Consider the following 55539-nt stretch of genomic DNA (forward strand, 5'->3'; position numbering starts at 1 on the left):
GCTGCCGGCATTGGGGTCGTAACCACCTTGCGGGGCACCGCCGTAGGGGCTCTGGCCGGTGTTGGGGTCGTAACCGCCCTGGGCCGGTGCGCCGTAGGAGGGGGTCTGGCCAAAGGACTGGTCCGGCGTGCTGGGCGCCTGGCCGTAGCCCGACTGGGCCGGGTCGGCACCGCTGGGAGCGGAGTAGCCCTGCTGGCCGTAGCCGGGTGCGTTGTAGCCGCCCTGGGCCTCGGACCCGCTGGGTGCCGAGTAGCCCTGGCCGTAGCCGGGGGCTGCGTAGCCGCCCTGGGGGGCGTCCGAACCGCTGGTGCCGCTCGGAGCGGGCTGACCGGCGTCCCAGCTCGGAGGCTGGTAGCCGCCCTGGGCGGGGGCGTCGGTGCCGCTGCTGCCGCTCGGGGCGGGAGGAGTCGGGGCGCCCCAACCGGGCGGAGTGTACCCGGGAGCGGTGCTGCCTTGCTCGGGGGTGCCTTGATCAGGGGCGCTGTAGTCGGGAGGGGAGTAGCTGCCAGGCTCCTGGCCCTCGCCGGAGCCCTCGGGCTTATCGGGGTCGTTGTTCCACGTCTGGTTGCTCACGTGTTTCTCCTGGGTTGAGGTCAGGTGCACCGAATCCTACGGTGACCGAGGCGCAACGCTGCGGCGGCTGTCCACACCGACGGGGATAATGGCGGCGTGTCGCCGCAAATGCTCCCCGTCCGCGCCTTCGACGCGCGGCGTGGGTTGCGTGCGCTGGGTGTTTTCGGCGCGGTCGGGCTGGGCCTGAGCGGCGTCGCCGTGGTCACCGGGTTCGGCATCCCTTGCCCGTGGCGTCAGTTGACCGGGACGCTGTGTCCGCTGTGCGGCGGCACCCATGTCGGGATGGCGCTGTGGCACGGCGATCTGGCCGCGGCCTGGGCGGCGAATCAGTTCGTCGTCGGCGGCTTGGTGGTGCTGGTGCTGCTCGGTCTGCTGTGGACGATCGAAGCGCTGGGCGGGCCGGCGGTTCGTCCGCCTCGGTCGTTGCGGGGGCGTCCGGGGCTGTGGTGGGTCGTGATCGGCGCGGTCGCGGTGGTCTTCGCCGTGGTGCGCAACCTCGTGCCGCTCGGGTAGCGGCCGGACGGCTCAGGGTTCGCGTCCGCGGAACACCAGGACGAGGGCGCGGCAGCCGAGCACGAAGGCGAACAGCAGCAGGGTGAGTCCGCCGAAGGTGGAGAGCCGGAGCACCGGGGTCAGCTGCGGACCAAGTTCGCTCAGGGTGAGTGCCACCCCGCAGGCGGCTGCCGTGGCGGCGAGCACCACCAGGACGACCTGATGCAGCAGCCCGGTCAGGAAACGCCGCTCGCCGGCCTCGCCGAAGCTGTTGACCCGGACGGCCAGCGTGCCGGCCTCCAGTCGTTCGGCGATGCCGACCAGCCGGCGGGGGAGTCGTTGCAGGGCGGGCAGGTTGGCGGCGATCAGGTCCTTCACCCCGTCGCTGCCGGGCAGCGCCAGGCCGTCCGAGGTGAGCTGCGGGGTGAGGGTGCGGGCCAGCACGACCAGGTCGAGATGCGGGTCGAGCAGCCGCAGCGTGCCCTCCACCGCACCGAGCGCGCGGAAAGCGGCCGCGATCTGCCCGGGCACCCGCAGTCCGTGCCGGATCACCGCGTCGAACAGGTCGACGATCATGTCGTTGAGCGGCAGTCCGCCGGCGAATCGCATGATCAGCTCGGCCACCTCGCGTTCCAGGGCGCGTTCGTCCAGGCCGGACGGCGGAATCAGCAGGTCGCACAACGCGGACGTGGCCGCCGCGCCGTCCTGTCGGTCGAGGGCGAGCAGCAGCAACGCCAGTGAGGTGCGGGCGGTGGCGTCGATCCGGCCGACCGAGCCGAAGTCGAGCAGCGCCAGCCGTTCGTCGCGCAGCAGCATCACGTTGCCGCCGTGCAGGTCGGCGTGGAAGATGCCGGTCACCAGCAGTTGTTGCAGGACGGCGAGCAGCAGTTCTTCGGCGAGGCGCCGGCGGGTTTCGGTGTCGAGCGCGTCCAGTTCGGCAGCCGCCCGCGACAGCGGGACGCCGTCCAGGGCGTCCATGGTGAGCACCCGGGCAGAGGAGAAGGCCGGATGCGGACGCGGCACCACGATCGAACCCGCGCCGCAGGCGACGAGATTGCGCAACTCCACCCGGTAGTCGAGCTCCTCGTCGAGCGAGCGGGCGAATCCGGCGGCCAGGTCGACGGTGCCCAGCGACCGGCCCCAGGCCGTCCGGCGTTCGGCCAGGTGGGCCAGCCGGTTGACGATGTCGAGGTCGGCGGTGACGGTGGCCCGAGCCGCGGGACGTTGCACCTTGACCACGACCGCCTCGCCGCCGGGCAGCGTGGCGCGGTGCACCTGGCCGACGGACGCCGCGGCCAGCGGCTCGTCGTCGAAATCGGCGAACAACTCGTCCGGTGAGGCTCCGAGTTCCTGCTCGATCATCGTCCGGACGCGCTCCGCAGGTTCGGGCGGGACGTCGCTGTGCAGCGTGGACAGTTCCCTGATGTAGACCGCGGGCAGCAGGTCGGGCCGGGTGGCCAGCATCTGCCCGAGCTTGACGAAGGTCACCCCGCCGTCGGCCAGGGCGTCGCGCAGCGCGCGGGCCGTTCGGGCGTCCGCTTCGCCGGCACGGACGCCGGGCCGCAGATAGCGTCCCAGCCCGCGCCGGGCGAGGATGCGCAGGATCGTGAGGTAGCGGCGGCTGCGCCGCCAGCGCTGCGGTGTGGAGCGGACCAGTTCGACCGGGCCGGGCAGGGTGCCGGTCGGCACGATCGCCTCGCCGATCGCCAGCAGGCCCACCTCGATGGCGATCATCCAGGCGCCGAACAGGGTGATCACCAGGAGGGCGGCTCCGGCCGCAGGACTCCATTCGACGACCTGGCCGACGCCGAGTTCGGGCAGCGCCCAGGTCAGCAGCGGCGCGGTCGCCGCGTTGACGATCAACGACAGCACCAGGGTGCGCGGCCAGCCGACCGGGGTACCGAGCAGTCGCCGGGCCAGCCAGCCGATGATCAGTGCGTTGATCGCGGCCGAGATCAGCACGCCCAGGGTCGCCATGGCTTCACTGTATAGACGGTCCTCGGCCGCCCCCGGGTGCACGTGGTGACCCTCACGTCATCCCGGGCTCCGACCCGGGATCTCAGGCGGGAGAGAGATCCCGGATCAAGTCCGGGATGACGGTGAAGGGCTTCGATCAGCGCGTCCTCAGGGCTCGCTGAGTTCGGTGACGGAACACCCGTGCCGCGATGGGGCCCTGCGCCGGGTCGTCCTGCAGCAGCGCGCGGAGCAGGACGTTGGTGTCGATTCCGATGCGTCGCGACCGCGACTCGGTCACGGCCGTCCCTCCGGCAGGCCACGCAGGCCGCTGGCCGCACCGCCCTCGGCGATCGCCTCGTGGATCTGGGCGAGGGTCAGCGGCGGGGAATCTGGGTCATGGAGCATGCCGATCAGATCATCGACCCGGCCGGTGCGTGGCACGATCCGGTACTGGCCGTCCGACATTTTGACGAACATCACCTTGGACCCGGTGACGAGGCCGAGATCATCGCGCACGTCCTTGGGGATGGTGAGTTGTCCCTTGCTGCTCAGCGTTGCGTCGACATGATCGCCCCTTCAATCAGGGTCTGACTTTACGCGGCAGAAGTAGGTAAGAACAGAAGGACTATTCCTTACCCGAGTGGCTGACCCATCGCTGGTCGAGCTTGTCGAGACCCGAGACTCCGCGTTCACAGAGGGGTTTCGACAAGCTCAACCAGCGGGTGAGGGTCAGCTGTCGGCCATGTCTCCGGCGAGGAACTCCGAGTAGGCGGGCAGGTCGAGCTGGCCCGAGCCGGAGACGCCGATCACGATCACCGGGGAGGTGCCGTCCTCGGCCGCCTGACGTGCCTCGCGCAGAGCGCCGGCGATGGCGTGGTTCGACTCGGACGCCGGGACGATCCCTTCGGTCCGGGCGAACAGGACGCCGGCGGCGAACGCCTCGCGCTGCTTGATGCTGATCGCGTCCATCAGGCCCAGGTGCTTGACGAAGCTGAGCAGCGGCGCCATGCCGTGGTAGCGCAGGCCGCCGGCGTGCACCGGGTCGGGCACGAAGTCGGGGCCGAGGGTGTACATCTTCAGCAGCGGCGTCATGCCCGCGGTGTCGCCGAAGTCGTAGCGGTACTCGCCCTCGGTCAGCGACGGCGCCGCCTTCGGCTCGCAGGCCACCAGCCGGGTCTTCGTCCGGCCGTCCAGGTTCTCGCGCAGGAACGGCAGCGCCAGGCCACCCAGGTTCGAGCCGCCGCCGGCGCAGCCGTAGACGACGTCCGCCTGCTGCTCGCCGAACTCAGCCAGCTGCAGCAGCGCCTCCTGGCCGATCACGGTCTGGTGCAGCAGCACGTGGTTGAGCACCGAGCCCAGCGAATAGGACGCGTTCGGGTCGCCGGCAGCCACCTCGATCGCCTCCGAGATCGCCATGCCGAGCGAGCCGGTGGTGTCCGGGAAACGCTCGCGCAGCGCGCGTCCGGTCTGAGTCAGCTCGGACGGCGACGAATGCACGGTGGCGCCGAAGGTCTCCATCAGCACATGCCGGTACGGCTTGCCCTCATACGACGAGCGGACCTGCCAGATCTCGCACTCCAGGTCGAAGACGTCGCAGGCGAAAGCCAGCGCCGAACCCCACTGCCCGGCACCGGTCTCGGTGGTCAGCTTGGTCCGTCCGGCCTGCTTGTTGAAGTAGGCCTGGGCGACCGCCGAGTTGGTCTTGTGCGAACCGACCGGCGAAGCGCCTTCGTACTTGTAGTAGATCCGGGCGCTGGTGCCGAGTTCCTGCTCCAGCCGCCAGGCCCGGATCATCGGCGACGGACGCCACAACCGGTAGATGTCGCGGATCTCCTGCGGGATCTCGATCCAGCGCTCGGTGCTGGCCTCCTGAGCGATCAGGCCCATCGGGAACAGCGGGGCGAGGTCGTCTGGGGTGAGCGGCTCGCGGGTGCCGGGGTGCAGCGCAGGCGGCGGTGCCTCCGGCAGGTCGGCGACGATGTTGTACCAGTGGGTGGGAATGCTCGACTCGTCGAGGACCACCTTCGTCTTCGTAGGTGCGTTCACCCGTGCGACATTAGTGGATACCTACAGCCACTTGAACTTGCGGAACAGGAAGTACAGCACGGTCATGCCGATCACATTCATCGCCATCACCACGTAGTAACCCTGGCCCCAGTGCAGCTCGGGGATGTTGTCGAAGTTCATCCCGTAGATGGCGCCCAGAGTGGTGGGTACCGCCACGATCGCCACCGCCGAGGAGATCTTCCGCATGTCCCGGTTGTCGTCGAAACTGGCCCGGGCCAGTGCCGTCTGCAGGATGTTGCTGAGCTGGTCCTCCAGTGCGACCACGGTCTCCCGGACGGCCTGGACGCGCTCGGCGAGTTCGCGGAAGTACGGTTTCGCGTTGGCGTGGATCCGCCCGAAGTCCCGGGTGTAGAGCGCGGTCAGCGGGGCACAGAGCGGGACGACCCGGCGGCGGAACTCGATCAGCTCACGTTTGATCTGGTAGGTCCGCTCCAGGTCGGGTTCGCGGCGATCGCCGAAGACGAGCTGCTCACAGTCCTCGACATCGTCCTCCATCTGCTCGGCGACCCGCTCGAAGTCGTCGATCGCCACCGACAGGCAGGCGTACAGCACCCGGGACGGCCCGCGCGGCATATCGTCGGATTCCTGCTCGACCAGGGCACGGACCTCCGGCATCCGGGAGGGTCCGCTGTGCCGTGAGGTCATCACGTACCAGTCGCCGAGGAAGACCATCAACTCGCCGGTGGTGACGATCTCGGGCGGTGCGTCGGCGTCCCGCTCCTGGTAGGCGACGGTCGACACCACGAAGAACAGGTGCTCGTCGAAGCGTTCGAGCTTCGACCGCCGATGGCCGTGGACGGCGTCCTCGATGGCCAGCTCGTGCAGGCCCAGGTGCTCGCCGAAGGTCGACATGGTCTGCTGTGACGGATTGTGCAGCCCGAGCCACAGGTAGCCGTCGCCGGCGCGGGCCGAGGTCACCGCGGATTCCAGGTCGGGGGAGGGTAATCGGTGGCCGGCGTGGTAGCGGGCCCACGTCCATTCCGGCGGAACGTAGCCCGGTTCCGAGAGGGCGCTATCGGTGTCGGCGACCGGGGCGTCCCAGTTGCTCTGAGCTGTCGTCATGGCGGTCTCCCTTGCCCGAGCCGCCGCAATGCTACGTCGCCGGTCAGTCCGACGGAAGCAACTGCGCCATCCAGCTTTCGACGGCGTCCGGTTCGCGGGGCAGCCGCGACGACAGAATTTCGCAACCGTCGGCGGTGATCAGCACGTCGTCCTCGATCCGGACGCCGATGCCGCGCAACTCCTCGGGCACCAGCAGGTCCGTCGACTTGAAGTACAGCCCAGGTTCGACGGTGATCACCATGCCCGGTCGCAGGGTGCCCTCGCGGTAGTTCTCCTGCCGGGCCTGAGCGCAGTCATGGACGTCGATGCCGAGATGGTGGGACGTGCCGTGCACCATCCAGCGCCGGTGATGGCCACCGGCGGTCGGATCGAGCGACTCCTCGACCGATACCGGCAGCAGGCCCCAGTCGTGCAGGTGCTCGGAGATCACCCGGATCGCCGCCGCATGGACGTCGCCGAACTTCGCGCCCGGACGAGCCGCCTCGATCCCGGCCCGCTGCGCCGCCAGGACGGCGTCGTACACCTTCCGCTGGGCCGGCGAGAACCGTCCGGAGACCGGCAGGGTACGGGTGATGTCGGCGGTGTACAGGCTGTCCCGCTCCACCCCGGCGTCCAGCAGCAGCAGGTCGCCGGGCCGCAGCTCACCGTCGTTGTTGATCCAGTGCAGCGTGTTCGCGTGATCGCCGGACGCCGCGATGGTGTCGTAGCCGACCGCGTTCCCAGCGTGCCGGGCGTACAGCCCGAACACCCCTTCCACCCAGCGCTCGCCGCGACCGCGGCGCACCGCCTCGGGCAGCGAGGCGACCACGGCTTCGAAGCCGTCCGCGGTGGCGTCGCAGGCGGCCCGCAACTCGTCGGCCTCGTAGTCGTCCTTGATCAGCCGGAGCTCGCTCAGCGCGGTGGCCAGCCGGCTGTCGGCCAGCGCGTCCGCCTCGGTGCCGAGTTCGGCGCGCTGCGCCCCGATGGACGCGGTGACCTCGGCGTCGGCGTCCGCCACGACCAGCACCCGGGTGGCGCCGGCGTTCTTGGCCAGCGCGTCGCCGAGCTGGCTGATCGGCGCGCAGGACAGGCCGCTGATCGCCTCCATCTCGGCCAGCGACTCGCGCTGGCCGACCCACATCTCGCCGTAGCGGGAGTCGGCGTAGAACTCCGGATCGGTGCGCGGCGCGCGCGGCTTGAAGTAGAGCGTGGCGTCGTGGCCGTCGTCGGTCGGCTCGAGCACCAGCACCGCGCCCGGCTCGCGGTCGGTGCCCAGCCCGGTCAGGTGCGCGAACGCCGAATGCGGCCGGAACCGGTAGTCGGTGTCGTTGGACCGCGCCTTCAGCTCGCCGGCCGGGATGACCAGCCGGTCACCCGGGAACAGCGCGCTGATCGCCGCCCGGCGAGCCGCGGTGAACGCGGTCGCCGGGAGGGCGTCCGGAAGCTCGTCGGAGTACGGCGCCCAGCCCTGCGGGATGAACGCCTTGAACGGCTCCGAGAACGGGGTTTGCCGGTTCGGCAGCGGCTTGTCGGCGGCCTCGCCGGCCGGGGTGGCGGCGTCGGTCACGATCAGCTGTTCCAGCGCAGGACCGCCCAGGACTCCTTCTCGCGGCCCAGGATGGACAGGCTGGCCACCTCGACCGGGAAGGCCTGGCCGAAGATCAGCGGGAAGTCGAGCCAGCACAGTGCCAGCACTCGGGAGGCGTGCCCGTGGCCGAAGCAGATCGCCTTGTCAACGCCCGATTCGCGGACCCGGCGGACGACCCGGCTGAGCCGCTCGCGGACCTGGTCGGCGGTCTCGCCGTTGGGGACGCCGTTGAACCACAGCCGCCAGCCCGGGTGGTACTTCTCGCGGATCTCGAGCGAGGTCTTGCCCTCGTAATCGCCGTAGTTCCACTCCTGCAGGTCGTCGGTCACCTCGTAGTCGGTGAAGCCGGCCAGCTCGGCGGTGCGCTGGGCCCGCTTCCGGGGGCTGGTCAGGACCAGGCCGAACTCGCTGGGGTCGATCTTCGAGCGCAGCGCCTTGGCCTGCTCCTCACCCTGCGGGGTCAGGTCGAGGTCGGTGTAGGACGTGTGCTGGCCGGACACGGTCCACGGGGTCTGGCCGTGACGGACGAGGTAAAGGAGTGTCATGCGGCCATCTAACCGTGTCCGTGGCGAGTTGGGGAGACCGGGTGTCCACGGCTGGCCCGCTCAAGCCCGGTGGAGCCACTAGAGTCGAGCCCACAACTCCAGGAGGTATTCCATGCAGGCTGCTGCCACCGCTCAATCGAGGCTGCTGGCGTTGCAGTCCATCGATACCGCCATCGCCCAGCTGGAGCATCGCCGGCGCTCACTGCCCGAACTCGCCCAGATCGCCGAGAAGCAGCAGGCCCGGCGCCGTCAGGGCGAACAGCTGATCGCGGCGAACACCGCGGTCAGCGATCTCGAGTTGGACGTCGCCAAGGCCGAGGCCGATCTGGTGCCGGTGCGGGAGCGTCTCGAACGCGACCAGCAGCGGGTCAACTCAGGCGCGGTCACCGACCCCAAGCAGCTGAACGCACTGCTGGACGAGATCGCCCACCTCAAGCGGCGGATCAGCGATCTCGAGGACGTCGAACTGGAGCTGATGGAGAGCCTCGACCAGGCCACCGCCACCCGCGACGAGGTGGTCGCCGCCCGCGCGGAGGGAGAGACGGAACTGCGGGCACTGCTGGCGTCCCGGGACGAGCAGCTCGGCGTGATCGACGGCGAACTGGCCGACCGGAACACCGAGCGGGCCGCGCTCGCCGCGGAGCTTCCCGCCGACCTGGTCGAGCTGTACGACCGGATCCGGGTCAAGAGCGGCTCCGGGGCCGCCGCACTGATCCGTCGCCGCTGCTCCGGCTGCCAGCTGGAAGCGACCGCCGCCGACCTGAACCGGTACCGGGCCGCCGCGCCCGATGAGGTGCTGCGCTGCGAGGAGTGCAACCGGATCCTGGTCCGCACCGCCGAATCCGGGCTGTGATGGCGCGGGCACCCCGGCTGCCGCAGAAGCCGCCCGAGGGCGGTGAGCCGGAGGATCAGCCTCGTCCGAGCACCGAGGACGCCGACCGCGTCCGTCAGATTACGTCCGATCCGGACGAGTCTGAGGCCGCTGAGGCGGAATCCCCTTCAGATCGGACGTAATCTGACGAACTAGCTGGCCGGACACCCCCACCGCCGGACGAGCGTCATCCCGGCTGTCCGTCATCCAGCCGGACCACCGTCATCCCGTCGGACCACCGTCATCCCGTCGGACCCACGTCATCCCGGCGGACGCCGGGATCTCCGGCTGATCAACCGCCGGCCGCGCGGAGATCCCGGGTCGAGCCCGGAATGACGGTTGTTGGCCAGGTATCACCGGGGTCGCGCGGGACTACTTTGAGATATGCGATACCGGTCCCGTTCGGTCCGGGGTATCCGGGCCTATGCCGTGTGTGGCGTGAACAGCATCTCGTTCGCGCTCACGGCCACCGAGTTCGCCCGCAAGGGGCTGCTCGGGTTCTGTGTCGAGCGGGCCGCCGAGGGTGGGCCGTTCCTGTGGCTGCGTGGCTTCAAGGTGTTCCGGTCGCTGGTGCCCGATCCGCAGCCGGACGACGAGGTGTCCACCTACACCCACCCGATCCAGGCGCTGGTCTGGGACGACTTCACGCTGCGTCCGGACACCAGTTACACCTACCGGTTCCACCCGATGCGCGGGACGCCGGCCAAGCCACGCCGTAACCAGCCGATCACCCTCACCATTCGCACCGAGCCGCTGCACGGGGCGATCCACGACGTCGTGTTCAACCGCGGGGTGGCGTCCAGCCAGGCCTATCAGCGCCAGTTCGGTGGCAAGTCGCCCGACCGGCAGCCCACGCCCGAACGACGGCAGGCCGCGCTGGACTGGCTCAGCCGTGACCTGGACGACGTGCTGCTCGGCTTCATCCGTTCCGCCGGGCCGGGCGATTCGCTGCACGGCGCCTTCTACGAGTTCAGCTACCGCCCAGTGCTGGACGAGTTGGCGGCCGCTGCCGGCCGAGGCGTCGACCTCCGGCTGGTCGTCGATTTCAAGGAGGTCGACGGTGGCCCACGGACGTCCAATATCGCCGCGATCGCCGCCGCCGGCTTCCCGGACGGGACGATCGTGCCGCGTGAGGCCCGGGTCTCCGCGATCGCGCACAACAAATTCCTGGTGCTGGCCCGGGCCGGTGCACCACAGCAGGTCTGGACCGGTTCCACCAATCTGACCATGGGCGGTGTGCACGGCCAGTCGAACGTCGGCCAGCTGATCACCGATGCGGCCACGGCAAGGGCTTACACCGCCTATTGGGAGCTGCTGGCCGGCGATCCGGGCGGACGTCGCGACGACTCGGCGTCCGAGAAGCGCAGCCGCAACGCGGCCTTCAAAGCCGAGGTGGCGACGCTCAGCCCCGCACCCATCGACCGGGCCGGGGTGCCGTCCGGGATCACGCCGGTGTTCAGCCCGCGGCCCGATCTCGGCGCGCTGCAGCTGTACGCCCGGCTGATCGGCGGCGACGCCACCTCACTGGTCTGCGCCACCTTCGCCTTCGGCATCGCCCAGGAGATCGCGGACGCGGCCGGCGCCGGCACCCCGGACGGTCCGCTGCGGTTCTTCCTGCTGGAGACCCGCGGCAAGGCCACCGTCCAACTGGACGCCAGCCGCAACGTCTATCAGGCCTGGGGCGCCGAGTTGGACCATCCGCTGGGCCGCTGGGTGGCCGAAACCACCACCCGCGAACTCGGACTCAACGTGCACGTGGCGTTCATCCACGACAAATTCGCCCTCTGTGACCCGCTCGGCGCCGATCCGATCGTGGTCACCGGCTCGGCCAACTTCTCCCGCGCGTCCACCCTGGAGAACGACGAGAACATGGTGATCATCCGCGGCGACCGCCGGGTCGCCGACATCTACTTCACCGAGTTCAACCGGCTGTTCTTCCACTACTACTTCCGCTCGGTGGTGCAGCGCATCTCCAGCCGTCCGGACGCCCCGGCCGCCGACCCGCAGGCCGTCGACCTGGTCGAGAACGACACCTGGACGCTCAAGTACGCGCCCGGCACGCTCCGCGCCAAACGAGTGGCGAAGCTGGCCGAGATGGCGGGCGCTCAGCCCGGCTGAGCCGGTTTGCCTGTGGCCGGGGGAGGAGATCCCGGGGCAAGCCCGGGATGACACCTCAGCGGGACCCACCGGGATGACGAGACCCAACCGTCATCCCGGCGGACGCCGGGATCTCCGCGGCGGGGCTACTCCTTGTCGGCGTCCGAGACCAGGTACGCGGTGCCGGAGGCGACAGCGGTGACGGCGAGAACCGAGGGCCAAGCGCCGATCCGCTTCGCCAGCGGGTGCGACAGCCCGAACGCGCCCACGTACAGCGCCGACAGTCCGGCTGCGGCGGCCCAGCCGTGCCGGGCGTACCAGGTGCGGGCCGCCCAGGCGCCGGCGACGCCCAGCAGCACGCCGCCCAACGGGCGAATTCCGGACTCGCGGGCCGTCAGCCAGCCGCCGATCAGTCCGACTGCGGTGACGGCGGCGGTGTTCACATCTTTGGCGGGCTTCATGGAGGTCAGCCTAGGTCGGAGTCTCGACAAGCTCGACCAACGGTGGGCGGGGGTCGGGTCAGGCCCGTAGCAGCGCGGCGATCTCGGAGTGGCCGAGGCGCTCGGCGTGCTGCAGTGCGGTCACCCCGGAGGCGTCCGGGATGGTGCGGTCCACACCGGCGGCGAGCAGGATTCGCACCACCTCCTGGTGGCGGGGTCCGCCGTCGCCGAGGATCACCGCCTCGAGCAGCGCCGTCCAGCCCAGATCGTTGACGTGGTCGAGGTCGACGTCGGTCCGCACCACCCGGCGCAGGTATTCGACGTGGCCGCGTTCGCTGGCCGGGATCGGCGAGAGCCCGCCGAACCGGTTGCGGATGGTCAGGTCCGGTTTCGCCGGCAGCAGCACCTCGAGCATCGCCACGCTGCCGGTCACCCCGGTGACCAGCCAGGGCGTGTCGTGCCGGTCGTCGAGGGCGTCCGGGTCGGCGCCGTGTGCGACCAGAACCCGCGCCGCCTCGACGGCGTCGTTGGCGCTGGCCAGCAGCAGTGCGGTGCGGCGGTGCGAGTCCCGGGTCTCGATGTCGGCACCGGCCCGCAGCGCCACCGCGACCGCCTCGGCGTCACCGTCCGCGGCTGCCTTCAGCAGCGCGGCGTCCGGATCGGCGGGTGATCGGGTGCCACCGCTCGGACCCGGCGTCGCCACCGCACCGGGTTCCGGCGGCACCGAGCCCGGCGCCGTCCCGCCCGCGCAGGCTCCGAGGAAGAGCGCGAGCGGAAGCACCGCCAGGCCGGGGCGGAACCTCATCGGGTCGGGTCCGTGATGACCTGGTACGGGCCGGACGCCACCGGCTCGTCGAATTTGCTGTCCACGTAGAGGATTCTGCCGTCCAGCACCTTGGCCGTGGTCAGCACCCGGTCGGGCGAGCTGTCCCGCTGGCCGAGCAGCACCGCCGTGCGGCCGTCCCGGGTCAGCCGCAGGGTGGCGATCATCCGGGAGAAGTTGCGCACCACGGTCAGCCGGCTGCCCTGCCGGACCAGACCGTCGGCGTCGACCAGGTCGGCGCCATCGGTGCGCACCTCGCGCGCGGCGCCGCTGCGGGTCGCGAACCGCCACAGCTTGCCAGTGTTGCCCTGGGCGACCACGAAGGCGCTGCGATCGGCGCTCAGCACGATGCCGCCGAGGTTGAAGCCGGGCAGCCGCTCGATCCGGTCCGAGGCGTCCGCCCACAGGGTGGCCCGCCAGCCGCCGCGGCCCGGTGCCACCCGGAAGATCTGCGGATCGTTGGAGTTGGTGAAGTAGGCGGCGCCGTCCGGGCCGATCGCGACGTCGTTGAGGAAGACGTCCTCGCCAGGTGCCCGGAGCGCGGCCAGCAACTTGCCGTGTGCGTCGTAGACCCACAGGTCCGGACGGCCGGTGCCGATCCCGTTCGGTCCGCCGGCGATGTAGACCCGGCCCTGGGCGTCGACGGTGATGCCGCGGGCGGTGAAGCGTCCGTCGGTGCCGTCGCCGGCCAGCCACTGCTCGGTCTGCGCCCGTCCGGCCCAGCCGCGATGGATCTCGCCGCCGGTGACCTCGCTGACATAGAACCGGCCACGCCGCTGATCGGCGCCGATGCCCTCGAATTTGGAGCCGGCCGGGTTGTCGGCGCTGACCGGGTCGCCCTGCAGCAAGTAGGTCGCGGGCCGGCCGTGGCCATGCTGGTGGCCGTGGTCGTGGCCGGAATGCGCGGACGCCGGCGCGGCTCCGACGGCGAGCGTCGCGCCGAGCGCGACGGCGGTCAGGGACGCGACGATCGTGGTGCGGTTCATGGGGCTCTCCTGAGTCCGGGGATCTGACGCTTCCACTGTGCGGCGCGGACGGCGACGAGACGTCGGGCAATCGGGTGCCGCCGGATAGCCGATCGGCTGATGCCCGACGTCGCCTACTCGCCTAGGCTGAACGGTCATGTCCGACCGCAGCTCCCTCGCGCCCAGACCGGGCGAGCACGGCATCCTCGCGCCGGCCGGACGGCTCGATCGGTGGCTGTTGGTCGTCCTGGTGGTGCTGTTGGTCACCTGCGCGGTGCGCTACCTCGATCGGCACGGTTTCGGCGCGCCCAGCGGGGGCGTGCTCACCGCCGCGCTGGCGCTCGGCGTCGCCTACGCGACCCGGGGGTTGCTGCGGGGCAGCAACTGGTGGCCGACGGCCTGGGCGGTGGCGATGGTGGCGTTGTGGGCGGGGCTGACGGTGGCGGCGCCGTCCTTCGCCTGGTGTGCGGTGCCGGTGGCGTTCGCCGTGCTGCAGGTGTTGCCGTTCGGTTGGGCGGTCACGGTCGTGATGGCGATGACCGTGGTGCTGACCGTGTCGTGGGCGCGGATCACCGACGGAGTCGACCCGGTGCAGATCGTCGGCCCGATCGGGGTGGCGCTACTCACGGTGCTCGCCTACCGCGCGCTTGACCGCGAGTCGCGGGCCCGTCAGCAGGTGCTGGAGCAGCTCGTCGAAGCGCAGGACGATCTGGCTCAGGAGCAGCACCGCAGCGGTGCGCTCGCCGAGCGGACCCGGTTGTCGCGCGAGATCCACGACTCGGTGGGGCAGGGCCTGTCCAGCATCAATTTGCTGCTCCAAGCCGCTGAGCAGGCCTGGGAGGTCCAGCCGGCCGCCGTCCGCGACCACGTCCGGACGGCGGCGGCGACCGCCCGTGACGGCCTGGACGAGGTGCGTCGCGTCGTCCGGGATCTGGCGCCGGCCGAGCTCTCCGACGACCCCAGCGGCGCGGCGCTGCCGACCGCATTGCGCCGGTTGGCCGAGACCAGGGCCGGTCTGGACGTCGCCGTGCGGGTGCACGGCGAACCGGTGCCGGTGCCGTCCGACATCGCTGCCGCGCTGGTCCGGACGGCTCGTGGTGCGCTGGCCAATGTGGTCGAGCACGCCGCAGCGAGCCGGGCCGTGGTCACCCTCACCTATCAGCCGGACGCCGTGCTGCTCGACGTCCGCGATGACGGACGGGGCTTCGTCCCCGACACCGTCCGAGCCTCGGGGACTCGGGGACGCGGCCTGGCCGGCATCCGGACCCGCGCCGAGGATCTGGGCGGCTGGGCCGCCGTGGAGAGCGCGCCCGGCGAAGGCACCACGGTGTCGGTCTGCTTCCCCGGCCCGGTGCCCCGAAGGAGTACCCGATGATCCGGATCGTGCTGGTTGACGACCATCCGGTGGTGCGCGCCGGGCTGCGTGCCCTGCTCGCCGGCCAGCCGGACCTGAGCGTGGTTGGCGAGGCCGACGGGCTGAGTCGCGCGTTGAGCGTGGTGACCGAGGCACGTCCCGAGGTGGTGCTGATGGACCTGAGTCTCGGCACGTCCGGACCCGGGGGTGCCGAGGCGACCGCGGCGCTACGAGCCCTGCCGGAACCACCCGAGGTGCTGGTGCTGACCACCTACGACACCGAGTCGGACATTCTGCGCGCCCTGGAGGCAGGTGCCCGCGGCTACCTGCTCAAGGACGCGCCGCCCGAGGAGCTGTTCGCCGGCATCCGCGCCACGGCGCGCGGCGAGACGGTGCTGGCGCCGTCGGTGGCGGCCACCCTGGTGCGCCGGGCCACGCCCGGAGCGATCACCATCACCGAACGCGAGGTCGAGGTGCTCGAACTGCTGGCCTACGGGCTGGGGAATAAGGAGCTTGCCCGGGAGTTGTTCGTGTCAGAGGCCACGGTGAAGTCCCACCTGTCGCACATCTACGCCAAGCTCGGCGTGGACACCCGGGCGGGCGCGGTGGCCGCCGCGATCGAGCGGCGGATCATCCGGCACTGACCCCGCCGTCCGCCGTCCGGATCGCCATCGGAGGCCCACCGGACCGAGGCGTTAGGGTGATCCGGAATCGGCGAGAGGAGTCCCGATGGGCGCCTGGTCAGGGGTTGGGCTCGTTTTGGGCCTGGCCATGTTCCTGGTCAGCTTCGCACCCTCGCTGTTGCCGCGGCGTTGGCTGTGGCAGGGCCTGGTCGGCGGCGTCAGCGCCGCCATCGGCTACCTGGTCGGCTTCCTGCTCGAGATGACCGCGGACGCCGTGATGCGGCTGCTCGACCTCGAGGTGCAGGTCAGCTGGCATCTCGCCGGCGGGTTCTGGATCCTGCTTGCGCTCGGCATCGTGGCGGTGATCACCGGCTGGTGGTGGTCGGTTCGTGAACACCGCGAGACCGCCCGGCTGGTCGGCATGTCCGAGCAGGCCGCCTGGACCGACATCGCCGCCACGCTGGTGGCTCTCGCGACGATGCTGTTGCTGGCCTCACTGATTCGGCTGATCGTGCTGTTCACGACGTGGGTCACCCGCGGTCTCGACCTGTTCCTGCCCTCGGTGCTGTCCATCGCCGGTGCCGTGCTGATCGCCGTCGTGGTGCTGCGAATGGTCAACCGGATGGTCTTCCACCAGGCCCTGGAGCGGATATCCCGGCAGGCCGACAAGCTGGATCGGCGGCGTCCGCGCAACCTGCACGCACCGCAGCTGCCGACCCGCAGCGGCTCCGAGGGCTCCGCGCAGTCCTGGGACGAGCTGGGCCGGCGCGGCCAGATCTTCACCTCGTGCGGGCCGAGCGCGCAGGGCATCGCGGCCGTGGTGGGGGAGCCGGCCATGGAGCCGATCCGGGTCTACGCGTCGCTGGGCGACGGCGGTGTCGAGGCGGCGGTCGAGGTGGCGATGGCCGAAGTGCGGCGCACCGGTGCCCTGACCCGGGGGACGCTGGTGATCGACACCCCGGCCGGACGGGGTTGGGTCGACGAGTTCTCCGTCCAAGCCGTCGAATACCTGACCGGCGGCGACTGCGCGACCGTGTCGGTGCAGTACTCGAAGCTGGCCAGCGCCTTCGTCTACCTGGCCGACGCGGAAACCCCGCAGGCCTGCGCACGGGCGCTGTTCGCTGCACTCGAAGAGGCGATCCACGACCTGCCCGCCGACCAGCGTCCGAAGGTGTACGCCAGCGGCGAGTCACTGGGCTCCTTCGGCGGCCATGGGGCGTTCGTGTCGGCCGACGACATGCTGCGCAAGGTGGACGGCGCGGTCTGGATCGGCACCCCGGGATTCACCGAGATCGCCCGCGAACTCACCCAGTCGCGGATGCGCGGATCACCCGAGATCACGCCGGTGATCGAAAACGGCCGCAACATCCGGTTCGTCACCCAACCCACCGAACTGGTCGCGGACGCCTACGGCCGGGTGTTGGGGAAGTGGGAGACGCCGCGAGTGGTGTACCTGCAGCACGCGTCCGATCCGATGTGCCGGTTCACCGGCGGACTGGCCTGGCGGGAGCCGGACTGGATGCGCGAGCGGGCCGGCAGCGACGTCAACCCGGCACTGCGCTGGTGGCCGCTGGTGACCTGGTTCCAGATCTCCACCGACATGCTGACCAGCCTCGACACCCCGGCCGGTCACGGGCACATCTACGAGGACGAACTGGTGCCGGTCTGGGCGGCTGTGCTGGACCGCCCCGGTGCCCCGATCACCGCGATCACGGACGCGATCCGGAACTCGGTCAGTGTGCTGAAGGCCCCCGGAACACTTGCCGGCTCAGGCAACTCGGCCTCCTGAGTTTCCGTCTTCTGCGGCCCGGGTCATCCGGTGGTCTCCGTCGTCCCGGTGGTCCCCGTCGTCTGGGTGACCTCTGTCGTCCCGGTGGCCTCCGTCATCCTGGTGCCCTTCGTCATCCCGGGCTTGCCCCGGGATCTCCTACTTCAGCGTGCGGAGAGAGATCCCGGCGTTCGCCGGGATGACGAGGGCGGAGGTGGCCCGCCCGGATGTCCCCCGAGTTTTCGTCGCGCGGTTAGGGTGACCACGACGAACGGAGGTCACTGATGCCCGGCCGCGAGATTGCTTTCCTCGACCAGGTGCCCGCCCCCTTGCGGGAGGGGCTGGCCCAGCTGCGGGAGTTGCTCGGCGTCCCCGACGAGTTCGACGAGCAGGTGCTGGCCGAGGCCGAGCGGGCCGCCGCCGACGTCCGGCTGCCCGAGCGTGACCTGACCGAGGTGCCGTTCGTCACCATCGATCCGGAGGGGTCGATGGACCTCGACCAGGCGCTGCACCTCGGCCGGGACGGCGACGGCTACCTGGTTCGCTACGCGATCGCCGACGTCGCTGCGTTCGTCACGCCGGGCGGACCGATCGACGTCGAATGCCATCAGCGGGTGGAGACCCTCTACGCACCGACGCGGCGGACGCCGCTGCACCCGCCGGTGCTCAGCGAGGGAGCGGCCAGCCTGCTGCCCGACGTGGTGCGCCCCGCGCTGGTCTGGGAGATCCGGCTCGACGCAGCAGGTGAGCCGACGGCGTCCACGGTTGGTCGGGCCCGGGTGCGAAGCCGTCGCAGGTACTCCTACGACGAGGTGCAACGCCTGCTGGACGGCGGAACGGCCGAGAACGTGCTGGTGCTGCTCGCCGAGGTCGGCCGGCTGCGCGAAGCGGCCGAGGCAGCCCGCGGCGGGGTCAGCCTCGGCGTGCCCGAGCAGGAGGTGCACGTTGCCGAGGACGGCACCTGGACGCTGGAGTACCGCACGAACCTGCCCTGCGAGGGCTGGAATGCGCAGATCTCGCTGCTCACCGGCATGGTCGCCGCGCGGATGATGCTGGACGCCGGCGTCGGCATTCTGCGCACCCTGCCGCCCGCCGAGGACCACGCGATCGACCGGCTGCGCCGCACCGCGCAGGGCCTCGGCATCTCCTGGAAACAGCGGGTGAGCTACCCGGAGTTCGTCCGGAGCCTGGACGCCGCCGTCCCGCGCGAGGCGGCGATGCTGAACGCCTGCACGACGCTGTTCCGTGGCGCGGGCTACGACGCGTTCACCGACGGAGCGCCCCCGCACGGAGTGGAACATGCCGCGATCGCCGCCCCCTACGCGCATGTGACGGCGCCGCTGCGGCGGCTGGTCGACCGCTACGCCGGCGAGGTGTGCGTCGCGGTGTGCGCCGGTCAGCCGATTCCCGACTGGGTGCTGGCGGCGCTGGAGGAACTGCCGTCCGAGATGGAGGCGTCGTCGCGCAGGGCCGGCCGCTACGAGCGTGGCATCATCGACCTGGTCGAGGCGATGGTGCTGGCCCCTGGCATCGGACACGAGTTCACCGGCTTGCTGATCGACGTCGACCCGGAGCGCACGGCCGGACGGCTGCAGCTGCGCGACCCGGCCGTGGAGGCCCGGGTCAAGGGCGGACGCCGGCTGCGGCTGGGCACCGAGATCACCGCCACCCTGGTCGCCGCCGACCTGGTCAACGGCCGGGTCGAGTTCCGCGCCTTCACCGATTGACCCGCGCTTCGGCTGTCGAGACCCCCGGCTACGCCCGTCATCCCGGCGGACGCCGGGATCTCCCTGATCGGAAGGTTCGGGGCCGTGGAGATCCCGGATCAAGTCCGGGATGACGAACCCGTACGTCGAGTTCAGGGGGTTTCGACAGGCTCAACCAGCGGTCGGCGGGGTGAGCCGGGTGGCGAACACTCCTACAAACGCCTCGGCTGCGCGGCGGTCGCCGCTGATCCGCAGCTTCCCGGACGCCTCGGCGTCGGCGAGCGGGAGCCCGTGCCACAGCAGCTGGGTCAGGACGCCCGGCGTCGTCTCCAGGGACGCGTCCGGCTCGCCGTCGGCTTCGCGACTCACCGCCAGCTGTCCGTCGTCGAGTGCCACGAGGAACCGCTCGACGCCAAGACTCAGCCCGACCCGCACCGTGACATCGGCCGCTCGCGCGGGCTGGAACACGGTGAGTAGCGCGACGGCGAAGGCGTCGGGGCTGAGCTCCTCCGGGTGATCGGGGAGCGGCAGCCGGCTGCCGAACCGGCCCAGCGCGAGCAGCACGGGCTGCAGGTCGCGGCCATGATCGGTCAACCGGTAGACCCGCGCCCGGCCGGGTCCGGTGAGCTCGACGCGCTCGGCCAGCCCACCCGCTTCGAGGTCCCGTAGCCGCTGGGCCAGCACGTCCGGCGCGATCCGGCGCAAAGCCGCCTGCAGATCGGTGTAGCGCTTGGGTCCCAGCAGCAACTCGCGGACGACCAGCAGCGTCCATCGGTCGCCCACCAGATCGAGCGCTCGGGCGATGCCGCAGGAGTCGTCATAGGACCGTTTCGACATGATCAGATCGTACAATCCAAGTAGATACTTGGAAAAACCTAGTAATAGGTCTAACCTCAAGCCATGAGCGAACGATCGAGTTACCCCCATGGGGTGCCCAACTGGGTGACCTGCCTGGCCAACGACGTCGATGAGGCGGCGGCCTTCTACGGCCGAGTGTTTGGCTGGACCTTCGAAGACGGCGGCGGCTATGCCCTGGCCCGGCTGCGCGGACGCGAGGTGGCCGGCATCGGTCCCGCCGCGCAGGCCGGCAGTGTCCCGGCCTGGATCACCGAGGTGCGGGTGGACGACGTGGCCGAGGCCGCGCGCCGCGCCGAGCGCACCGGCGGGCGGGTGCTGGCCGGTCCGATGGATCTCTCGCCGGCCTCGATGCTGGTGGTGCTCGCCGACCCCGCCGGCGCCGTCCTGTGCGCCAGTCAGCCGGTCGGACGGCAGGGTGCCGAGCTCGTCAACGAGCCCAGCGCCTGGTCGATGAGTTCGTTGACCGTGCCCGACTTGGCCAGCGTCGACGACTTCTACGGTGAGGTGTTCGGCTGGCACCGCGAGCAGTTCGGCGGCAGCAGCCTGTGGCGTTTGCCCGGATACGTCGGCGGCGAACCCAGTCAGCCGGTCCCGCGCGACGTGGTCGCGGTCGGGGTGGAGGCGCCGGGTGCGGCCCGCTGGGACGTCGACTTCTGGATCGCGGACGCCGAAGCCGCTGCCGCTGAGGCTGCAGCGGCAGGGGGATCGGTGCTTGCCGCGCCGTCGGACGTCCCCGGACTGCCGTTCCGGTCGGCCACGCTGGCCGACCCCGGGGGTGCCACCTTCTCGGTCAGCCAACTGCTTCACCAGCCCGACGCCCAGTGATCAGTGGGCTGAGCCTTGCTTGGGAAGCCGACCAGGGCCTGGCCGTACTGGCGGCGCAGTCTGATATCGACCCCAGAGTGGTGGAGGTAGCGTCGCACTCTCGGCGGACGGTCCACCGTTTTGGGTCGGTGCCGCGGTCACTCTGGGGTCGATATCAGACTCCTGCCGACTATCCCCGGCGTCCGTCCTTCAGGCGCGCCCTTGGGGAAGGGGCGGAAGGCGTCTACTCGCGCTCGTCGGCTTGGGGGGCAGTCGGGCTGCGTTGCTCGCCCAGAAGTTTCCCTAGGCTGGTCGAGTGGACATTGATCTCCGCCGCGTGGTGGCGGACGCGGGTCGGTTGGGGTTCAGCGAACAGGATCTGCCCGGCGTCGAGCGGATGGCGGCGAACGTCCTGACCGCCCCCGATCTATCGGCCGATCTGGCCGGCCGCGCCGAACTGTTGCGGGCCGGAATCGGCCGGTTCGCGGTGGACGGGCCGGATCCGTGGGCGGGGCTTCCGGACCAGCCCGATGCCGGAGCGATCCCGATGCTGGCGCTACTCGTCACCGCTCCCGATGTCGTCGCCTATCAACTCGGCCGCGGTGTCCCCGAGGTGCAGGCGTGGCGCAATCTGTCGGACCTCGGCCGGCAGGTCTGGGTGCACCGGCTGGCCTACGGACGGTTCGGGTTGCACAACCAGGGCTGGCTTCGGACCGTCTGGGCCGGCGGGTTCGCCTGGCTGGGGCGCCTGCAGCTCAATGTGCAACCGCTTCCTGATGGCGAATGGGTGCTGTCGACGCATATTCCGCGTCGCCGCTCGGACGGCGCGCCGCGGTCCGGCGCGCTCAGCCCGGACGCCGTGGACGATTCCCTCGTGCGGGCTACTCGTTTCTACGCGACGCACTTTCCGGATCTGCCGGCGACACATTTTTGGTGTCACAGTTGGCTGCTGGCGCCCGAACTCGCCGCCGCGCTGCCCGGATCGAACATTGCGGCGTTCCAACAGCGCTGGACCCTCGACGACCAGGTCGAACGCGGCGACGACGACGCCGTCTACTTCACCTTCGCTCAGCGGGTGCCCTACGACCTGCGCCGACTACCCCGGACGACCAGTCTCGAGCAAGCGGTGGCGTCCCGAATCGAGCAGGGTGAGCACTGGACGCTTCGGAGCGGCCGGATTCCGCGGGCAGTGTTTCCGGGCGGCCGCTGAGCCCGGCCCAGCCCGTTCCGCTCGAGGCCTGGCCGATGCCCCCGGCGATAGGGTGCCTCGCATGCCAGCCGAGTTGACGATCGACGACCTGCTTGCCGAACTGCGGGCCGGGCGCACCATTCCCAGCGGCTCGCCGTTGTTCGGCGTCATGCACCGCGCGGCGCAGCGGGCGCTGCGGATCACCGCCGAACTCAACGGCAGCTACCACGATGAGGCCGAGGTGCGGGCACTGCTCGCTCAGCTGACGGGCGGGCCGGTCGACGACACGGTGACGGTCTTTCCGCCGTTCCACACCGATTTCGGCCGCAACACGAGGATCGGTCGCAATGTCTTCATCAACATGGGCTGCAAATTCCAGGATCAGGGCGGCCTGACGATCGGCGACGGTGCCCTGATCGGACACAACGTCGTCATCGCCACCCTCAATCACGACCTCGACCCGGCCCGGCGCGCGGACGTCGTGCCCAAGCCGGTCGTCATCGGCAAGGACTCCTGGATCGGTTCGAACGCCACGATCCTGCCCGGCGTCACGATCGGTGACGGTGCGGTGGTCGCGGCGGCCTCGGTGGTCACCCGCGACGTCCCCGCCGGGACGGTTGTGGTCGGTTCGCCGGCTCGGGTCGTCCGCCGAGTTCCGGGTGGAGCCGAGTAGGCGTTCGGTCCCCACACGCAACATCCCGGTCGCCATCAGGCGACCGGGATGTGGTGTCGATTTGACGGAGTGTCAGTCGTCGTAGCCGTACCGGTGCTCCCAGCGGTCCTCTTCGCGGTCGCTGGCGTAGCGCTGCTTGACGGTGTCGTTGCCGGAGCCGCCGCTGACCTTGTCCTTGCCCGAGCCGCCCTCGACCAGGTCGTGGCCGGAGTTGCCGTAGACCTTGTCCTTGCCGCTCTCGCCCTCGACGTGGTCGTTGCCGCTGGCGCCGTAGATCCGGTCGTTGCCGCTGCCGCCCTCGATCGAGTCATGACCCGATCCGCCGTGGATGTAGTCGTTGCCCGAACCGCCGTCGACCTCGTCGTGACCCGAGCCGGCGCAGATGATGTCATTGCCGCCATTGCCGTCGATCTCGTCGTTGCCGCCCAGGCCGACGATGACGTCGCGGCCGCTGGTGCCTTCGATGTCGTCCGCGCCGTTGGTGCCGACGATGGTCGCCTTGTAGCCGTTGCAGTAGTGGGTCGCGGCCTCGGCGGCGGGTGCGCTGAAGGCGCTGAGGCCGAAGCCCAGGCCGATCGCGGCGGGCAGGACGGCCCAGCGGGCGATGCGCTGAATGAAGGTGGAGTCGGACATGACGTCTCCTCTGATCGGGGGAACGGGCCTGGTGCCCGCCTGCTGGTCAGTACTCCACCAACTGCCGATGAGACCCGAGTGACGCCTTGATGAGGATCGCCTCATGCAGCCCCGGGGCGGCTCGCGGTATCACCCTCTCCGGCCGTGGCACTACCATGAGCCCGGACGAGTCGGCCGGGTGATCGCGGCGAAAGCTGAGGAAAGTCCGGACTCCACAGGGCAGGGTGGTGGGTAACGCCCACCCGGGGTGACCCGCGGGAAAGTGCCACAGAGAACAGACCGCCGCCGGCGACGGCGGTAAGGGTGAAACGGCGGTGTAAGAGACCACCAGCACCCCAGGTGACTGGGGTGGCTCGGCAAACCCCACCCGGAGCAAGACCAAGAAGGGCCCGTCTTCGGACGGGCTCGCGGACGCCGTTCGAGCGCTGCCCGCGCGAGGCGTCCGGGTAGGTTGCACGCCCCAGCAGGGGCGAAGGCCGCCGGCAACGGCGGTCGCAGATGGATGATCACCGGTCTTCGGACCACAGAATCCGGCTTACAGGCCGGCTCGTCCCCCATCTTCGCCTCATCGAGGCGTCGACCGTAGTCAGGAGGCACTTCAAGGGCTGAATCTGCGTGATTCTGGCTCAATGTGCCGAGGGACCGAGAGGGACCGGGCTACGCCTCAACGGCAGGGTTCGGCGAAAGCCGTCAGGGACCGAGAGGGACCGAGACTTGCCCTCCGAAGACGCCGAAACGGCCCCCGCTCCGAAGTGGAGCGGGGGCCGTCTATGGGTGGGAGGTGGCCTCGTTAGCGGGTTGCCTTCGGAACGATGACCTCGGGCTTGAACACGAACGTGTAGTGGTAGACGTTCACGTCGGTGGTTTCCAACTGCTCGACGGTGTAGGCGATGTTCGATCCGTTGGTGAAGCCGATGTAGTGCTTCTGGTAGGCGTTCTCGCCGATCTTGCACGTCACTTCGAGTTGCTGGTCGGCAGTGTCTGATTCGATGCTGCAGCGGCCCTCGACCATGAACAGGTACTTGTCGGTGATCAGGTTGATTCCGACGATTCGTCGGTTCACCCGGAACTGCTCGGCTTCCTAAGACAGGTTCCGGCTGGCGACCGATGCGTCCGTGCAGCCAGCCAAGAGAAGTCCCGTGGTTACTGCCATAGCGATCGCCCAGCGCGCTGTAAGTCCTCGCTTCGGCTTGGGCGGCGGGTTGCCGTTCAGGATGTCGAGACCGTCGCCGGCGCCCTTCTGCTCGTCTGGGTCGACGTTCAGTCCGGCGAGTGCAGCACCAAGGATGCCCATCACGAGCGAGGTCCATAGGCCAACGTCGAGCGAGACGTAGCCGCCGACCAGTGCCACTCCGGCGGGCACCAGAACGTAGAGTGCGCGGCGGACCTCAGGGTCGCCGAAGCGGTGCCCGGTTGCCCTGGACGCCGCGTAGCCGAAGCCGACTGCCAGGGTGGCCACGTTGGCCCACAGGACTCCGAGGTTGCTGGTCAGGACGCCGTAGACGGTCAGCAGGGTGACGACGGTCGGGATGAGCCCATACAGGGCCTTGCGGGTGTTGTTGGACATGGTCATGCCCTCTCAGTTGGTGGGAATGGAGCGGATGGTGCCGTTGACGAGCCACGCCTTGTGGTCGGACAGCTCGGGATTGAGCAGGGTCCGGTCGCGGGCGACGCACTCGACGGTCTTCCCGGGCCGGAACCAGACGGCGTCGAGCTTGCTGGTGCCCGCCGTCGCCTGGTGCGGAGTGGCGGCCTTGAAGCCGAGGGCCTCCAGCACCGAGCGGTATGTGCCGGTGTTGAAGTCACCCCCCACCCAGGTGGCGACGTCCTTCCGGGCGAGTTTGCCGAGCAGCACGTCCAGCTCGTCGCGCTTGGCCTGGGCGACACGCTCGTCCGAGTAGCTGGCCGGGAACGCGGCCCTCGGCCGGATGTGCACCGAGATGACGTCCATCTCGAGATCGCTGCCCTCGGTGTCGACGAGGGTCGCTCGGCTGCCGCCGTGGATGCCTGTCTTGGTGGGGGTCCAGCTCTTGGTACCGGTGTGGCGCCACTTCCGCTTGTCCCACCAGACCGACACCATGCCCTCGGCCCAGTAGGTCCAGTGCTTGAAGTACGGCCCTGCCATGATCGCGTTGCGGCGCACCAGGTCGACCTCGCACAGCAGCATGAGCGACGGCCGCTGCTTTGCCAGCCACTCGGGCCACTGGGGCGAGGCGTTCGGCACGCCCAGCTTGGCGTCGGGGAAGCGCTGGTCGTTGAGTGTGTTCGCCTGCAGCAGGCGGAAGTCCCTCACCGGGTCGGGAGCCTCGGGGGTCGGGTCCTGGGTGTCATCCGGATCCTGCGGGGCGTCCGGGGGCTCCACGACCGGCGGCTTCCGCAGCCAGGCCAGCGTGTCCGGACCGACCTTGCCGTCCACCGGCTTGAGTCCTCCGGCGGTCTGCTCGGCGATGACCGCCTTCTCCACCGCGGACCCGAAGCTGTTCGCCGGGACGCCGACGTCGTGGCCGCGGGCGGTGAGCAGCTGGGACAACTCGGCGACATCCGGCCCGGTGTCCCCCCGGCGCAGCACGCGATCGCCGAGTTTGGGGGCCGGCTTGATCTTGTCGAGCTGCCGCAGGATCTCGGCCCAGGTGATCGGGCCGTCCACGCCGTCCGCGGTGAGCTTCCGCGACTTCTGGAAGCTCTTCACGTCCGTGGCCCCCAGCGTCTTGAGCGCAGCTTTGAGCCCGGCAGCACGGTGGGTGTCTTTCGCCCGGTTGTACTCCCTGTGCCAGCGCTCCGAGGAGACGGTGCGGCCCCACCCGTACTTGGCGGCCCGGTCCGACCAGTCCGCACTCTTGCCGAGCTGTCGGGGGCTCTTGGAGCCGTCGGTACCTTTCGACGCCCAGGTGTGCGCAGCGCCCGGCGCGTACTTGTTGCCGGAGGTGGTCCGGTAGTCCATCGCCCGGCCGTCCATGTGCGGCGGGTCACCGTCCGGGTTCGCCGCGACCGGGCCCCTCCCGGCCTTGTACGCCTTGTAGAGCGCTTCCTGTTGCTTTCGTGTACGGGAGTAGACATCGATCCCGCCGGCCGGGTGGCCGTCCGCTCGCATCCGCAGATAGGACGCGGCGGCGTCCCCACGCAGGGTCCACTTCTCGGTGGGATGGGTGTACTTCGGGCTGAGGCTCACAAGGATCTCCTTCAGGTATGCGAAAGCCCCCGCCTCGGGTGAGGTCGGGGGCTCGGGGATGATGTGGTCAGCGGCGCCGGCGGAACAAGAATCGGCGCCGGCGGGATGGCTCGCCGGATTCGAGTTGCTCGACTCTGCGATCGACGTCCTGGACGAATCCGTCCGACCAGGTGAGGTGATCGGCGAGCTTCTTGTCAGTCGCCTTCTGTGCCTTGGCGATGCCGTGCACCTCGGCCTCGATGCGGTCCATCTGGTCCTTGATGTGGGAGCCGCCGTTGTTCGTGGTGAGTGTCTTCTCGACCCGTCGGACGGACGACCGTGCGGAGAGTTGCGGCCAGATCAGCAGAGCGAACACCACGGCGAGGGCGACGATCGCCTGCCATGGGTTCACGATCAGGGTCAGGTCGACGTAGTCGTGGACGCCGTCTTGAGGCATGCGGGTCTCCTTAGCAGGGGACGAACAGGGTGGGTTGTTGCGGGCCCGCCACGCCGCCGTTGAGCGCGACTGAGATGGTGAGCGTCGATGACGATTGGCCGGCGGGGACGTCGATCAGCAGCGGTGGGATCTTCACCTTCGAGTTGTACGAGCCGGTTGCGGTGGTGCTGCCGGGGATGTCGAGGTCGACGTCGGCGACGTTGCTGCCGCTGTTCCAGCGGTGCCACACCTGGTAGTAGGCGCCGGGGAACCCGAAGCTGCCGGACGGCTTGGCGTGCACCCGGGTGAACCGGGACGGGTTGATGACGAGGAGCCGGCCGGCGCGGGACGGGTTCCCCACCCAGGTGGTCAGGTCGTAGGTGTACTTCAGTTCGATCTCAAGATCACCCGACTGGGCGGCGTTGAGGATGAAGCTGCCCAGCATTTTCGACGTGACATCGGTGAGGCCGGTCGCTGGTCGCCAGATCCGGAAGGTCGTAGCGTTCGGCGCCGGCATGTACTGCACCACGGCGGTGACCGACAGCGCGGTGATCCGGTCGCCGACGTCGATAGCCGAAGCGTCAGTCGAGACGCTGATATCAGTGGCACCAGCGGGGATGACAAAGACTTGCGTCAGCGTCTTGTTGGAGCCCTCGGTGATCCACATCGGGGTGTCCGTCGCAGTCTTGACCGAGCCGCCCAACCGGTACCTGGTGACCAGGTAGTCACCGGCGCCCGACGAAGTGCCGGTGGCCGTCATGTTGACGGTGACGACAGTGCCTCGGTCACTATCGGTTGGCTGGTAGAGGTTCGACAGGGCCAAGAAGCCGTAGAAGTCGTCGAAGGCGCGCTGGATGCCGGTCGACGTCGGCGTCCAGTTGGTGGCCATGTTGTCAGCGGGGACCCCGAACCAGCCCGACCAGGTGTAGCCGGACGGGACAACGCCGGCCCGGGTCCGGTTGACGACCTGGGTCCAGGCCGCGGTGTCGGTGGGCGCGGCGATGCGGATCTCCGTCATGCCGGGAGCACCGCAATCGGCCCGACCCAGGCCTGCAGGCTGCGGGAGCCGGAGTTCCGGTTCCTCACCCACACCACCGGGTAGGCGTTCCCGGCGGTGCCGAAGTCGGCGGGCTCCATCAGGATCACCGTCTCGGTGTTCATCACGGTGAGGTTCGTCCAGGAGACGGGGTTCTGGGCAGCATGGAGGCGGTTCGTGGTCGGTGAGGCCGGGTTGGAGACGCTGTGGACCTGCACCATGACGTCCATCGAGTTCAGCTCGCTGCCGCCGGAGTTCCCGGCGATCGCGACGTAGGCGACCAGGTTCGCGCGGCCGGACAGCGAGCTGATCGCGGTGGCGTACTGACCGACCCGGGTGTAGTTCGGTGTGTTCACCGCGACCGTGTCCCAGCCGCGAGGATGCCCGTTCGGCGTCAGGAACTGCGATCCGAAGATCATTCCTGAGGCTTCCAGCATCCCACCGGTCTTCGGGTCACGGACCGCCAGACCGGTGGGGTAGCTAAAACCCAGTCTGACCAGGTCGTTCCCGCCAGAGTCGATGACTCTGAGGCCGTTCGTGTCGAGCTGTGTTCGGGCGCCGGATGCTGCGGTACGGACGACCGCGCCGGTCACGGTCTTGCCGTCGATCGCGTCGCCCTGGATCATGACGCCGGAGACTTTGCTGGCGACGAGTTCGTCGGTGAAGATCTTGTTGATCAGCGCCTCGTTCGCCACAATCTTGGGCGCGGTCACCGCACCGTCGGCCAGAAGGATTGGCCCCACCGAGGACGGCACGATCACCGAGTCCGCCACGAAGGGACGAGCGGCCCACGCGCCCCCGTTCCAGATACGAACGCCGATGATCTGCCCCGAGACGTTCAGGACATACCACTCATCACCCACCGTCAGGCCATCGGCGGGAATGGGGGACAACATCTGTGTGAAGATCTTGTTCTTCCCGTTCGCCGTCGTCTGCGCATTCGACGCGGCCACCGCAGCGGCATTGGCTGCCGCTTGGGCATCGGACACTGCCGTGTTGATGGCGGAAGTGACCACCACCGAGGACGTGGTTCCCCAGCTTCCCTCCACACCCGTGGTGGAGACGCAGCGGCCGCGGTACCAGCGGGTTTCGCCGATGTGGTCGGTGTGCGGGCGGATCAGGGTCGGCACGGCGGTTGTGACGGCGCCTGCGCCGATCCATGGGCCTGCCGCCGAGGTGCCTTCCTGGACCTGGATGTGCGCCAGGTACAGCGGCGGCGGGTAGGGGATGCCGCCACCCTGGATCATCCGGTCCCACGCGATCGTGATCATCCCGGACTGGCTGGACAGCGTGAACGGGGTCGGCGGCTCGATGTCGGCCGTCGGAGTTGCGGTGGTGATCTGAGCAGCTGGTGTCCAGTCGCTGGCAACGCCGTCGACGGACACAGCGCACACCTGCACCGACACCAGCTGGTTGGGGTCAAGACCGTCGAACCCGACCGTGGTGTTGTCGGCGCGGGCGGTGCGGCCGCCGGTGATTCGGACGCTGTAGTAGGCGATCGCGATGCCGTATCCGGAGATGCCTTCGGTGACGAGACTCCAGGTGGCCTGCACTGAGGATCGCGGGGATCCGTTGTACCAGTAGCCGGCCGTGGACAGGTTGAGCCCGGTGGGCGGTTTCGGCTTGACTGCCGAGGGGTCGTCCTCGCCAGAGAACTTGCCGCCGTCCGAGCCGTCGCCCAGGTTCCGTAGCGTCGAGGACAGGGTGACGACTGTGTGCCAGGGCTCCAGGATGTCCTTCTCCAGGCGCACGATGCGGTGCTTGGCCTGGATGCCGATCTGCTCGTCGAAGACGATCGCTTCGTCGCCGAGGTGGGGGTCTTCGAGGTTGTCGTTGGCGATGGCGCTGAGGTCCATCACCTCGGCCTCGTAGGTGGTGCGCGGCTTCGCGTACTCGGCGAGAGCGGCCTGCGTGAGGGCGAGCATCGCGCCGGACCCGGTCGACTCCGAGTAGGTCAGGTAGCCATGGATGACCTCGGCGGTCCACGTGTTGTTGTCGACGTAGTCCTTGCCGCCGTTGATGCTGGCGAAGGTGTAGCCGTCCTCGGTGACGGCATGCATCCGGGTGACGAGTTGTGAGGTGTCGACGATGCGGCGCAACGTGTTGACGTTCCGGCCGGCGGCGAAAAGCAACCCAAGGTCCTCCCCTTGGGTGGGGCGGAGGCTGACCGTCTTCGTCTGGGTGTCGAAGGTGAGGTCGCCTCCATGGACCTGCTGGATCTGGCGCAACACCTCCAGCGGGTTCCCGGTAGACCATGTCCAGGATCGGCTGGTGGTGACGGTGACAAGACCGACCGACCATCCGGTGCCGACCAGCGCCGCGGTCACCGCCGGTCCGGCGAGGCTGCTGGTCCATTCCCGGTCGACCAGTCTCGGTTTGCCAGCCAGTTCGTACCAGGTGGCTTCGCCGTAGACGGCGATCGTGGGGGTGTCGGTGCTTTCGCGGGCGGTGGTGACCTTCTTGATCCGGAAGCGCACGCCGTCGGCCTGGACGAGGGCCTCGTTGACGATCAGCGCGGCCCGTGGATCGTTGGCTGCCATCGTCCAGGTAATGGTCTGCTCACCGTTGATCTCGGTGATCACCTTCAGGTCCCACACGTCAGGCAGGACGTCGGCTGGTGCCCCAGCCGCGTCGAGTGCGACGACGGCCGGCTGGTCGATGAGCATCAGATCCACCTCGAGTTGCAGGCGATCGCGACCTGGCTGATGCTGCCGGTCGTCGTCCACGACACAGGCCCGCCGCCGACCGGGCAGTTGATGCGGGCCAGGTTGGACAGCTTCCCGGCAAGGTTCCGCAGTGGCGTGATGACGAAGTTGCTCAGATTGGACGCGGAGCTATTCGCGGCACCGAGCCAACTTGGTATGAGATTCAAGTCGGGGCTGTAGCCGCCGTCGAAGTAGCCGCGGAAGGTGTCCGCTTCCTCGACCAGGAGGTCACCGAGCATGAGGACGGCCCCGACAGCAGGAGGAACGCAGAAAACCGCTGGAACTGTCGTCAGATTTCCCCCGGCGCCCGCCGCTGTGACAGTACCGGCCCGCCAAAGAGTGACAGTACCGTCCCCGTGGTCAACGGTCTGCTGAGGGCCGTAGGAGAAGGTAGGTGCGCTGCCCCCGCCGAACTGCATAAACGCATTCGGGGGGAGGGGGGTCGCGAAGCGGGCCGCAAGCACATAGGTCTTCCCGACTCCAACCTGGAGGCCGGGCGCCGAAATGTAAGCGGTTACTGTTCCGGCGGCCGTCCACACCGCCTTGCGCGCAACACCACCCTTCCAGCGGGTGTCTGTCTCTAAGGTCAACGTCCACGCGCCACCCGTGCCAGGTGAACCGCTCCAGGCTGTCGTCGCACGAGGGGTCGTCTCAAGATTGCGCCGTACCTCATTGACGACGGTGCGCGTGACGACTCGGAACGTGTAATCCCGGTAGTCGAGCAGTGCTACCTCGCCAGCCGAGAGCGGGCCGGTGAGAGTCACCGTCTTACCCCACAGGTTGAGCGTCACCGATTGACCACTCGTCAGCGTTCCGGTCACCCACACGGTCGGCCTGGACGGCGCGTTGCCCTTCGTGCGTGTCACCGTGCCGGGAGCGGTGAGCACGGCCGTGTCATCGGTGAGGGCGTAGGCGTGCGGGTCGTCGGCGCGCATCACGATGTTCGAGACGACCCGGTACGATCCGGCGCCCAGTGACCAGGCGAGACCGCCGCGAAGCCGGGCAGTCCAATACCGGTCGGGGAGTTCGTCGAACACCAGCTGCGCCGGACCGCGCTGCAGCCATGCCGCCACACCGTCCAGCAGCGTGCGGGAAGCGGCCGCGCTCACGGCGTCTGCCCGCACCGTGATCGGGAACTCGGCCGGGCCCTGGGTGGCCGACAAGAACAGTTCGCCGTCACGGCCAGGCAGGCGGACGGTTTGGCTGTCGCCGTCAGCGATGTACTGACCGATCTGCGGGAAGCACCGCACCCCGACCGCCGAGGAATCCACACCTGCGAACTTCACGCGCCCGTCACCACCAATCCAAGATTCCCGGCCGCGCGGCCACGCGAGGCGACCACGTCAGCGAGGCCGGTCGAGATCCGCCGGAGGTCGCTGTCGTTGCGCACCGACATGCTCTCGACGTTGAAGTTGAGCTGCACCATGCCGTCGCCCTGACGGCCACCCGCAGACACGTCGGTGGTGAGGTCGGCGGAGATGCGTGGTGCGAAGCCGGAGACGAGGCCCTGAACGTCGCGGAAACCTTCGGCCATCGAGTCCTTGAGGCCAGCCATCATCTTCTTGCCGGCGGGCTGCAGCAGCCGATAGTCGTACTCGAGCGGGCCCTTGTTCCGGGCGATCCAGTCGGCGATACCGCCGACGAAGTCGGTCACGTACCGCCACGAGCGCTGCAGGCCTTCGAGGAAACCGTTCATGATGCTCTGTCCGGCGCCGAGCAGCAGATTGCCGAGACCACCCAGAGCCGACTTGATCCGGCCCGGGATGCCCTTCACCCAGTCGACAACCTGACCCGCGCCAGTCTTGACCTTGGCGACGGTGTCATTCCACATCGACTTGACCTTGGCGCCCATGTCGACGGCCCACTTCAGGATCGCGCCGAGGGCGTTCGCCACCATCCTGACGATCAAGCCGCGGATAGCTTCGCCGGCTTTCGCCATCGTTTCTCGGGCGATCGTCCAGGCCTTGACCCACTGGCCACTCATCAACGCCCCGACCATCTTGATCCAGCCGTCGATCAGGTTCCCGATGAACTTGATCGCGGGGGCCACAACGTTCTCGATGACCCAGGCGATGACCTTCAGTGCGGGTTCGAGCAGGTCGGCTAGGAACCCTGCCAGCTCGGCAATGAACGGCGTCAGGGCGTCGATCACCGGTGCGAGTGCCTCGATCACAGGAATCAGCGCCTGGATGATCGTCACGAGCGGCGGGAGCACCGCCTGAACCAGTCGCACCAGCGGCGGGATGAGCATCGCCACGGCGGCCAGGATCGGGGGGAGTAGGGGAGCGACCGCGTTGAGGAGGGTGGTCACCAGTGGCGCGATCTGCGCGATCGCCTGACCGAGGACACCGACAGCCTGACCGAGTGCCATCCACGGGATGTTCTTGATCATCTCGCCCAGCGCGGCCAGCGCGGCAGACAGGCCATCCTGCGCGACCGGTTGGGCCAGCGCCTCGACGATGCCGGTCAGCGCGGACGCCGCGGCGCCGCCCAGGGTGGCAAGGATGTCGCCCAGCAGCGGTGACAGATCCTCGAGTGCTTTCCCGATCGGGTTCAGCGCCTTGGCCAGCGCCGCGGCGCCGACGGCGGCACCGGTGAAGACGATGCCCATCGCCTTCTGGAAGCTGGGGCTGTTCACGATGTCCCGGATCCGGCCCAAGGTGTCGGCGAGGCTGGCGAGCCCGGCGGAGCGGCCGGTGTCCATCGCCTTGAATACGCCGCCGATGATGCCGCCGAGGTTCTTGACCACGGACCACAGATGGCCAGCCTGGGCTGCGGCCTCGCGCATCATCCCGGCCAGGTCGGCGTTGGACGCCCACTCGCCGAACTGCTTCCCGAGTTCGGCCAGCCGATCCCCGATGGCGGGTAGGAAGGTCGCACCGGCTTCACCGATGCGGACCAGGCCGTCGATGAACGACCGCAGCCCCTCGGTGGCGTTGCGGACCGACTGTGCGGTCAGGTCGAACATGCGCTGCAGCACGCCGCCGGCGAGGCTCTTGGTGAGGGCGTCCATGCCGGCGTTGGTGAACGCACCGAGGGCGCCCGCGAGGTTGCCGAGCCCGGCCCGCATCTGCGGGATGATCACCGCGGACAGCCGGTCCAGATGGGCGGCGAACCCCTCAAAGAAGCGCTGCTGGATGATGCGCCGGACGCCTTCCAGTTGGGCACCGAGCCGCAGCAATGCCCGGACGGCCTCCTGGGCGTTCGGGGGGAGCTTCTTCATGGCGTCCGCGAACGCGTTCACGCCGCCGCCGGCCGCGCCGGCCGACTGGGCGGTCTTCATGTTCGCGATCCGCAGGTTTGCCTGCGCGTCGGCGACGGCCTCGGCGGCGTCCCGGACTCCACGTTGTGCATCGGCGACCCGCTGATGCGCTTCGGCTACGCCACGCTGGGCGTCGCGGACCTCACGGGCCGCGTCAGCGATCCGCTTCTGCGCGTCGGTGACCTCGTCGGAACCGTCGATGCCCTTCCGGTTGGCCTCGTCGGACTTCTTCCCAGCGTCCTCGACCGCCTCACCCGACTTCTTGTACGCCTGCTGAGCCTTCTCCAACTCCAGTTGGAGCCGCGCGAGCTTCTGGGGATCGGCGCCCTGCCGGACCGCGTCGGCGTAGGCCTTCTCGGCGTCCGCCAAGTCGAAGGCGGCCTGCGTCTGGTCCAGCTTCGCGTCGGTGAGGTCGTTAGCGAGATCCCGGATGGTGCGACGGGCGTCCTCGCGGGCCTTGCTGAGCGCCTTCTGAGCCTCGACGGACCGCTTCTGCGCGTCGGCCAGGGACTGCTCGGCATCCTTCAGGTCACGCTGCGCGGCTTTCAGGTTCCGGGCTGCCTGCGCTGCCTGCTCATGGGCGTTGCGGAGGGCGCGCTGAGCTTGGACGAGCTGCTGCGCCTTCTGGGCGGCCTCCTGCGCCGACTGGCCGATCGACCCGCCGCCGCCACCGCCGCCACCCATGGACTTGCCGGCCGCCGACACTGCGGCACCAACGCCGCGGAACGCGGCGATCAGGGTGCCGATGATCGACACCGCGGCACCGATCCCGGCCACGCCGACGAGTGCCATCGGTCCGATGGAGGCCAGTGACGATCCGAGCGCCGCCACCGCGCCGGCCGCATTGAACCCGACCGACACCAGGGCCGCCATGGCGGAGCCGATCATCGCGATCTTCATCGCGATCTGCGGCAGGTTCGCGCCCAGGTTGGACAGCGACTGCCCCCAGCCGCGCAACATATTCAGACCTGACAGGCCGGCCACCAGGGAGCGGATCTGCGCCGCAGCCGCCGAAGACCGGACCTTGACGATCAGGTTCACGATCCGGTCGCGAGCGACCCGCGCCAGTTCGAGCTTCGCCGCGACAGATTCGACCTTCGCCTGGATCTTTGCCGTGCGCTCCTTCTCCAGGTTGCCCAGTTCCTTCGACGCCTGCTTGGCCTCGACCGTGATCTGCGCCTTGTGGTCCTGGATGCCGGCGAGGTGCGCCTGCAGCTGCTTGATGCCGGCCATCGCGTCTTTGATGTCGGCGCGGATCTTGACCTTCGCGGCCTTGTCGTCGGTGCTGGCCAGGTCGGCACGCAGCTGGGCCAGCTTGGCCCGCGCGGTCTTGATGTCGGCGTTGACGCTGACGGTCGCGTCGGCATCCTTCTGGATGTCGCGCTTGAGTGCTTCAAGCTTCGCCCGCGCCTTCTCGACGCGGGCAGTAACCTCCACCACCTCGGGGTGGTCGTGGATCCTCTTCAGTGCCCGCTTCGCCACCGCGTCGTCGAGGACAGCTTCGATCACGGTGCGGCGGCGCTTCGCGGTGAGCTTCTTGACGTCCCGGTCGGCATCGCGGGTGTCGGCGAATACCCGGATGCCTACCTTGTCGACATAGTCGGTCACCGCCGCACCCCCTCAGTCAGTTGGGACGGCGCAGCTGCTTCAGCACGTCGATCTCGGATTCGAGTTGTGTCTCGCCGGACGACGTCGGCGGGCCTTGCAGGCGTCCGCTCTTCCCGGCGAGCAGGTTGCGGATCTCCAACAGCAGCGCCAGCTGCTGATCCCAGCCCAGCCAGCCCATCTGGGTTGATTGATCTTCGGATCGGTTTGGCGGGTTCCGGGTGAAGATGGTCGCTCGCCACAGGGAGTCCGGCCGGAGCTTCAGCCCGGCCAGGAGAAGGTCGAGCTCTTCGACGTCGCCTCGCTCGACCTGCTCCCACCACGACAGGTGGTAGTGGGCGCGGAAGTCGTGGACGAGTTCGACTTCCGCGCCGTCGCTCAGCTCGGCGAGCTCAAGCCTTTTCCCAGGTCGGGGAACACCTTGGAGTTGAAGTACTCCAGCAGCACCTCGACCTGCAGCCCGTCCGCGAACGGAACCTGCTCGATCCAGTCGGTGTAGGCGTCACCGCCGGCGACGGTGAGCAACTCGTCGATGTCGGCCACCACTCCCGCCATGTCGGTCATGTCGACGTCGGCGACCAGGCGTGCAGGGTCGACCCGCTGCAGCAATGCCGCCATCTTCATCCGGGTGGCCGGACGCCGAATCCCACGGATCTCCGGTGCCCGATCCAGCCAGTAGGCGACGGTCGACGTCGGATCAACCGACTCGACCGCCTTCGCCTGCTTCTTCTTCCCCTTGCCCATATCAGGCGGCCGTGTACGCGAAGGCCGGGGAGGGGCCTGCGGGGGTGGTCACGATGATCGGCGATGCGCCCGCCACGGTGGCCGGCACGACCAGCGAGATCATCGTCGGGCTGAGCACCGAGAACTTGGTGACCGCCGCACCCTTGATCGTGATGCCCGTCGCACCGGTGAACCGGACGCCGGTGAGCACCAGCGAGTCGCCGACAGCCGCACCGGACGGCAGGGCCGAGCCGATGACCGGAGCCGCGGTGCCGGTGAATGCGGTGGTGTCGAAGTAGAGCGAGTCCGGGTTGGTCGCGTTCGGCCAACCGGTCCGGCCGAGCTCCGGGTTGTGCTGCGCGGCGATCGACACCGAAGGCTTGAGGATCGTCATCGACAGCTTCGACTCGGAGTACTGGTCGGTGCCGTTCGGCGTCGGCCGGCCGGTCATGGCCGCCTTCATCGACGGGTACCAGATGCCGAACCGGCGAGTGCCCGCCATCCACAGCTCGAAGACCGACACCTTCGTGCCGGACAGCGCGGTGAGGGCAGCGAGCGTGTTCGCGTCGCGCTGCAGCATGCTGTAGACGACGGTGTCGACCGACTCCTCGGTCTCGCTGTCGGTGTTCATCTCCAGCCAGGTGGACAGGGTGGAAGTGTCGCCGCCGTCGGACGACGTCTCGGGCAGGTTCTCCCGGCTGAGGTGCCCGTGATGGGTCCATCCGCCGGTCGCCGGAGCGGCCAACAGGGTGAAGTCGTTGATCACGCCGATCGGGCTGGTGTTCTCGACGGCGGTGAACATCGCCCCGAACTTCGGGACGATCAGGCCGTCCTTGACGATTGCCATGGGTGTTTCCTTTCAGTGGTCCCAGGTCAGGGAGTAGATGAGCACGTATGTGCGAACCGCCCGGCCGGCTGGCGACCGATCGGGGGCGTAGTTGATGAGCGTGACGCCTTGGATCGGGCCCGGTGTCTGCCAGGCCTGCACCGCGTCATGGAGAGCTCCGACGTGGCCGTCTGCGTCCCGTGGCTCGCACGTCAGGGTCAGGGTCAGGTTCCCGGTCCAGATCCCGCGAGAGTCAGGGTTGGACAGTTGCAGCGACCAGACCACGGACGGGTACTGGTTGAGCCGGACATCGTCGGCCTCGGGCGTGATCTGCCAGGCCGGGAATGTTGCGTCGAGTTGGTTCTGCACCCACGTCGGAGCGTCCAGCCACGCCATCGTTCATCTCCCGTTCAGGTGGTGAGGTTGGCGGCGTTCCGCATGATGTGCAGACCAGGCACCCAGCCAGACTTGAACACCTTGTCGACGTGCCCAACCTCGATGGCCAGCGCTGCCTCGTGTTCGAGGACCACGTCGACGTCGAGCGGCCCAACCCGCTCGACCTTGATGTCGCCGGCGAGGCTGCCGTGACCGGCGGCCAGCGCCTTCGCTGTGCGGGCCACTTTGCGGGCGGCTTGGTCCACCTCCCGCTGGACGCCGGGCAGGCCGGCGAGCCGCTCCACGAGGTTCATGCGCGGACCACTCTCAGGCCAATGACGGGCAGGGGCGTCCACGACCCCGAAGCGCGGTCCATGACGTCACCGACCTGTTCCCAGCGCGTGCCGTCCGTCAAGCTGATGAGGTCCCCCGACTTTCCAACCCAGGACCCGACGGGGACCAGTTCAGCTCGGGTAACGACGTGACCGTCCGGATCGTCTGTGGCAAGGACGTTGAGTACGCCAAGCAGGTCGACGGGAGTTCCGTCGATGAGTTGTACGCCGTACCCGGACTTCGACGCGGTGCGCGGTGTGAGCGTGCCGGCGGTGTTGCATTGCCGTAGTCGTAGATGCACGCCGCCTGGTCGGCCGCGCCAGATCGCGACGTCTTCTACGAGCCACACCCGGCCGCGAGCGTCGATCGCGTTGCCTGCGATCACAGGCGAGTCCTGGCGGCGCCGCCAGTAGAGATCCGCCTTCCCGTCCTCGCCGGGTGCGATCATCCCGGCCGGAAGGCTGCCGCCACCGTGCAGGGTGCAGGGTTCGAGAGCGCCGCTCATGCAACAACCGGTAGCCGGTAGGCGGCCAGAACCTCGGCGGCATCGTCCGACTCGAAGTACGAGTCGGTGAATGGTCCGGTGACCTCGGATCGGGCTTTTCCGCCACCAAGACCTGGGGCGGCAAGTTCGGCGACGACACCGCGCAGCGACTGCGGGCATGCCTCGAAGCCGTGACGGGCGACGATCACCAGGCTGCGGAGACTGGCACCGGACGGGAGCCCCGGAAGGACTACCCGGCCTGAGACACTCCAGTCGAAAGCGACTGGCTGGCCGTCCACCGTGACCGATTCCACACTCACCAGATGAAGCGTGGGAAGATCGACGATCCCATCGCGCGGAGTCTCACAGACGAACGTCTGCGTGAACTCCGGCGCGATATGCCAGTGGCATTCGGCCCTTACGCGTCCCGCGGCCGCCTTCACGGCGGCGGCGTCGAACCCCTCCAAGGGAGGATCGATCAGGTCAGGCACGGGCATCAGTGCCTCCGCTTCGGCCCCTGACGCCGTTCACCCGGTGCGGCGGTGGTCTGCTCGACCTGGGCGACGCTACGGGCGACCGCAGATGCGATGTCCTCGAAGTTCTTCTCGCGACCGGCGATTGCGGGGTCGTCGTCGGCGACGATCGCGCCAGCAGCGACCACACGGGGAACGCCGTTGACAAGGGTCGCGAACGGGGCAATGCAGCGCTTGGCCATTTCTGCTCCTTCAGTCTGTTGGGGTGACTCGGAGGCCCCTCAGCTGTGTCGCTGAGGGGCCTCCGAACCTTGGGGGCTCAGGCCGTGGTGGCCAGGTTGAGCATCCGGAACGCCGCGTCCAGGACGGAGTCGGCGCCGACGCGGTAGTAGGCGTACCAGCCGCGCTGACCGGTCGGGCGCTGGTTCGCGCCGAACAGGTGCTGGATGAACTCGACGCGGGTACCCACCCGGTCGGCGATCACGTAGTTCTCGAAGTCGCCGTACACCAGGATGTGGTTCGCCGCAGTGACCGCCGGATTCCAGGTGCCCTTCATGGCCTCGGACTCCAGCGCGCGCCGGCCCAACAGCTCGGCGGGCTGACCCTCGCCGACGCGGGCCCACAGGCCAGCGCCGCCGTTGGTGTCGAACTGGCGGGTCAGGTTGTAGATCTTCCTGTTCGCCAGCCAGGACGCGTTCGCCTGGTGCCGCGACGGCAGTGCCGAGTCGAGCGCGTAGATGTCCGCCAAGGCGAACGTCTCGGCGGTACCGACGGGCACAACGCTGGACGTGCCGGCCAGGGCGGTCACGATGCCGGTCGGCATCTTGTCGCCATCACCGGTGCCGACCGTGAACGCCTCGGATTCGAGCACGTCCTTGCCGAACGCGAGCAGCCGGCCGACCTCCTGGGTGACGTTCTGCGCGTCCTCCATGGCCTCGATCGAGATGGGGACGAACCCCTGCGCCTTGTGGATGGAGATCGTCGGCTGACCGAAGGTCGTGGAGTCGTCGGACGCCTCCGCGGCCTCACCGTCCCACGACCACGACACGGCACCGGACGAGACGCCGTTCCACTTGTCGCCGGTGGCGACAACGGTACGGGCGACCTTGCGGATGTCGTTGCGGGACCCGTCAGAGGTGATGATCACCGTCGGGTCGAGCTGGAACGGCACCAGGTAGCCGCCTGCGCTGTCGGTCAGCGACATGGCGCGGGCCTCGGCATCGGTCAGCAGGTGCTGGTCACCGCGGGCGCACTTCGCCCATCCCCGCAGGTACTCGGGCGAGGACGTCGCCAGGATCTGCCGGGCCAGCACGTCGGGATGATCGGCACGCTCCAGGATGCGCTGGGCGGCCTCCCGGACCTTGTCGGATGCGCCGGGCATCTTCTCGATCGCAGCCTCGGCGCGGGCCCGGTACTCGGCGCCCAACTCGTCCTTGTCGCGGCTGAACGTGCGGACCTCGGACAGGTCCCACGGGTTGCGGAACCGCTTGTCCTCGATGCTGTCCGGCTCCAGGATTGCGTCGCGGTCGTAGTCGGACGAGGACGACGCAGATCCGCGTTCGATGCGGAAGCCTCCCAGCCCCTGGGCGGCGCTACGCACCTGCGCGAGCTGCGCGTCGCGTTCGAGCCGCTTGCGGTGCTGGTCGAGATCCGCGAACTCGGAGCGGAGATCGTCGAAGTAGGTCTCGTCCTCCGGCGTCGGGTTCTCCAGTTCGCCGAGTCGCTCCAACTCCTTGACGATGTCCTGCTGACGGTTGACCATCTGGCTGTGGGTCAGGGTCGGCCCCGTCCGGGCCTCTTCGGTGGCGGTCTTCGCCATGATCAGTCCTTTCGTGACTGGGTACGGATGAAGTAGCCCGCTGTGTTGCGCGCGTCCCGCTGCATGCGGTCACGACGGCGCCGGGCTGCGGCGGACGGGTGCTCACCGGCCGAGGTTTCGGTGGTTTGCGGCCTGTCAGTGGACGGCTCGGCGTGGAGGGCGGCCCTGCGGGTGCTCTCCGGCGCGTTGTCGTCCTGCTTGGCGGAGTCGGCGAGCAGCAGAGCACGCGCCAAGAAGCTCTTCGTTTCGGGGTCGTCCAGGTGCCCCAGATCGATCGTGCGAGCACGCACCCCGACGGATGTCTCGGCGTACGCCGGCCAGACGACCGGGCCGAGTTCCGGCACCCGCACCTCCTTGAGGGTGCGGAGCAGGAGTTCGTCGTCAGGGATGTCTTCCAGCCACGACCTGCGCAGCAGCTGGTACAGCTCTTCCTCGTCGCGGATCTGCTTGCCGTCCGAGTCGTGCCAGACCTCGGTGACAACACCGAACCGGAACGACATGCCGTTGATCGCCTCAGATGAGATCGCGTCACGGACCGGCTGCACCAGCCAGTTGTCGTGCAGGCGGGCAACAACATGCGCGCCACCCTCAGGCGCCAACGTGGCGTCGACTTCCTCCCGCGGGAATCCGGTCAGCGGGCTGCCGATCGGAATCGACCCGATCAGCGGATGGTGACCGTGATCGAACTGGACCTTCGGCGGGTTTTCTCGGAACGACTTCTTCATCGCTCCGGGAGCGATCTGCTCCCAGAATCGCCCCTCCCAGGAGTCGATGATCGTCCGGCGGTTGAACACCGCCGCGTAGCCGTCGAGGGTCAGGCCGTCATCGTCGTCAGCGTTCGCGAGAGCAAACGGAGTCGTACGGCGCATCTCTCGCGGCGGGATCGCGACACGGTCGATCAGGTCACTCGGCATTGTCGCCTCCTGGTGCGGGAACGGGTTCGCCCGAGCCGGGCGGTTGCAGCTGAACGGAGTACAGGCCTGAGTGGACGAGTAGCCGCATGTCGTCGGCGTCCACTGCCTTAATCACCGACTCGGGCGTGAACCCGGCGTCGGTGAGAGTCTTGATCGTGGTCGCCCGCCGACCCTGGATCTCGGCGGCGTCCTTCTCGTCCTCACGCAGGAACGGGACATCGCGATGGTCGTACCAGAGCCGCGAGAAGCCGCCGTCTGCGAACCTCGACGGGGGCGCCGGCGCGACCACCTCAAGCGAGCCTGACGCGTTGCCCCACAGAGGATGCATCGTGCCGTCCGCGTACCGGCGACGAGCCTGCGCGTAGTTGCTGTAGGTAGCGGCCTGCAAACCCTCAGAGAGGCCGACGATGACCGGGGGGACACCGGCCGCTGCAGCTATCCGTGTCTCGCCGGCACCCTGAACGCCCCGGAAGTCGATCTGTCGGAAGTCCTTGCCCACCAAGGTCACATCGGCACCGCCGCCGACATGCAGCGTCTTGTAGGCGTTCTCGACGCCGCGGTGCTCCCTGTCGAGCATCTCGCGGAACTTCCGCACCGACTCAGGTGATGCCTTCTCGCCGTGACGGACGACCAGGTTCGGCGTCGCACCATTGTCCATGAACCGGCGCTTGTGCCGGTTCATCAACTGATCAGCCTGGATCTCACGCACAATCGGCGTCAGCCACGTCATGCCCCGATATGTCGCCAGTGGATCGGGGATCGGTGCGAAGTGCGCCACCTCAGTTGGCAGGAACGGGGTGCCTTCAGTGAGCTTCCGCTCGCCACCCTCGTAGTACATGTAGCCGACTTTCCGGAAGCCGACCCTGCCGCCGTTGAGCTTGCGTCGCTCGAGCACGATGTTCACCCAGTCAGGGCGGAGCCGCACCAGTTCGTCACCGTCACGCACCCAGTAGGAGTTCCCAGCCAGATCGGCGTCCTGGATCATCCGGGACAGCAGATCCTGCGTGGTGCCGCCAAACCACGGCTTCTCCAGCACGCTGAGTGACTGGTCGCCCCACAGATCCGACCCACGGCCGTTCCGCATCCGCTGATAAGAGAACCGCACCGCCGAGAACACCAGCTGACGTACGAGCATGCATGCGAACACGACACCGTTCGCTGCATAGGCAGACTGCGCCAAAGCGGCGAAGTTGCCGCCCGGCTTCTCCGCGTCCGTGTCTCCCACCATGGTTTGACTCAGACCCGAGGCGGCGCCGTTGAACACGAACTCCGACATCATCGAGATGTAGTCATCCACCGACGTGATCGAACGCTCACCCCGCGACTGCAACGCGGACCGCAGAATGCTCACCGGATCAGCCACTCCGCAGCGATCGCGAGGACACCAGCCGTCACGAGGGCAGCACCCATACCCAGGAGTAGCCCGACCCCGGCGATGACACATGCCGATCCACCGACGAGAAGTACGAGACTGACGCGGTTGCCCTTCATTCCCAGAACCCCCAAACCTCGATCTCTTCGTCGGCCTCCAGAGCGCCGTCCTCGATTGCTTGTCCCCTGGCCTCATAGGCGAGATGGGCGGCCACGAACGCGTCGATGAGCCCATCGCCCTTCTTGGCCAGTGCCAGATAGTGCTCTACGCGGTTCGCTTCGTCGTCCTCCCGGGGTGGCTTCCGCTTCCCCTTCACCAACGCCGCAGCCTTCGCGTGATCGGCCAAGGTCACGTCCCCGTCGTGAGTGAGGGCCCCGTCCTTGTAGGCCGTCTGGAACCGCTCGATGGCGGCATCCATGCGCCGCTCAACGTTGGTCGGGAACTCGACGATGCGGCCCTGGTAGCGGGCCGCCCACACGTCGAGGTAGTCCTGCCATCGGTACGGGTCGGCGTACATGTACCGGACGTCGTACGCCGTGAACATCGCGTCGACCTGGTCGTTGACATCGAGTCGCGGCACCCGATGATCCGGGAAGTCTGCCGGCACCCAGACCTTGCCGCGGAACAGGCGTCCGTCACGGATCCTGCACACAACGATCGCGGTGGCATCCCGTGAACGGGAGCCGTCGAATCCGAGCGTGACCGGTTCATCGGCAACCAACGGGTCATCGGTCCGGGTCAGTGCATCCCACTTCGCCGGGTCGACCGCGTTCTTCTCGCCAGCGATGATCTCGGACAGGTAGAACCGGCGAACCTCTGACTCGCCCATCTGCTTGTTCCGGCAGTCCCGCATAATCCGCTGCTCGGACACGTGGCCGCCGGCGGACCGAATCGAATCGCCGTAGACGTAGACGATCTCCCGCTGCAGCGCCGCATCGTCATCAAGGTCGACGTGCACCCGTGCGAGCCGGGCATCCACGAACACGTGCGGGTCCTTCGCCTCATACGTCTTCTGAGCATCAGACCCCTCGGTCGGATCCCACGTGTTCGTCGCCGACGTCCACATGCCGTTCATGCCGCCGACGTTCCGCTTCAACGTCCGCGCGAACGTGAGACCGCCGCGCTGACCCTCTCCGATCAACAGACCAGACTCGGTGATCGACGCGTGAGTGAACCGGCCACCCAGCCGGCCCCAGGCTGTCGTCGTCAGGTACTCGATCGGATTGCCGCAAGGGAGCTTGATGAACGTGTCGTTGATCTCGACACCGAACATGTCCGCGATCTCTGAGTTCCGCGCCATCTCCAACAGCGGGAGCCAGGTGTTGTCGGTCTGCTCATCGTTCAGGGCAGCAATCGCAACCCACGGAGTTGGCGCCGGCTGCCCCACCGGCTCACCGTCCGCGTCCCAGCCCGCGAACTCGCAAGGGCCGAACGCGTGGAACAGGTTGACCGCGGCCAGCAGCGGATCCTTGCCCCACTTCTGCCCCCGCACCAGCATCGACCCGGAGTAGGCGAACGCATCGTTGCCGTCATCCTCGACGGCGTCCGGGTTCAGCCGGTACTTCCACAGCAGATGCCGCACCTGCTCGTCGTACAGCCTGAACGGCAGACCCTTCTTCGGACCGTCGGGGATCGGGAGCATCGCCTCGATCCACTCAACAGCCAGGTGGCCAAGCGTCGGGAACTCGCCCTTGACCGCCGGTCCGCGCCACGGCATCAGCCGGCCGGGTCCACCGCAGCCAACCGGCGGCCTGCACTCGCAGCGCCTGCCTGACCCGACTTCTGCTGCCGCTTAGCGCCGACCTCGTCATCGGAGACGACCCACAGCAGTGCCCGCATCGCCTTCGGCGTCAAACCAAGCCGATCAGACCACATCCGGGCTTCCTGCAACAGCTTCAGGTCGCCCATCTCCGCCAGCACACTCAGCCGCGCATAGGTTGCGACGTCCCGAGTCCAGCCCAACTGCTGCCACGCCGCCGCCTGAGGAGACCGCCACAGCTTCTCCCACAGCGAGACCTCAAGGTCCTTCTGCCGGCCGATCTTCTCCTCGATGAGCGCCACCGCGCGCCGCTCGGCCGCGATCTTCTGATCCAGCCGTGCACGCTTGGCCGGCGCCAACTCGTCGTCCTCAGCCAGGAACTCCAGGTCGGCGATCTTGCTCAACCGCGTCTCGCGATCCGTCGTCAGGCCAAGATCCTCGATCAGAGGCCACTCCGGAATCGGGCCATCCCAGCCTCCCGCTGGCAGCACCCGCACCCCGACACGAGGGTTCGTCCGCCTCGGATTCAACGAGCCCATCGGGCCAGTGCCAGCCATCAGACCACCAACCCCCAGACTCGTAGACGCGCTTTTCCAGGTGACCGCGGGGTGGTGTGGCCAGGGTGGGCGCCCTCGCGGGCCCCCCTGCCCCCCTCCTTGGTGGGGGTGTGGGGGTGGGGGCTACCGGTTGGACTTGGCGCCGTTGCAGACGCGGCATCGCACGATGAGCGGTCCGTTCGGATCGCCGCCGTTGGCGACCGCGGTGTCGTGGTCGGCGGTGAGGATGTTGGGTGGGTGGACGTCGTGTGCTGCTCGGGTGTTCCAGCCTGGGCACCATTCGCCGTGGGTGGCGCGGTGTGCGGCGACTGCTGCTGCTCGTCTGTCGCGTTCGTCGGGGTCGCGGGTGAGGTTGGTGGGGCGGGGGGTCCGGCCGCGTTCGTAGGTCGCTTGGTGGGTGCGGCAGCGGCGTCCGGCGGTGGGTTTGCCGCAGTCGATGCAGGGTCGGAGTGGCATGGGCACCTCTGGCGTTCGTGGGTGCTGGCGTGTGACGATGCCGTGATGGGTGTGGTGCAGGGGCCGCCTGGCGCGGCTGGTGTTGATCCTCAGGCTGCCGCGGCGTGGCGGCAGTGGATGATCTCGCAGGGTCGGCTGATGGAGTACAAGGTTGCTTCGGTGCGGCAGACGCTGATCGGCGACAAGGTCAACACGGACGCGTTGGAGCAGATGCTCAATGGCTATGCAGCTCAGGGTTGGATGGTGAAGTCCGTGACGGAGACTGAGGTGAAGGGCCGTGTGGGGCCGGGCGGGACCGCTGGTTTGGTGATCATCTTTGAGCGGCCGGTGTCACGCTGAACGTTGGTCTGGACACACTTCGTCCCGACATCGAGGGTAATGCTAGCTGACGTGCGCAGCGTTCGCGGTCATCTCGGCGATCATGTCGCGGACGTCGCCGAGGCGATGCACCCAGACTTGTTCGGTGACGATGGCCTTGCCGCGCAGGTGTGGCCGGGTGATGCGTTCGCGGGGGAGTCCGTGCTTGCGGATCAGGTACTTGATCCGGTCGCGACTGACTGGTTCGCCGGCTTCGGTGAGGACGCCGACGAGTTCGTTGATGGTGAGCAGCATGTCGGCCCGCTGGTCGAGGAGTTTGCGTTGGTGGTCGTGCCAGTCGGCGCGGTACGGGCAGGAAGGTCCGTCGACGGGTGTGTGGCTGCATCGGACTTGCGCGGTGGCTTGCTCCAGTTCGGTGACGGTGGGTCGTTCCTGGCGGATCTCGTGGCTGCAGATGGGGCAGTTGCCGAGGTTGATCAGGTCGCGGGGTCGGTCGATGATTCGCCGGCCGAGGCGGTGGAGGTGGCCGAGTCGGACGAGTGCGGTGTGCTGGTCGAGGTCGGGTAGTTCGGCTCCGAACTCGACCAGGTCGCGGTGGCAGCGGCTGGCGGCTTCGCTCCATGGGACGCCGCCGGCGTCGTCGGTGCCGCCGACGAATCGGACGCCGCGGCGTCGGGCGGTGGCGAGTTCGGTGATCAGTTCGGGTGTGTCGGCGAGTAGGCCGTGGAGCAGGTTGGCGCAGGCGTGGCACAGCTGGGCGCCTGGTGGTCTGCCGTGGGTGTTGGGGCAGCCGATGTCGGCAGGGATGCGTTCGATGGTCCAGGGGCCGCCTGTGGGTCGTTGGGTGGCGCGGTAGGCCGGTAGTGGTCTGCCTGCGACGTGCTCCAGGTCGGCGATGTGTGTGACTGGATGCCTGAACGCGGCACCCTCGATCGCGCCGAGCATCACGCGCTGCTCGGCGGCCGTGCCGGTGAAGCCGCTGCCGTGGTCTGGGCATTCGGGTGGGCAGCTGATGCGCATCAGGCCGGACCAGTCGCAGATCGGGAAGTCGGTCATGGTTGGTCCTCTCGGGTCTGTTGGACGGTTCGGATGGTTGCTCGGATCTCGGCCAGGTGGTGCGCGACTTGCTCGGGTGTGGCGGTCGTTCGGCGTTGGCCGGCGCACTCTGGGCAGTCGCGAGGCTGGCTGGTGTGGTAGGGGCACCCGCGGGTTGGTTGGGGTTGCTGGTCCTGGGGCCGAACGCGGCCGGTGAGCCTGTCGTAGGCGGCTCCGGTGTCTTCGGTGATCAGGTGGGGTGTGTGCTGATCGCGTCGGGTGGCGGCGTACAGGGCGGCGGCGGCGACTTGGTCGAGTGGGTCGCCTGTTCGTTTCCGGATGGTGGTGAGGATGCTTCCGGTTGGCCAGTCAGGTCGGAGTGCATGCGTGAGGGCTGCGAGTGCTTGCTCGGCGGCGTTGCGGCTGGGTGCGGTCATGTGTTGTTCCGATCGGCAAGCAAACCGTTGCGGTGCTGCGCGCTCGCGCGTTGGTTAAGTAGCGATTTGCTTGCTACGTAACCACTCATTTCGTTCCAGTGATCCAGTGATCCAGTGATCCAGTGATCAGGGCACTGAGGACTCCGTGAGCTTGCGTGTGCGGTGTGCGTGAGGGCTCCGTGAGTTGTGCGTGAGGACTCACGCACAAGTACGTGAGGATGGCTGTTATTCATCACGCCCACCGCGTGCCTCCCGTGGTGCACACTCAAGGAGCGGTGCGGGCAGCTTCGATGCGCCGTACCTGTTGATGCGCTGATGGATATGCCAGTTCGGGAAGCAGCCGTAGCGGACGTCGTCCAGGTCGTACAGGTGGACTGGTTCGTCGTTCTCTGAGGCTTCCGTGAGCCATTTCCTGATTTGGGCTGGGCTGACGTTTTCGTCGTTGGGGTAGACGTGTCCGAGGATTGCGTTGGGGCTGGCGAGGAATCGTCCGTCGTCGTCGGCCATGGTGATGAGGCCGACGACGAGGAGTCGTGCTTCGCGGGAGAGTCGGGAGATGTCGCCGGATGCCCACATCTCGGGTTTGAGGGTGCGGATTCTTGGCATCAGGCTGCTCTCGTTTCTGGTTGGTTGCGGTCCATTCGGGGGCTGATCCGGTCCCATAGGTCGGCGCGTCCGGCTCGTTTGAGGACGCTGTAGATCGAGTCGGGCTTGATGCCGAACCTGCGTGTGAGGTCGGCGAGGGGTGCGCCGTCGTCGATGGCCTCGATGATGGTGGCGGTTCTCCGCTTGGGCTGTGTGCTCGGGTTGTGGCCGAATGGTTGGGCGTGGGCTTCGTCGATGGTGTCGTCGTCCCAGGCGAGTGGTGGTGCGTAGCCTCGGCGGGCGGCGCGGGCTTTGGCCCGGCCGCGGTTGATCCGATCGCCCCAGGTGTCTGTGGGTGGCTGCTGGTTCCACAGTTGGTCATAGATGGCCCGGATCTTGGCGGCTACGTCTGGCGTGGTCCTGATGGAGCGGAGGATCATCGCTGCCCAGGAGTCTGACATCCCTGCATGGCGGCTGATCTCGGCGAGGGACCAGCCGATCGCGCAAAGTGCTTCCAGGCGTCGGCGGGTGCCGATTGTGGAGGTTGGGGTGATGTTTCGGACGCTGAGCACGGCGGCTTCGGTGGTGCGGTAGATGCGGGTTACGTCACCGTCGACGAGGCGGCGGAGGCTGGCCCGGGAAATGCCGGTGGCTCGGCTGATTTCGGACAGGGTCGTGCGGCGTAGCAGCCGGGTGAGGTGGGCGTGTGCTGAGCTGGCGGGCACTGTGCCGCCACCGAGGTGTTTGCGGCGCTTCTGGCGGCGTGTGCGGTCCGTGAGGCACCCGGTACAGCGGCATCCGCAGTGGCAGTAGCAGGGCTCGCCAGGTTGATGCTTGGCGCAGGTGTGGTCGCGGTCAGGCATCGTCGTAGTCCTGTCTCGGGGTGCGGCGGATGATCTTGTGCTTGACTTTGGTGGCGCCAGTGACGATCGCCTCGTCGCTGTAGATGCGTCCGTCGGGCCCGGTGTAGCCGGGGCGGTCCTCGCAGCGGATGACCTTCACCAGGTCCGAGTCGGCGGCTTCGATGCGCCAGATGCCGTCTCCGTCGCGGTCGTAGCGGAGGATCAGGCGGACGCCGTTGTCGAACGTCAACCGGTGGTCCCAGTCGTAGCCGTCGAACTCGTCGTAGATGGCGCCGTCGAGTTCGACCAGATCATCGGATGCGCCAGCAACTCGGGTCTCGGTCTCACTCATCGTCGGGTTCTCCTTCGCTGGGTTGTGCGGGGTGTTGGTGTTGGTGGTGGTGCTCGTAGCACTTGGCGGCGAGCCGGGCGGCGCCGGCGGGCGGGTTGGGTTGGTGGCTGCGGGTCTCGGCGATCGCGCCAAGCGCGAGCAGTTCACCGGCGCTGAATGGGCAGGCGTGACCAGTCATGCGGCATCGACTCCCAGCGATTCAGCGACGCACGCGACCAGGTCACGTGCTGCGGGTGGGGTGACTGCGTTGCCGTAGCCGCGGACTTGGTCGCGGCGGGAACCGCGCACGATGTAGTTCGGGTCGAATGCCATGCCGATGCCGATTTCGCTGGGTTCGAGCATCCGGAAGTAGCAGTCGTCGACTTGGGCGTCGGTGATGTCGTCGGCGGTGATGAGCGACTGGTGACCTGTCGTGGTGAGGGTGCGGAGTGCTTCGCTGATTGGCAGGCTCATTTCGGCGCCGTCGCCGGTGCGGGGCGTGTTGTTGCGCATGACGAGGCCGTAGCGGTCGTGGGTGGTCAGCGTGCCGACAGGCGTATCGGTGGGGCGTGCAGACCCGCTGGCGCTGTAGTAAGGCGTCAGGAGGGCATGGTTCGCCCCGTCGGCAACGATGGTGGGCAGGTGCTCACTGTGCGGGTCTAGGTCGCGCACCCGGTCACGGAACTGCGTCAGGAACGCGGGCGGGGTAACCAACCCGAGGTGGTTGCCGGACGCCGTGACCGTGGGCAGGTAGGTGTCAGTCGTGCCAACCCTGTACTCGAATCGGTGATTGGTGACCAGGCCGTGGTGGTTGCCGCCGGCGGTGATGGTGCCGAGTGCTTGCAGCGCCGAGCGGGCGTCCGATCCGCCGCCGCGGAGTTCAGCGAGGAACGGCATCATGGCCAACGCTGTCTCGGCGCGGGTCGTGAGAGTGCGGAGCGATTCGCCGGCCGTCCGGGCCTGCTTGCCGTCGCGGCCTTCGACGGGCACGACGAGCGCTTTCGACTCTGACGCGTGCAACACCCGCAAGTACTCCTCGACCGGCCATGCCCGGTAGTAGGCGTCCGGTTGGCCATGGCGGGGATGCCGGGGGTCGGCGGCGTCGTACTGGTTGCCGCCAGCTTCGAGGTGGAACGGTGCCCAGTAGCGGGCGATGCCGGCCTTGATCCGGGCGATCGTTTTCGGTGCGAGTGGCTTGGCGCGGTCCCCGATGCGGGTGCCGGTCAGGGTCCAGTCGATCGCGGCCGCGGCTGGTAGCCAGCCGGGTTCGACAATCTGGCCGCAGCCCGGCGCGGCGCACACGTAGACGTACTGGGCGCGGTAGCGGCCCACGGTGCGGCCGTTCTTCCACGCCTGCCGCGACTCACCCACGGTGCCGCAGCGAGGGCACCATGCTTTCGGGCGGATGAACCGCTCCACGTCGGGAGCCCGGTCACCTGCTGGCCAGGCGATGATGTAGAGCCGGTCCCGGGACTGAGGTGCGGGCAGGCCGAGCGCCTGGGCGTGCATCGAGTTGAGCGACACGACACGGTACTGGTAGCCGAGGTTCGTCAGGCCACGCTTCCACGCCGCCCATGCCCGGGCGTACTTGGCTTGGGTGGCGATGTCGACGACGTTCTCGACGACCACGGCGCGGTAGCGGTGGTGCTCGATGAAGCGGAGCACGTCGAACATGAGCAGCCGGGAACGGGTCGCTTCGTCCTCGTCGGTGGTGAGTAGCTGATCCTCGTCGAGAACGCTGAACAGGTCCGGCTCGGCCAGCGTCCCGGACAGCGGCCCGTGTTTGCCGCCGCCGGCCTGCGACCAGGCGGTGCACTCGGGTGATGCCCAGAGCACATCGGTGGCGGGGAAGAACCGCGGGTCTTCAAGGTGCAGGTCGACCTGGGCGTGGTCGGTCGTCGGGTGGTTGAGGTTGTGGACCTCGACGGCGAGGGCCCAGTGGTTGGCGGCGATCTGGATGTGGACGTCAGGCACCAGGACGGCGCCGGACGATGCACCGCCAAATCCTGCGAACAGGTCCGTAACGGTGAGGCTCATGGTTGCGTTCCTTGGTTGGCGAGGTTGAGCAGGACGCCGGCGTGGCAGGGCCCGTCGACGGGGCACCAGCACATGAGGTCGTGGCCGACGAGTTCGGCCCGGATCTCGGTGAGGGGCGGGTAGGTGAACTCCACCGGTCCGCGGCGTCCGCCGAGGAATCGCCAGTTCGGGAAGGACAGGCGTCCGCGGTTGGCGAGGACCGTGAAGTCCCTGACGATGAGGGTCGCGATCTGCTGGTCGTTGAGGCTCGGGTATTGTCCGCCGACGTCGGAAAGGCTGATCGGGTTTCCCCACTTCGTTCCGCGTCCGACGTAGCGGGCTGGTTGGCCGCAGCCACAGGAGCAGAGCGGCGTCCGCCATCCCTTGGCGCGCTTCCGCTGGATCCGCTTCGGGCTCACCGCTGCACTCCCATTTCGGTGTCGATCTCGTCGCAGAGCACGTCGGCGGGGCAATCGCCGAGGCACCACGGGTCCTCCCGGTGGTGGTGTGCCCGCACTCGGTCAGTGATGGCCTTGGCGATCACGGGGAGGGCTGCGTCCACGATCAGCGAGTACTCGTGCATGCTGGCCGGGATGTGCGGCTGCGCTCCGAGGGCTGCCTTGGTGGCGGCGACTACCACGTCCTCGCGGGTCAGGTGCTCACTCATCACTGCTCACCGGATCGCGATGGCACGAACCGAATCGACTCTCTTGAGGCCTGTCTCAGGGTTGGGTGAGCCGTACCGGTAGCGGGTCGCCTTGGCGACGATGTACGCCGTGGCGCGGTGACTGGTCATGATGCTGCCTCCATCAGGTCGAACAGGGTGGGGACGTTCTGGGCGCGTTCTTCGGCGTGTAGATAGGCGACGCCGTCGCGCCAGTAGTCAGGGTTGAGTTCGCTGGTCCGGCCGTGGCGGCCGAGCTTCAGGGCGCGTAACGCCACCGTGGAGAGCCCGCCGAACGGGTCATAGACGAGTTCGCCAGGGTTGGAGAACCGTTCGATGAGCCGATCCACGACGTCGAACTGCAACGGGCAGACGTGCATGGTCTGTGCCTTCTGTGACTGCTCGGTGTTGAGCGTCAACATCCGGTTGATGTCGTGCCACACCCACGGCGACCAAGAGCCCGGCGCGAGCGACATGAACGTCGCCGGCAGGGCACCCTTGCCGTCCAGCTGTTCACCGACGGTGACGTGCTCGGTGTAGTCGTAGATTTCGCGCAGTGTTTGTTCGGTGAACAGCCGTGAGCGGTCCTCGACCGGCAGGGCGAGTAGGTCGTCGGGTGTGAGGTGCCGGTCCCCGGCGGAACGCCAGAACGCGTGCGCGTCAACCTGCCATCGGGCGCGGCTGTACCAGCTCTTGTCGTGGGTGACCGGGGTGTCGGCGTAGCCTTTGGTCCGGTCCGACTGTGGCTTGTGGAACAGCAGGATGTACTCGGGTGAGCCGACGCCCATCTTGGTGCCGTCCTTGGACATCTCTGTCCAGCCCAACCGGTAGGTCTGGTTGTTCTCTCGCACGACGTCGGTGACGACCGTGATCATGCCGACGTAGTCGAAGCCGTGTTTGACGCCGTGGAAGATCGCCTCAGCGTGGAACGGCGACACGGTCGGGATGCCGGCACCGGTCACGTTGCCGAACAGGATCCGGTCCTTGACGTGGCAGGCGTAGATCCGGCCCGGCTTCAGCACACGCAACAGTTGCGGGGTGAGGAAGTCCATCTGTGCCCAGAAGTGGGCGTTGTTGTCGGTGTGGCCGAAGTCGTTGTAGCTCGGCGTGTACTCGTAGTGGTTGCTGAACGGGATCGACGTGACGACCAGGTCGACGCTGTCGGTGTCCATGGTCATCGTCTCGGGGACGCAGTCGTTCAGCGCAGCCAGCCAGCCGTCGCCGGTCGCCTCCTGGCGGGCGACACCGATGGACCGCTGCAGTTCGTCGGTGATCGACAGATGGTTCAGACCGTGGGTGCGGATCAGTTCCGACATCGTCGCGGCGAGGTCGTTGTGCTGGGCCCACTTCTCCCTCAGGGTGCGGACAACCTCACGCTCGGATTCGGCGTAGATGATGTCGATCCGGACCTGCTCGGTTTGCAGGAACCGGTGAAGTCTGTGGATCGCTTGGATGAAGTCGTTGAAGCGGAACCCGACACCAACGAAGATCGCCCGATGGCAGTGGCGTTGGAAGTTGCAGCCGGATCCGGACAGTTCGGGTTTCGTCGCGAGCAGCCGGCTACGGCCTTGCGAGAAGTCGATGATTCGTTCCTCGCGGACGTCCAGGTCGAGTGAGCCGTACACCTCGACGGCGTCCGGCAGGGCCCGTTTGATGGCGCGCCGCTCGTCCTCGAGGTCGTGCCACAGGATGAAGTGGTCCTCAGCCGCCTCGCTGACCAGCTGCGCCATCTTGGCGATCCGGGGCGCCATGGTGTCGCGCTTCTCCCGAGCAGCCTGGGTGACGCCGAGGACACCGCCGCGGATCAGGTGCCCTTGGCCGTCACGGTCGTACTCGACGGCCGCCATGTGGTCGACGGGGATCTCGTGCCAGCGGACGTCCAGGTCGGGCAGGATGTAGCCGTCATCGTCGAATCCGAGGTCGCTGGGACGTTGCACGAACACGGCCCACGTCGACAGCCACAGGAAGAACTCGTCCCGCTTGTGTGGGTAGAGGGTCAGGTTGTTCGCCTTCGTCGAGTCACGCTGGAAGAACCTGGTGAGTGCCTGACCGGTGTCCATCACGCCGAGGAAGCCGGCGTAGTGGATCAGTTCCTTGTACCGGTTCGGGCTGGGCGTCGCGGTCGCGACGAACCGGTACCGCACCTGATCGAACAGCGTCAGGAACTCCTGGTAGGTCTTCGACCCGTAGCTGCGAAGAACGGAGGCCTCGTCCAGGGACGCGGCGGTGAACTCGTTCGGGTCGAGCCGTCCGTCCCGTACCGATTCGTAGTTGGTGAGGTAGATCCCGTCACCGGTGATCTCGTCGGTGCGGCGGATGAACTGCACAGGGATGCCGAGCATGGCGGCGTCATGAGTGAACTCCTGCCGGACGCCGAGCGGCAGCACGATGAGGGCACGGCCGCGGCCGCCGAGTGTGAGCCGCAGCGTTTCGAGTTGCATCAGTGTCTTGCCGAGCCCGAACGCGGCAAAGATCGCCCGTCGGCCACCCTCGACGGCCCACTGCACAATCTTCCGCTGATGCGGCTTGAGTAGCGGGTTCACCTCATCGTCGGCGACGGGACGGCCGTAGGTGTGGTGGAAGTCGGCTTTGCCACGCAGGAACGCGTCATAGGCGGCCAGATCACCATGGATGGTCATTGAGTCCTCCAGATATGCCGAGGGCCCCGACCTGACCGGTCGGGGCCCTCGTTCGTTGATGAGTGTTCAGGCGTCGAGCGGGTCGCCCCATCCGGCTGCGCGGAGCATGCGCAGGGCGTCAGCGACGCTCGCTCGGATCAGGACAGTCGACGTTCGTTCGTCAGGCATGATCCCCACCGAGGTGAGGTGCAGCAGCTGCCGGAGATCCATCCAGCACCACCAGGCCAGCGGGTCACCCTTGCCGCGACGTCGCAGCACCAGCAGCGCCACGTCCGCGGCTGCATGCACGGCTTCGGCGCGGGTCTCGGCCCACCACGCCGCGACCTGCCCATCTGACGGGTTCTCGGTCTGCTTCCCGGCCTTGACCTCGATGATCACGCCCGGGCACAGCAGGATGTCGCCGAGGTCCTTACTGCCGCCCAACGCGCGCCGTTCCGCTTGGCCGAAGCCGTCCTGCCGGGCCGCTTTGACGAGGGCCGACTCGGCGGCCGTGCCGATCTGCTTGGGCCGGTTCATGACGGTCCTGTGGTTGTCAGAGCGTCAGCGAACCGCATCGCCCGGCTGTGGGTGGGGAATCTCTCCACCCGGATCTTGCCGTCGTGAGAGGAACGCCAGATCACTCCCCATCGCCCGGCGCCGGATCTGGACTTGACGATCCAGACACGGCCGGTGGGCAGGGTGCTGGACACCCGACTCGCGAGGCGGGTTCTCACGACGATGTCCCGCTGCCGGGTTGGGCGACGTCCGGCCAATCCTGGCCGGCTGGCTCGTCCTGTACCGCTTGCGCCTGGGACTGAGCTTGGAGAGCGTCGAGTGTGTCGCTGGGGAAGATCGTGTCGGGGTCGATGCCGTCGGAGGTGATCGACTGGTAGTCGATCGCGAGCCGGCCGAGGTCTTCCGGCGTCCACTGGTTGCGCCGCTTGCCGCTGCGGGTCTCCACCTGGGATTGAGTGATGCCGAGCTTGTCGAAGACATCCAGCATCTTCTGGATCCGCTCGTCGAGAGGTTGCCCGTCGCCGCGGGCCAGGGTTGCCCGGCACAGGTCTTCGGCGAGCGCTTTCAGCCAGTCGGGGAGGATCGCGTAGATGCATTCCCGGACGGCGCGGGCACCGATGTTCTGGTTGTTCAGGTAGATGTCCTGCAGGTCGATGAGCCGTACCCGACCGCGGTTCACTCCGCGGCCCTTCATGCGGGCGTGGGGGACTTGGAACGAGCGGCGGGTGCGCACGTTCTGTTCCTGGTCCCACGCGAACGCTTCAACTTCAGACTCGCCGGCTTCGTCGTCACGGCGTAGCTCCCGGACGCCGTAGTCGAGGTTGCCGT

The 55539-nt window shown here is 68.3% G+C and carries 55 protein-coding genes, 1 other RNA gene and 1 pseudogene (1 of these 57 only partly in view); 12 read left to right on the top strand and 45 right to left on the bottom strand.

Annotated features, from left to right (window positions below):
- Positions 1 to 573, bottom strand: a pseudogene (locus QM624_RS02555) (hypothetical protein); the annotation flags it as partial.
- A 96-nt stretch (positions 574 to 669) separates the two neighbouring features.
- Here QM624_RS02555 and QM624_RS02560 point away from each other — a divergent pair.
- Positions 670 to 1086 (top strand): DUF2752 domain-containing protein, encoded by a 417-nt coding sequence (locus tag QM624_RS02560; protein ID WP_415088540.1) that lies wholly within the window; start codon positions 670 to 672, stop codon positions 1084 to 1086.
- A 12-nt stretch (positions 1087 to 1098) separates the two neighbouring features.
- On the opposite strand, the gene QM624_RS02565 is transcribed toward QM624_RS02560, so the two are convergent.
- From QM624_RS02565 to QM624_RS02590, 6 genes are all read right to left on the bottom strand, one after another.
- Entirely contained in the window at positions 1099 to 3042 is a 1944-nt protein-coding gene (locus QM624_RS02565; RefSeq protein ID WP_415088541.1) for an ABC1 kinase family protein, read from the bottom strand.
- Positions 3043 to 3315: 273 nt separating this feature from the next.
- Entirely contained in the window at positions 3316 to 3573 is a 258-nt protein-coding gene (locus QM624_RS02570) for an AbrB/MazE/SpoVT family DNA-binding domain-containing protein (protein ID WP_415088606.1), read from the bottom strand.
- Between the two features lie 177 nt (positions 3574 to 3750).
- Entirely contained in the window at positions 3751 to 5067 is a 1317-nt protein-coding gene (locus QM624_RS02575; protein WP_415088542.1) for a TrpB-like pyridoxal phosphate-dependent enzyme, read from the bottom strand.
- Between the two features lie 21 nt (positions 5068 to 5088).
- The gene (locus QM624_RS02580; protein ID WP_415088543.1) at positions 5089 to 6150 is read right to left on the bottom strand and encodes a magnesium and cobalt transport protein CorA; all 1062 of its coding nucleotides are present in this window, start codon (positions 6148 to 6150) and stop codon (positions 5089 to 5091) included.
- A gap of 43 nt (positions 6151 to 6193) precedes the next feature.
- Entirely contained in the window at positions 6194 to 7696 is a 1503-nt protein-coding gene (locus QM624_RS02585) for an aminopeptidase P family protein (protein WP_415088544.1), read from the bottom strand.
- 2 nt (positions 7697 to 7698) lie between these two features.
- Complete coding sequence (locus QM624_RS02590) at positions 7699 to 8262, bottom strand: histidine phosphatase family protein (RefSeq protein ID WP_415088545.1); 564 nt, start codon at positions 8260 to 8262, stop codon at positions 7699 to 7701.
- 112 nt (positions 8263 to 8374) lie between these two features.
- On the opposite strand from QM624_RS02590, the gene QM624_RS02595 reads away from it, so the two are divergent.
- Together QM624_RS02595 and QM624_RS02600 are read left to right on the top strand one after the other, a co-directional pair.
- Positions 8375 to 9115: a zinc ribbon domain-containing protein gene (locus tag QM624_RS02595; RefSeq protein WP_415088546.1), complete on the top strand. Its 741-nt coding sequence runs from the start codon at positions 8375 to 8377 to the stop codon at positions 9113 to 9115.
- 456 nt (positions 9116 to 9571) lie between these two features.
- On the top strand, positions 9572 to 11251 hold the full coding sequence (locus QM624_RS02600; protein ID WP_415088547.1) for a phospholipase D-like domain-containing protein: 1680 nt from the start codon (positions 9572 to 9574) through the stop codon (positions 11249 to 11251).
- Between the two features lie 125 nt (positions 11252 to 11376).
- Here the strand turns inward: QM624_RS02600 and QM624_RS02605 are convergent, their stop codons facing one another.
- Genes QM624_RS02605 through QM624_RS02615 form a run of 3 tightly spaced genes read right to left on the bottom strand, consistent with a single transcriptional unit; the run spans position 11377 to position 13479 of the window.
- Positions 11377 to 11691, bottom strand: coding sequence for a hypothetical protein (locus tag QM624_RS02605; protein WP_298130097.1), 315 nt, complete (start codon positions 11689 to 11691; stop codon positions 11377 to 11379).
- 58 nt (positions 11692 to 11749) lie between these two features.
- Positions 11750 to 12475, bottom strand: a complete 726-nt coding sequence (locus tag QM624_RS02610) for an ankyrin repeat domain-containing protein (protein ID WP_415088548.1) — start codon at positions 12473 to 12475, stop codon at positions 11750 to 11752.
- The gene (locus QM624_RS02615) at positions 12472 to 13479 is read right to left on the bottom strand and encodes an SMP-30/gluconolactonase/LRE family protein (RefSeq protein ID WP_415088549.1); all 1008 of its coding nucleotides are present in this window, start codon (positions 13477 to 13479) and stop codon (positions 12472 to 12474) included. The genes QM624_RS02610 and QM624_RS02615 overlap by 4 nt, the downstream gene beginning before the upstream one ends.
- Before the next feature lie 136 nt (positions 13480 to 13615).
- Here QM624_RS02615 and QM624_RS02620 point away from each other — a divergent pair, with 136 nt between their 5' ends.
- The 4 genes from QM624_RS02620 (at position 13616) to QM624_RS02635 (ending at position 18930) form a co-directional block, all read left to right on the top strand.
- Positions 13616 to 14833 carry a sensor histidine kinase gene (locus QM624_RS02620; RefSeq protein ID WP_415088550.1) on the top strand — a complete coding sequence of 406 codons (1218 nt, stop codon included), beginning with the start codon at positions 13616 to 13618 and terminating at the stop codon, positions 14831 to 14833.
- Complete coding sequence (locus QM624_RS02625; RefSeq protein ID WP_415088551.1) at positions 14830 to 15456, top strand: response regulator; 627 nt, start codon at positions 14830 to 14832, stop codon at positions 15454 to 15456. Before QM624_RS02620 ends, QM624_RS02625 begins: the two co-directional genes overlap by 4 nt.
- An 85-nt stretch (positions 15457 to 15541) precedes the next feature.
- Complete coding sequence (locus QM624_RS02630) at positions 15542 to 17224, top strand: alpha/beta hydrolase (protein WP_415088552.1); 1683 nt, start codon at positions 15542 to 15544, stop codon at positions 17222 to 17224.
- A 263-nt stretch (positions 17225 to 17487) separates the two neighbouring features.
- Entirely contained in the window at positions 17488 to 18930 is a 1443-nt protein-coding gene (locus QM624_RS02635) for an RNB domain-containing ribonuclease (protein WP_415088553.1), read from the top strand.
- Positions 18931 to 19080: 150 nt separating this feature from the next.
- Here the strand turns inward: QM624_RS02635 and QM624_RS02640 are convergent, their stop codons facing one another.
- A complete protein-coding gene (locus QM624_RS02640) occupies positions 19081 to 19746 on the bottom strand; it encodes a winged helix-turn-helix transcriptional regulator (RefSeq protein WP_415088555.1) in 666 nt (221 codons plus the stop codon).
- Between the two features lie 63 nt (positions 19747 to 19809).
- Here QM624_RS02640 and QM624_RS02645 point away from each other — a divergent pair, with 63 nt between their 5' ends.
- The 3 genes from QM624_RS02645 (at position 19810) to QM624_RS02655 (ending at position 22433) form a co-directional block, all read left to right on the top strand.
- Complete coding sequence (locus QM624_RS02645; RefSeq protein WP_415088556.1) at positions 19810 to 20592, top strand: VOC family protein; 783 nt, start codon at positions 19810 to 19812, stop codon at positions 20590 to 20592.
- A gap of 295 nt (positions 20593 to 20887) precedes the next feature.
- Positions 20888 to 21781, top strand: a complete 894-nt coding sequence (locus QM624_RS02650) for an acyltransferase domain-containing protein (protein ID WP_415088557.1) — start codon at positions 20888 to 20890, stop codon at positions 21779 to 21781.
- A 61-nt stretch (positions 21782 to 21842) separates the two neighbouring features.
- Positions 21843 to 22433 carry a DapH/DapD/GlmU-related protein gene (locus QM624_RS02655; RefSeq protein WP_415088559.1) on the top strand — a complete coding sequence of 197 codons (591 nt, stop codon included), beginning with the start codon at positions 21843 to 21845 and terminating at the stop codon, positions 22431 to 22433.
- 72 nt (positions 22434 to 22505) lie between these two features.
- Here QM624_RS02655 and QM624_RS02660 read toward each other — a convergent pair whose 3' ends face one another.
- Positions 22506 to 23066 (bottom strand): calcium-binding protein, encoded by a 561-nt coding sequence (locus QM624_RS02660; RefSeq protein ID WP_415088561.1) that lies wholly within the window; start codon positions 23064 to 23066, stop codon positions 22506 to 22508.
- A 166-nt stretch (positions 23067 to 23232) separates the two neighbouring features.
- Here QM624_RS02660 and rnpB point away from each other — a divergent pair.
- An RNA gene (gene rnpB, locus QM624_RS02665) (RNase P RNA component class A) lies at positions 23233 to 23620 on the top strand.
- Between the two features lie 236 nt (positions 23621 to 23856).
- On the opposite strand, the gene QM624_RS02670 is transcribed toward rnpB, so the two are convergent.
- The 22 genes from QM624_RS02670 to QM624_RS02775 all read right to left on the bottom strand — a co-directional run bounded on the left by QM624_RS02670 (position 23857) and on the right by QM624_RS02775 (position 45349).
- Complete coding sequence (locus QM624_RS02670; RefSeq protein WP_415088562.1) at positions 23857 to 24129, bottom strand: hypothetical protein; 273 nt, start codon at positions 24127 to 24129, stop codon at positions 23857 to 23859.
- 18 nt (positions 24130 to 24147) lie between these two features.
- Complete coding sequence (locus tag QM624_RS02675) at positions 24148 to 24639, bottom strand: hypothetical protein (RefSeq protein ID WP_415088563.1); 492 nt, start codon at positions 24637 to 24639, stop codon at positions 24148 to 24150.
- A 6-nt stretch (positions 24640 to 24645) separates the two neighbouring features.
- Positions 24646 to 26235, bottom strand: a complete 1590-nt coding sequence (locus QM624_RS02680; RefSeq protein ID WP_415088564.1) for a peptidoglycan-binding protein — start codon at positions 26233 to 26235, stop codon at positions 24646 to 24648.
- A gap of 67 nt (positions 26236 to 26302) precedes the next feature.
- Positions 26303 to 26671: a hypothetical protein gene (locus tag QM624_RS02685; RefSeq protein WP_415088565.1), complete on the bottom strand. Its 369-nt coding sequence runs from the start codon at positions 26669 to 26671 to the stop codon at positions 26303 to 26305.
- Positions 26672 to 26681: 10 nt separating this feature from the next.
- Positions 26682 to 27668 (bottom strand): hypothetical protein, encoded by a 987-nt coding sequence (locus tag QM624_RS02690; RefSeq protein WP_415088566.1) that lies wholly within the window; start codon positions 27666 to 27668, stop codon positions 26682 to 26684.
- Positions 27665 to 30352 carry a phage tail spike protein gene (locus QM624_RS02695; protein ID WP_415088567.1) on the bottom strand — a complete coding sequence of 896 codons (2688 nt, stop codon included), beginning with the start codon at positions 30350 to 30352 and terminating at the stop codon, positions 27665 to 27667. The genes QM624_RS02690 and QM624_RS02695 overlap by 4 nt, the downstream gene beginning before the upstream one ends.
- Positions 30352 to 31677, bottom strand: a complete 1326-nt coding sequence (locus tag QM624_RS02700; RefSeq protein ID WP_415088568.1) for a distal tail protein Dit — start codon at positions 31675 to 31677, stop codon at positions 30352 to 30354. Before QM624_RS02700 ends, QM624_RS02695 begins: the two co-directional genes overlap by 1 nt.
- Positions 31674 to 35261, bottom strand: a complete 3588-nt coding sequence (locus QM624_RS02705) for a hypothetical protein (RefSeq protein ID WP_415088569.1) — start codon at positions 35259 to 35261, stop codon at positions 31674 to 31676. The genes QM624_RS02700 and QM624_RS02705 overlap by 4 nt, the downstream gene beginning before the upstream one ends.
- 16 nt (positions 35262 to 35277) lie before the next feature.
- Positions 35278 to 35439 (bottom strand): hypothetical protein, encoded by a 162-nt coding sequence (locus QM624_RS02710; RefSeq protein WP_415088570.1) that lies wholly within the window; start codon positions 35437 to 35439, stop codon positions 35278 to 35280.
- Between the two features lie 197 nt (positions 35440 to 35636).
- Positions 35637 to 36002, bottom strand: coding sequence for a hypothetical protein (locus QM624_RS02715; protein WP_415088571.1), 366 nt, complete (start codon positions 36000 to 36002; stop codon positions 35637 to 35639).
- A gap of 1 nt (position 36003) precedes the next feature.
- On the bottom strand, positions 36004 to 36828 hold the full coding sequence (locus QM624_RS02720; protein ID WP_415088572.1) for a hypothetical protein: 825 nt from the start codon (positions 36826 to 36828) through the stop codon (positions 36004 to 36006).
- Between the two features lie 12 nt (positions 36829 to 36840).
- On the bottom strand, positions 36841 to 37203 hold the full coding sequence (locus tag QM624_RS02725) for a hypothetical protein (RefSeq protein ID WP_415088573.1): 363 nt from the start codon (positions 37201 to 37203) through the stop codon (positions 36841 to 36843).
- 14 nt (positions 37204 to 37217) lie between these two features.
- Positions 37218 to 37496: a DUF5403 family protein gene (locus QM624_RS02730; RefSeq protein ID WP_415088574.1), complete on the bottom strand. Its 279-nt coding sequence runs from the start codon at positions 37494 to 37496 to the stop codon at positions 37218 to 37220.
- On the bottom strand, positions 37493 to 38020 hold the full coding sequence (locus tag QM624_RS02735; protein WP_415088575.1) for a hypothetical protein: 528 nt from the start codon (positions 38018 to 38020) through the stop codon (positions 37493 to 37495). Before QM624_RS02735 ends, QM624_RS02730 begins: the two co-directional genes overlap by 4 nt.
- Positions 38017 to 38496: a hypothetical protein gene (locus tag QM624_RS02740; RefSeq protein ID WP_415088576.1), complete on the bottom strand. Its 480-nt coding sequence runs from the start codon at positions 38494 to 38496 to the stop codon at positions 38017 to 38019. Before QM624_RS02740 ends, QM624_RS02735 begins: the two co-directional genes overlap by 4 nt.
- Positions 38496 to 38714, bottom strand: coding sequence for a hypothetical protein (locus tag QM624_RS02745; RefSeq protein WP_415088577.1), 219 nt, complete (start codon positions 38712 to 38714; stop codon positions 38496 to 38498). Before QM624_RS02745 ends, QM624_RS02740 begins: the two co-directional genes overlap by 1 nt.
- A 77-nt stretch (positions 38715 to 38791) precedes the next feature.
- Positions 38792 to 40291 (bottom strand): phage major capsid protein, encoded by a 1500-nt coding sequence (locus QM624_RS02750; protein ID WP_415088578.1) that lies wholly within the window; start codon positions 40289 to 40291, stop codon positions 38792 to 38794.
- Positions 40292 to 40293: 2 nt separating this feature from the next.
- On the bottom strand, positions 40294 to 41205 hold the full coding sequence (locus QM624_RS02755; RefSeq protein WP_415088579.1) for an HK97 family phage prohead protease: 912 nt from the start codon (positions 41203 to 41205) through the stop codon (positions 40294 to 40296).
- A complete protein-coding gene (locus QM624_RS02760) occupies positions 41195 to 42556 on the bottom strand; it encodes a phage portal protein (protein ID WP_415088580.1) in 1362 nt (453 codons plus the stop codon). The genes QM624_RS02755 and QM624_RS02760 overlap by 11 nt, the downstream gene beginning before the upstream one ends.
- Positions 42557 to 42692: 136 nt before the next feature.
- A complete protein-coding gene (locus QM624_RS02765; protein WP_415088581.1) occupies positions 42693 to 44294 on the bottom strand; it encodes a hypothetical protein in 1602 nt (533 codons plus the stop codon).
- Entirely contained in the window at positions 44294 to 44833 is a 540-nt protein-coding gene (locus tag QM624_RS02770) for a hypothetical protein (protein ID WP_415088582.1), read from the bottom strand. Before QM624_RS02770 ends, QM624_RS02765 begins: the two co-directional genes overlap by 1 nt.
- A gap of 183 nt (positions 44834 to 45016) precedes the next feature.
- On the bottom strand, positions 45017 to 45349 hold the full coding sequence (locus QM624_RS02775) for a hypothetical protein (protein ID WP_415088583.1): 333 nt from the start codon (positions 45347 to 45349) through the stop codon (positions 45017 to 45019).
- Between the two features lie 45 nt (positions 45350 to 45394).
- On the opposite strand from QM624_RS02775, the gene QM624_RS02780 reads away from it, so the two are divergent.
- Entirely contained in the window at positions 45395 to 45688 is a 294-nt protein-coding gene (locus QM624_RS02780; RefSeq protein ID WP_415088584.1) for a DUF4177 domain-containing protein, read from the top strand.
- A gap of 42 nt (positions 45689 to 45730) precedes the next feature.
- Here the strand turns inward: QM624_RS02780 and QM624_RS02785 are convergent, their stop codons facing one another.
- The 11 genes from QM624_RS02785 to QM624_RS02835 all read right to left on the bottom strand — a co-directional run.
- On the bottom strand, positions 45731 to 46723 hold the full coding sequence (locus QM624_RS02785) for a hypothetical protein (RefSeq protein WP_415088585.1): 993 nt from the start codon (positions 46721 to 46723) through the stop codon (positions 45731 to 45733).
- 641 nt (positions 46724 to 47364) lie between these two features.
- Positions 47365 to 47745, bottom strand: a complete 381-nt coding sequence (locus tag QM624_RS02790) for a hypothetical protein (protein ID WP_415088586.1) — start codon at positions 47743 to 47745, stop codon at positions 47365 to 47367.
- Positions 47745 to 48587 carry a hypothetical protein gene (locus QM624_RS02795; RefSeq protein ID WP_415088587.1) on the bottom strand — a complete coding sequence of 281 codons (843 nt, stop codon included), beginning with the start codon at positions 48585 to 48587 and terminating at the stop codon, positions 47745 to 47747. Before QM624_RS02795 ends, QM624_RS02790 begins: the two co-directional genes overlap by 1 nt.
- A complete protein-coding gene (locus tag QM624_RS02800; RefSeq protein ID WP_415088588.1) occupies positions 48580 to 48918 on the bottom strand; it encodes a hypothetical protein in 339 nt (112 codons plus the stop codon). Before QM624_RS02800 ends, QM624_RS02795 begins: the two co-directional genes overlap by 8 nt.
- Complete coding sequence (locus QM624_RS02805) at positions 48911 to 49096, bottom strand: hypothetical protein (RefSeq protein WP_415088590.1); 186 nt, start codon at positions 49094 to 49096, stop codon at positions 48911 to 48913. Before QM624_RS02805 ends, QM624_RS02800 begins: the two co-directional genes overlap by 8 nt.
- Entirely contained in the window at positions 49093 to 50934 is a 1842-nt protein-coding gene (locus QM624_RS02810) for a DNA cytosine methyltransferase (RefSeq protein WP_415088591.1), read from the bottom strand. The genes QM624_RS02805 and QM624_RS02810 overlap by 4 nt, the downstream gene beginning before the upstream one ends.
- Positions 50931 to 51332: a DUF4326 domain-containing protein gene (locus tag QM624_RS02815; protein WP_415088592.1), complete on the bottom strand. Its 402-nt coding sequence runs from the start codon at positions 51330 to 51332 to the stop codon at positions 50931 to 50933. Before QM624_RS02815 ends, QM624_RS02810 begins: the two co-directional genes overlap by 4 nt.
- Positions 51329 to 51580: a hypothetical protein gene (locus tag QM624_RS02820; RefSeq protein WP_415088593.1), complete on the bottom strand. Its 252-nt coding sequence runs from the start codon at positions 51578 to 51580 to the stop codon at positions 51329 to 51331. Before QM624_RS02820 ends, QM624_RS02815 begins: the two co-directional genes overlap by 4 nt.
- Positions 51581 to 51705: 125 nt before the next feature.
- On the bottom strand, positions 51706 to 54216 hold the full coding sequence (locus QM624_RS02825; protein WP_415088594.1) for a DNA methyltransferase: 2511 nt from the start codon (positions 54214 to 54216) through the stop codon (positions 51706 to 51708).
- A 66-nt stretch (positions 54217 to 54282) separates the two neighbouring features.
- On the bottom strand, positions 54283 to 54732 hold the full coding sequence (locus tag QM624_RS02830) for a hypothetical protein (RefSeq protein ID WP_415088595.1): 450 nt from the start codon (positions 54730 to 54732) through the stop codon (positions 54283 to 54285).
- A 193-nt stretch (positions 54733 to 54925) separates the two neighbouring features.
- Positions 54926 to 55539: the 3' portion of a hypothetical protein gene (locus QM624_RS02835; RefSeq protein ID WP_415088596.1), read on the bottom strand. 274 nt of this gene lie beyond the right edge of the window; the window shows 614 of its 888 coding nt (coding positions 275-888); the start codon falls outside the window, past its right edge; the stop codon is at positions 54926 to 54928.

It is taken from the genome of Micropruina sp. (assembly GCF_047606365.1).
Taxonomy (GTDB): Bacteria; Actinomycetota; Actinomycetes; order Propionibacteriales; family Propionibacteriaceae; genus Micropruina.

What these genes read in the sequence shown, in the direction of transcription:
- QM624_RS02565 (WP_415088541.1), bottom strand. Translation starts at nt 3,042, where the DNA reads ATGGCGACCCTGGGCGTGCTGATCTCGGCCGCGATCAACGCACTGATC.
- QM624_RS02580 (WP_415088543.1), bottom strand. Translation starts at nt 6,150, where the DNA reads ATGACGACAGCTCAGAGCAACTGGGACGCCCCGGTCGCCGACACCGAT.
- QM624_RS02590 (WP_415088545.1), bottom strand. Translation starts at nt 8,262, where the DNA reads ATGACACTCCTTTACCTCGTCCGTCACGGCCAGACCCCGTGGACCGTG.
- QM624_RS02595 (WP_415088546.1), top strand. Translation starts at nt 8,375, where the DNA reads ATGCAGGCTGCTGCCACCGCTCAATCGAGGCTGCTGGCGTTGCAGTCC.
- QM624_RS02605 (WP_298130097.1), bottom strand. Translation starts at nt 11,691, where the DNA reads ATGAAGCCCGCCAAAGATGTGAACACCGCCGCCGTCACCGCAGTCGGA.
- QM624_RS02610 (WP_415088548.1), bottom strand. Translation starts at nt 12,475, where the DNA reads ATGAGGTTCCGCCCCGGCCTGGCGGTGCTTCCGCTCGCGCTCTTCCTC.
- QM624_RS02615 (WP_415088549.1), bottom strand. Translation starts at nt 13,479, where the DNA reads ATGAACCGCACCACGATCGTCGCGTCCCTGACCGCCGTCGCGCTCGGC.
- QM624_RS02620 (WP_415088550.1), top strand. Translation starts at nt 13,616, where the DNA reads ATGTCCGACCGCAGCTCCCTCGCGCCCAGACCGGGCGAGCACGGCATC.
- QM624_RS02625 (WP_415088551.1), top strand. Translation starts at nt 14,830, where the DNA reads ATGATCCGGATCGTGCTGGTTGACGACCATCCGGTGGTGCGCGCCGGG.
- QM624_RS02630 (WP_415088552.1), top strand. Translation starts at nt 15,542, where the DNA reads ATGGGCGCCTGGTCAGGGGTTGGGCTCGTTTTGGGCCTGGCCATGTTC.
- QM624_RS02635 (WP_415088553.1), top strand. Translation starts at nt 17,488, where the DNA reads ATGCCCGGCCGCGAGATTGCTTTCCTCGACCAGGTGCCCGCCCCCTTG.
- QM624_RS02640 (WP_415088555.1), bottom strand. Translation starts at nt 19,746, where the DNA reads ATGTCGAAACGGTCCTATGACGACTCCTGCGGCATCGCCCGAGCGCTC.
- QM624_RS02645 (WP_415088556.1), top strand. Translation starts at nt 19,810, where the DNA reads ATGAGCGAACGATCGAGTTACCCCCATGGGGTGCCCAACTGGGTGACC.
- QM624_RS02655 (WP_415088559.1), top strand. Translation starts at nt 21,843, where the DNA reads ATGCCAGCCGAGTTGACGATCGACGACCTGCTTGCCGAACTGCGGGCC.
- QM624_RS02660 (WP_415088561.1), bottom strand. Translation starts at nt 23,066, where the DNA reads ATGTCCGACTCCACCTTCATTCAGCGCATCGCCCGCTGGGCCGTCCTG.
- QM624_RS02675 (WP_415088563.1), bottom strand. Translation starts at nt 24,639, where the DNA reads ATGACCATGTCCAACAACACCCGCAAGGCCCTGTATGGGCTCATCCCG.
- QM624_RS02685 (WP_415088565.1), bottom strand. Translation starts at nt 26,671, where the DNA reads ATGCCTCAAGACGGCGTCCACGACTACGTCGACCTGACCCTGATCGTG.
- QM624_RS02690 (WP_415088566.1), bottom strand. Translation starts at nt 27,668, where the DNA reads ATGACGGAGATCCGCATCGCCGCGCCCACCGACACCGCGGCCTGGACC.
- QM624_RS02695 (WP_415088567.1), bottom strand. Translation starts at nt 30,352, where the DNA reads ATGCTCATCGACCAGCCGGCCGTCGTCGCACTCGACGCGGCTGGGGCA.
- QM624_RS02710 (WP_415088570.1), bottom strand. Translation starts at nt 35,439, where the DNA reads ATGGGCTGGCTGGGCTGGGATCAGCAGCTGGCGCTGCTGTTGGAGATC.
- QM624_RS02715 (WP_415088571.1), bottom strand. Translation starts at nt 36,002, where the DNA reads ATGGGCAAGGGGAAGAAGAAGCAGGCGAAGGCGGTCGAGTCGGTTGAT.
- QM624_RS02720 (WP_415088572.1), bottom strand. Translation starts at nt 36,828, where the DNA reads ATGGCAATCGTCAAGGACGGCCTGATCGTCCCGAAGTTCGGGGCGATG.
- QM624_RS02725 (WP_415088573.1), bottom strand. Translation starts at nt 37,203, where the DNA reads ATGGCGTGGCTGGACGCTCCGACGTGGGTGCAGAACCAACTCGACGCA.
- QM624_RS02730 (WP_415088574.1), bottom strand. Translation starts at nt 37,496, where the DNA reads ATGAACCTCGTGGAGCGGCTCGCCGGCCTGCCCGGCGTCCAGCGGGAG.
- QM624_RS02735 (WP_415088575.1), bottom strand. Translation starts at nt 38,020, where the DNA reads ATGAGCGGCGCTCTCGAACCCTGCACCCTGCACGGTGGCGGCAGCCTT.
- QM624_RS02740 (WP_415088576.1), bottom strand. Translation starts at nt 38,496, where the DNA reads ATGCCCGTGCCTGACCTGATCGATCCTCCCTTGGAGGGGTTCGACGCC.
- QM624_RS02745 (WP_415088577.1), bottom strand. Translation starts at nt 38,714, where the DNA reads ATGGCCAAGCGCTGCATTGCCCCGTTCGCGACCCTTGTCAACGGCGTT.
- QM624_RS02750 (WP_415088578.1), bottom strand. Translation starts at nt 40,291, where the DNA reads ATGGCGAAGACCGCCACCGAAGAGGCCCGGACGGGGCCGACCCTGACC.
- QM624_RS02755 (WP_415088579.1), bottom strand. Translation starts at nt 41,205, where the DNA reads ATGCCGAGTGACCTGATCGACCGTGTCGCGATCCCGCCGCGAGAGATG.
- QM624_RS02765 (WP_415088581.1), bottom strand. Translation starts at nt 44,294, where the DNA reads ATGCCGTGGCGCGGACCGGCGGTCAAGGGCGAGTTCCCGACGCTTGGC.
- QM624_RS02775 (WP_415088583.1), bottom strand. Translation starts at nt 45,349, where the DNA reads ATGCCACTCCGACCCTGCATCGACTGCGGCAAACCCACCGCCGGACGC.
- QM624_RS02780 (WP_415088584.1), top strand. Translation starts at nt 45,395, where the DNA reads ATGGGTGTGGTGCAGGGGCCGCCTGGCGCGGCTGGTGTTGATCCTCAG.
- QM624_RS02785 (WP_415088585.1), bottom strand. Translation starts at nt 46,723, where the DNA reads ATGACCGACTTCCCGATCTGCGACTGGTCCGGCCTGATGCGCATCAGC.
- QM624_RS02790 (WP_415088586.1), bottom strand. Translation starts at nt 47,745, where the DNA reads ATGCCAAGAATCCGCACCCTCAAACCCGAGATGTGGGCATCCGGCGAC.
- QM624_RS02795 (WP_415088587.1), bottom strand. Translation starts at nt 48,587, where the DNA reads ATGCCTGACCGCGACCACACCTGCGCCAAGCATCAACCTGGCGAGCCC.
- QM624_RS02800 (WP_415088588.1), bottom strand. Translation starts at nt 48,918, where the DNA reads ATGAGTGAGACCGAGACCCGAGTTGCTGGCGCATCCGATGATCTGGTC.
- QM624_RS02805 (WP_415088590.1), bottom strand. Translation starts at nt 49,096, where the DNA reads ATGACTGGTCACGCCTGCCCATTCAGCGCCGGTGAACTGCTCGCGCTT.
- QM624_RS02810 (WP_415088591.1), bottom strand. Translation starts at nt 50,934, where the DNA reads ATGAGCCTCACCGTTACGGACCTGTTCGCAGGATTTGGCGGTGCATCG.
- QM624_RS02820 (WP_415088593.1), bottom strand. Translation starts at nt 51,580, where the DNA reads ATGAGTGAGCACCTGACCCGCGAGGACGTGGTAGTCGCCGCCACCAAG.
- QM624_RS02825 (WP_415088594.1), bottom strand. Translation starts at nt 54,216, where the DNA reads ATGACCATCCATGGTGATCTGGCCGCCTATGACGCGTTCCTGCGTGGC.
- QM624_RS02830 (WP_415088595.1), bottom strand. Translation starts at nt 54,732, where the DNA reads ATGAACCGGCCCAAGCAGATCGGCACGGCCGCCGAGTCGGCCCTCGTC.